Source organism: Thermodesulfitimonas autotrophica (assembly GCF_003815015.1).
GTDB lineage: Bacteria > Bacillota > Desulfotomaculia > Desulfotomaculales > Ammonificaceae > Thermodesulfitimonas > Thermodesulfitimonas autotrophica.
On sequence record NZ_RKRE01000002.1, the window covers coordinates 574,879 to 629,238 of the forward strand.

The window sequence follows — 54,360 nt, forward strand, 5'->3', positions numbered from 1 at the left end:
GGATCAGCTCGTCGGAGCCGTTCCCGGCCAGGATGTTCTCCGGCGCCATTCCCGTATACGCCGCTATCCGCCGGCGGAGCTCGGTCGCTTCGGGGTCCGGGTAGCGGGTGAAGGTCTGGCCGCTCAAGCGCCGGACAACCTCGGCCAGCACTTCCGGTGCAAAGTCGTAAGGGTTCTCGTTGGCGTCAAGCTTAATGTATCCGGGATAGTGCGGTACAGCATAAGGAACCAGGTCCCGCAAATCCGGGCGGAGAAGTGATAGCAACTCTTCAGCCATTGTCCGTCCCCTTCACCTTCAACGCCGCGCCCCTTTGTTCTTTGCGCACCTCGATCGCCAACCGGTGCGCCGGGAGCCCCTCCACAGAAGCAAGCAGCACCGCCGGCCCCGCTAATTTGGCGAAGGCCTCTGGCGACAGGAAGGTAAAGTTGGTGCGCTTCAGAAAATCCTCCACGCCGAGCGGCGAGAAAAAGCGGGCGGTGCCCCCGGTCGGCAGGACGTGGTTTGGCCCGGCAATGTAGTCGCCCATTGGCACCGGCGCGTAGTTCCCCAAGAAAACGGCGCCGGCGTTTTTCACCTTCTCGAGCCAGGCAAACGGCTCCGCTACTATGAGCTCTAAGTGTTCCGGCGCGAACCGGTTGGCGTAAGCCACTGCCGTTGCCACATCGGGCACCACCACGGCGGCCGCAAACCGGAGCGCCTCCCGGAGCGCAGCGGGTTCCCCTAACGCCGTAAATGCCGCGTTGACCTCTTCCCGCACGCGCGTTGCTATCTCCCGGCTCGTGGTTAACAAGAGCACCCGGGCCGCGGGGTCGTGCTCTGCCTGCGCCAAAAGATCCGCCGCTACGCACCGGGGATCCGCCGTTGCGTCGGTGATGACCACCACCTCGCTCGGGCCCGCTAAAATATCGATCCCGACGCTACCGAAAACGGCCCGCTTCGCCAGCGTCACGTAAAGATTACCAGGGCCGACGATCTTATCGACCCGCGGCACCCGCTCCGTCCCGTAGGCCAGCGCCGCGATCGCCTGGGCGCCGCCAACGCGGAAAATCCTGTCCACCCCGGCCTCCCGGGCCGCTACCAAAACGTGCGGGTCTATCTTCCCCGCCGGTCCCGGGGGCGTCACCATCACGATCTCCTCGACCCCCGCCACCCGGGCGGGCACAACATTCATCAGCACCGAAGAAGGGTAACGGGCGCGCCCGCCGGGAACGTAAACTCCTACGCGCGCCACCGCCCGCACCAGCTGCCCGAGCACCGCGCCGTCGGCGTGGCGTTCCTGCCAGGTGTCGGGTATCCTGCTCGCGTGGAAGGCGAAGATGCGGTCCCGCGCCAGCCGCACCGCTGATAGAAACTCCGGGGCAACCTCCCGGTAGGCTGCCGTGATTTCTTCTTCCTGCACCTCAAGCTCTTCCGGCGCCAGCGCCACCCGGTCAAACTGGGCCGTCAGGGCGCACAGCGCCGCGTCCCCCTCGGCCCGCACCCGGGCGATAATCGCCTCTACGGCCCGCACCGCCTCTTCCGGAAAGGAAAACTCCCGGTCAAGCAGCCGCTCAACCTCCGGATCGCCAAAGTTCAGAATCCGTAGCACGCCCATTTCCCCTCAACCGCGAATTTTTGCGTTCTCTGCCTAAAGTAAAAGGACCGCCCGCCCGCGCCCGGACCGGCGTTTCAGGTCCTGGCCAGCGCTTTTTGCCCGATGTCGCGCCGGTAGTGCATCCCCGCAAACTTTATCTTGGCGACGGCGGCGTAGGCCCGCGCTATCGCTGCGCGCACGTCGGGACCGCGTGCCGTGACCCCGAGGACACGCCCCCCGGCGGTCACCAACTTCCCGTCCACCACCGCCGTGCCGGCGTGGAAAACCATCGCGTCCGGCGGTACGTCTTCCAGTCCTTCAATCACGTCGCCTTTCCGGTAGCTGCCGGGATAACCGGCCGCCGCTAACACCACGCAGACGGCCGCGCCGGGATGCCAGTCGAGTTTCACTTCGCCCAACTTTCCCGCCAGGACCGCCTCCATCACCGCCACGAGATCGCTCCGGAGAAGGTAAAGGAGCGGCTGGGCCTCCGGATCACCGAAGCGAACGTTAAACTCCAAGACCCGCGGCCCCGCTGTTGTTAGCATCAACCCCGCGTAGAGAACGCCTTTATAGACGATCCCCTCCGCCCGCAGGCCGCGCACAACAGGCAGTAAAATTTCCGTCTCGATCTGTTTTAAAAGCGCGGGCGTCACCGCGGGCGCCGGCGCATAGGCGCCCATCCCGCCGGTATTCGGCCCCTTATCCCCGTCGAAGACGGGCTTGTGGTCCTGCGCCGGCAGGAGCGGCAGCACCGTTTCGCCGTCGGTAAAAGCGAGCACGCTCGCCTCCTCGCCGGCAAGGCGCTCTTCCACCAACACCCTTTCTCCCGCCGCGCCGAAGGCCTTCTCCTCCATGATGTGCCGGATCGCCGCTTCGGCTGCCGCCGGATCGTCCGCCACGACGACCCCTTTTCCGGCCGCTAAGCCCTCCGCTTTCACCACGCAGGGCCCGCCGCGCGCGCGCACGTAGCGGATGGCGTCCGCAGGAGCATCGAAAATGGCCGCCTCTGCCGTAGGCACCCCGTATTTTAGCATCAGTTCCTTCGCAAAAACCTTACTCGCCTCAAGGCGCGCCGCTGCCTGCCGGGGACCGAAGATTCTGAGCCCCGCCGCTTCGAAGGCGTCCACGATGCCGGCGGACAGAGGCGCCTCCGGCCCTACCACGGTAAGGTCGATCCCTTCGCGGCGGGCAAAGTCTAACAATCCCGCCACATCTTCCGCCTTGATCCCGACACAGGCGGCGTGCTGCGCAATACCAGCATTCCCTGGCGCACAAAAAATGCGCTCGACACGGGGGCTCTGGCTTATCTTCCAGACCAGGGCGTGCTCCCGTCCCCCACCGCCGACGACCAGAACCTTCACGTGAGAACGCCCCCCGTCTTAGTGTCTGAAGTGGCGCATGCCGGTAAAGACCATTGCGATCCCGTGCGCGTCGGCCGCCGCGATCGATTCGGCGTCTTTGAGCGAGCCGCCCGGCTGGATGATCGCCGCGATCCCGGCCTTAGCCGCCTCGAGGACCGTGTCGGGGAAGGGGAAGAAAGCGTCGGAAGCCAGCACCGCACCCCGCGCCTTTTCGCCCGCCTGCGCGAAGGCGATCCGGGCCGAGCCGACCCGGTTCATCTGCCCGGCACCCACGCCAAGCACCTGCCTATTTTTCGTAACCACGATGGCGTTCGACTTAACGTGCTTCACCACCGTGAAGGCGAAGAGCAGCTCCTCCAGCTCCTCCGGCGAAGGCGCCCGCTTGGTGACCACCTTGAGCGCCTCCCGGTCGGCCACCTTCCGGTCAACCTCTTGCAGGAGCAGCCCCCCGTTGACCTTCCGGAGGTCCATCCAGTCGGTAGTCTGCCCGGTCAGCGGGCCGGTTTTGAGCAGCCGCAGATCCTTTTTCTGGCGCAACACCTCAAGCGCGTCCGGCTCAAAATCGGGCGCAATGACCGCTTCGAGGAAGATTTTCACCATCTCCGCCGCCGCCGCCCGGTCCACCGTCCGGTTAACCGCTACAATCCCACCGAAGGCCGAAACCGGGTCGGCCTCAAAGGCCAGCCGGTAAGCTTCCGCCACCGTCGCCGCCTGGGCCACGCCGCACGGGTTGTTATGCTTTACGATCACCACCGTCGGCGCCTCAAACTCGCGCACCAACTCAAAGGCGGCGTTCAGGTCGAGAATGTTGTTATAGGAAAGCTCCTTTCCGTGCAACTTCGCGGCGTTCGCCACGCACGGCCCCTTCGTCCGGAGATCGCGGTAGAAGGCGGCGCGCTGGTGCGGGTTTTCGCCGTAACGCAAGGTCCCCACCAGGTCGAAGGCCAGGGTGAGCTCCCGCGGGAAGCGCTCGCCGGGTCCGAGGCTCGCGAGGTAGTCCGCGATCGCCGCATCGTAGTGCGCCGTGTGCGCGAAAGCCTCCTGGGCCAAAGCCAAGCGCAGCTCCGCCCCCACCTCGCCGGCCCGCAACGCTTCCAGAACCGCCGGATAACGCTCCGGGTTGACCACCACGAGGACGTACTGGTGATTCTTTGCCGCCGCCCGGATCATCGCCGGACCGCCGATATCGATGTTTTCTACCGCCTCCGCGAGCGTGACCCCTTCCCGGCTGACCGTTTGGCGGAAGGGGTAGAGGTTTACCGCCACCAGGTCGATAGGCGCAATACCCTGCTCCTCAAGCTGCTTCAAGTGCTCCGGCGTCCGCAGCGCCAGGATGCCCCCGTGAATCCGCGGGTGGAGCGTCTTCACCCGGCCGTCAAGGATCTCCGGGAAACCGGTCACCTCGGAGACGTAGGTAACCGGAACGCCGGCACTTTTAATCGTTTTGTAAGTGCCGCCGGTCGAAACGATCTCCCACCCGAGCTCCACGAGGCCCCGGGCAAACTCCACTACCCCCGCCTTGTCCGACACACTGATAAGCGCCCTCTTCTTCACTGCCGCTCGCCCTCCTTTTTAAAAATCGTTTTCTGCAGCGGAGCCCAAAACCCAGTGTGCACTTCAGTTTTTTCCGCAAATCAACGGTAAACAACACCGGATACGCCGCTTTCCACCCAGCCGATCACCCAAGCCCGCTCGCCCTGTGCCGCCAGCGCTTCCACCAGGCCCGCGGCCTCCTCCGGCGGCACAATCAGGACGTAGCCGATGCCCATGTTGAAAGTCCGGAACATCTCGGCCGCCGCCACCCCGCCGTGCTCCTGGATAAACCGGAAGACGGGAGGCACGGGCCAAGACGCCGGTTCCAGCACCACCCCGAGCCCCGGGGGCAGCACCCGGGGAATGTTTTCCGTCAGTCCCCCGCCGGTGATGTGGGCCATCCCCCGGATGTCAAACCGCTCTAAAAGGGGAAGCACTACCGGCACGTAGATGCGCGTCGGCGTGAGAAGCTCCTCCCCGACCGTGCGCCCGAGCGCCGGAACGTAGCTCCGCACCGCGTAACCCAAAAGCTCAAAGAAAACCTTGCGCGCCAGACTGAAACCGTTCGCGTGCAGCCCCGACGAAGGCAGCCCTATCACCCGGTCGCCCGGCTCGATGCGGCGGCCGTCAACAATCCGGCGCCGCTCCACCACCCCGACGGCAAAACCGGCGAGATCGTACTCCCCCGGCGCGTAAAACCCGGGCATCTCCGCCGTCTCGCCGCCGATGAGGGCGCAGCCCGCCCGGCGGCAGCCCTCCGCCACCCCGGCAACGATCGCCGCCACCTCATCCGGATCGAGCTTACCCACGGCGAGGTAATCGAGAAAAAAGAGCGGCTCCGCCCCGGTAACCAGGATGTCGTTGACGCACATCGCCACGGCGTCGATCCCCACCGTGTCGTGCTTCCGGCTCATAAAAGCGACTTTGAGCTTCGTCCCCACCCCGTCCGTACCCGCAACCAGCACCGGCTCGCGGTACTTCGCCGGGATGGTGCAGAGCCCGCTGAAGCCCCCGATATCCGTCAGCACCTCCGGGCGGAAGGTGCGGCGCACAACCTCCTTCAGCAGGGAAACCGCCCGGTTGGCCGCGTCGATGTCCACCCCCGCCTGCGCGTAGGTGAGACCTTCCCGAGACTTGCCCCCGTCCTTCCCGCTCATCCCACCACTTCCAGCACCAAAGACTCGAAGGCGAATTTCCCCGCGCCCGCATCCTTCACTTTAACCGGGTAATCGCCGGTAAAACACGCGACACACATATCCTGGGCCCTAGCACCGAAAACCCCCAACAGCCCTTCGATGCTCAGGTAGTGAAGGCCATCGGCGCCGATATGCCGCCGGATCTCCTCCACGCTCAACTGCGCCGCGATAAGCTCCGTTTCGTTTGACGTGTCGATGCCGTAGTAGCAGGAGCGGATTATCGGCGGGGAACTCAAGCAGTAAAAAATCTCCCGAGCGCCTGCTTCCCGCAACATCTTCACAATTCGCCTGCTGGTAGTGCCCCGCACTATCGAGTCGTCCACTAAGACCACCCTCTTCCCGGCCACTACCTCCCGCACCGGGTTAAGCTTTAGCCGCACCCCGGTATCCCGCAGCCGCTGCGAAGGCTGGATAAAAGTCCGGCCTGCGTAGCGGTTCTTCATTAGGCCTTCCTCGAAACAAAGGCCGGAAACCTCCGCGTAGCCGCGCGCCGCGGCTATCCCCGAGTCGGGGACCGGCACCACAATATCGGCCGGCGGGCAGAACTCGCGCGCTAACTGCCGCCCCATCTCGCGCCGCACCCGCCCTACGTTGAACCCGTCGAGGGTGCTGTCCGGGCGCGCAAAATAGATGTACTCAAAGACGCAGTGCGCCCGTCGCGGGGCATCCATGACCCCGTAGCTACTCAGCCCCTCCGGAGAGATTTCGAGGATCTCGCCCGGCGTGAGGTCACGGAGAAAGCGGGCGCCCACCGCGTCCAGCGCGCACGATTCCGAGGCCACCGCCCACCCCGAGTCTATCTGTCCGACGCAAAGCGGCCGGAACCCGTAGGGGTCGCGCACCGCGTAAATTCTGTCTTCCGTCAGGATAACGAGAGAATAAGCGCCTTCGACCTTCGCCATGCACCGCCTGATTGCGGCCGGCAGATTGTGGTCACCGTTGAGCCTGGCGATGAGGTTGATCAGCACCTCGCTGTCGGTAGTGCTCTGAAAGACCGCCCCCGAGGCGAGCAGCTCCCGCCGGAGGGAACAGCCGTTTGAGAGGTTGCCGTTGTGGGCCAAACCTAACATGCCGCGCCCGCAGTAAAAAACAAGCGGCTGCGCGTTCACCGGGTGGCTCGCGCCGGTGGTCGAATAGCGCACGTGGCCGATGGCTAAGTAGCCCTTCAGCTCCGCGAGGCGCTCTTCGGAGAAAACCTCGGCAACCAGGCCCATTTCCTTGTGGAGCAGGATGCGTTGCCCGTCGGCCACGGCGATTCCGGCGCTCTCCTGTCCCCGGTGCTGCAAGGCATAAAGACCGTAGTAAGTAAGGCGCGCCACATCGGCCCCGGGCGCGCAAACGGCGAAGACCCCGCAGGCCTCACGGGGTTTATCCCCGCACATCCGGTTCCTCCCCTGTCAGCCGCCGCCACACCGCCGTGTAAGCCTCGGTTACACCTCCGAGGTCACGGCGGAAGCGGTCTTTATCCATTTTTTCGCCGGTCGCCCGGTCCCAGAACCGGCAGGTATCCGGCGAGATTTCGTCCGCCACCACGATCTGACCATCCACCCGCCCGAACTCCAGCTTGAAATCGACCAGCACGATGCCTTTTGGCTCCAGGTGTTCCTTTAAGACCTGGTTCACCTGCAGCGCCAGTTCGCGCATCCGGTGCAGCTCTTCTGCCGTCGCCAGTCCGAGCGCCACCACGTGGGAACAGTTGATCATCGGGTCCCCGAGATCGTCCCGCTTGTAGTAGTACTCCACCACCGGCTGGCTAAGCGGCGTCCCTTCCGGCAGGCCGAGCCGCTTGGAAAGGCTCCCCGCAACAATATTGCGGGCCACCACCTCGACCGGGATGATCGTCACCGCCTGCACCAGCATCTCCCGGTCACCCACCGTCTCCACGTAGTGGGTGGGGATGCCCGCGCGCTCAAGTAGCGCGAAGAAATAGGCGGAGATCCTGTTGTTGAGCGGGCCTTTATCGGCGATAGTGCCCCGCTTCTTGCCGTCGAAGGCGGTGGCTTCGTCTTTAAACTCCACAAGGTAGCGGTCGGGCCGGTCGGTCCTGTACACCCGCTTGGCCTTCCCTTCGTAGAGGAGTTCGCCCCGTTCCATTGGTTTTTAACCCCCATCCAGGATTTTAGTTTATCTGGTGCCTGAAACTTCACAGACCGAAGCGCCGGTAAATCGTGTCCACGTACCGCAGGAAGTAGCCGTAGTCGAAAAGCCCGTCTATCTCCGCGGGCGAGAGCCACCGGGTCACCTCCGGATCTGCCGTTAAAAGCTCCTTCAGCGGCCGGCCGCTCTGCCAGGATTCCATCGCGTTCCGCTGCACTAAAAGATAAGCCTCTTCGCGGCTCAGGCCCTTCTCAATCAGCGCCAGGAGCACCCGCTGGGAGAAAACCAGGCCCCCCGTGCGCTCTAAGTTGCGCCGCATATTCTCGGGATAAACGTGCAGCCCTTCGAGGAGCTCTGTGAGCTTGAAGAGCATATAGTCAAGGAGGATCGTGCTGTCGGGTATGATCACCCGCTCTACCGAGGAGTGAGAGATGTCGCGCTCGTGCCAGAGGGCCACGTTTTCCATGGCCGCCAAGGCGTTTCCCCGCAAGACGCGGGCGAGGCCACTCAGACGCTCCGCAATGATCGGGTTCCGCTTGTGGGGCATCGCCGAGGAGCCTTTCTGCCCGGGCCTGAAGGGCTCCTCCACCTCCCGGATGTCCGTCCGCTGCAAGCCCCGGATCTCGACGGCGAACTTTTCCACCGAGCAGCCAATGATCGCTAAAGTACTCATGTATTCGGCGTGCCGGTCCCGTTGCAGGACCTGGGTCGAAATCCGCGCGGGCCGCAGGCCCAGGCGCTTGCAGGCGATCTCCTCCACCCGCGGGTCCAGGTTGGCGTAGGTGCCAACCGCTCCGGAGATCTTCCCGACGCTTATCCGCTCTATCGCCCGCTTGAGGCGTTCAATGTTCCGCTCCGTCTCCGCTACCCAGAGGAGCAACTTCAGCCCAAAGGTGATCGGCTCGGCGTGGATGCCGTGGGTGCGCCCGATCATCAGCGTCCGCCGGTGCTTCGCCGCCAGACCGCGCAGAACCTCCCGCAGCCGTTCCAGGCGCCCCACCAACCGCTCCCCGGCCTCGCGCATCAGCAGGCTCAAGGCCGTGTCTACTACGTCCGAAGAGGTCATCCCGAGGTGAATGTAGCGCGCCGCTTCGCCTACGTGCTCCTGAACCGAGGTTAAAAACGCGATCACGTCGTGGCGGGTTACCTTTTCGATCTCTTTAATCCGCTCCACGTCGAACGCGGCCCGCGCTCTAATTTCCGCCAGCGCTGCCGCCGGAATCACCCCGAGCTCCGCCCAGGCCTCGCAGGCGGCGATCTCCACCTCCAGCCACTTCTGAAAGCGGTTCTCCTCCGACCAGATGCGTCCCATCTCCGGCAGGGTATAACGCGCAATCATTGCCTTCGCCCCGCTTTTTCAGTTCGAAGTTTAACAGTTCGAAGTTCTAGGTTAAAAAACTAAGGGTCCCGGATACAGCTTGCGGCTAAATACTTTAAAGCCCTTTATTCTTTTCGGGGATCAGCTCTTTAACCGCAGGTACTCGTCTACCCCGAGGGCCTGCAAACGTTCATTCTTCGCGGCCACCTCCCGGCCTAACTGCTCCTTGTAAGCGGCCACCCGCTCCCGCACCGCCGGATCGCTGGCGCCGATGATTTGTGCCGCCAGAATGCCGGCGTTGAAAGCCCCGTTTACCGCCACCGTCGCTACCGGCACCCCTTTGGGCATCTGCACAATAGAAAGGAGCGCATCCAGCCCCCCGAGCGTCCCTCCCCCGACGGGGACCCCGATCACGGGCAGCGGTGTGTGGGCCGCAATCACGCCGGGCAGGTGCGCCGCCCCGCCGGCCGCGGCGATGATCACCCTCAATCCCCGCGCCGCTGCCGTATGCGCGTACTCCCGCACCCGCTCCGGCAACCGGTGGGCCGAGGCGATTTCGATCTCGTAGGGGATTTGCAAAAGTGATAAGGCCTCAAGCGCCCCTTTCACCACCGGCAGGTCCGAGTCACTGCCAATAACAATACCGACCATGCGGGTTTTACCACCTCGTGCGGACAAAAACTTAAAAACCCAAGCGAGCCGTTTCACCCGCCTCGCCTGGGCCACAGAGCATTTTGCCTGGGGAACGCTTTTATTTTACCAAAAGCCAGCACGGCATGTCAATTATCCTCAGACGCCGACGATGTGGTAGCCGCAGTCGACAAAGATCACTTCCCCGGTGATGCCGCTGGCCAAATCCGAGGCGAGGAAGAGCCCCGTGTTACCTATCTCCGCCTGCGTCACGTTGCGGCGCAGCGGCGCCTTTTCCTCCACCACCTTTAAAATGGACGAAAAACCGGATACCCCCTTAGCCGCCAGCGTTTTGACGGGGCCGGCCGAGATGGCGTTGACCCTGATGTTGGCAGGCCCAAGATCCGCCGCGAGGTAACGGACCGAAGCCTCGAGGGCCGCCTTGGCCACGCCCATCACGTTATAACTCTTCACCGCCCGTTCGGAGCCGAGATAGGTGAGCGTGATAATGCTCCCGCCGCCCGCCTTTTCCATCAAGGGTTTCGCCTGCCGGGCGCACAGGACCAGCGAGTACGCGCTGATGGCGAGCGCCGTGTTCCACTGCTCGAGGGTGGTGGTGTAAAACTCGCCCTCTAACGCCTCCCGCGGCGCAAAGGCGAGGGAGTGCACCAAAATATCGAGGCTGCCCCAACGGGCCGCCACCGCCTCAAAAAGGGCGTCCACCTGCTCCGGCTTCATCACGTCGCACTCGGTGAGGGGTATATCCCCGCCAAGCCCGGCGACCAGCTCCGCCACGTAATCCTTCACCCGTTCATTCTGGTAATTAAACCATAGGGAGGCGCCCTCCCGGTGGAGCGCCTGAGCAATCCCCCAGGCGATCGACCGCTTATTGGCCACCCCTAAGATCAGCGCCTTTTTCCCCGCTACCAACTGTCCCATCGAACCCTTCCTTTCGGCTAAATTCCAACTACAACCATAGCCCATCCGCCGCCTCTTTGTCAAGAAAATGCCAGCTCTTGAGCGCGTCAACCCAGCGCTAAAGAGATTCAGACGCACAAGGAGGCGATAGAGCGAAAGGGAGTGAAAATTTTAAGGTAGAGGAACGCCGTAAACCTTATCAAAGCGCTCCTTTGCCGCCGCAAAAGAGGGAAGGCCGGCCCGCGCGCCCCACCCTTCTACCGCAAAGGAGGCGACGACCGTAGCGAAGCGCTGCGCCGCTACGGGGGTGAAGCCCTGCAGGCGCCCGAAGATGAAGCCGGCGGCGAAGGCATCACCGGCGCCGGTGGTATCGCGCACCGTCACCCCGATCGCCGGTTCCACGTGGTGCCAGCCGGACGCCACCTGGAGGCTCCCCTCCCTGCCGCGCGTCACCACGACGGTCTCCACTCCGGCAGCGAGGAGCTGGCCCGCCCCGGCCAGGGGTTCCGCCTGGCCAGTCAGCATCTGGAGTTCGGCGACCGTTAAAAAGAGCAGGGTGCACCGCGCGAGGAAAGGGCGGAGCGCGGCAAGACCCCGGGCGCTATAAATCGCCCCGGGAGCAAAACTGAAACGGGTACCGGGGGGCAGAGCGGCAACAAAATCCCGGTGGGCCGTAAAAGCGGCGTCGCCTACAAACGAAGAAGCGTGCACCCAGGTAACCGTGGTATCCAGCCCCCGCCGCAGGTCCGCGGTGGTGAGCTCGCTATTCACCCCGGGGCAAACGTAAAGCGCCCGGTGCCCCGCTTTATCCACAAAACAGAAGACGCGGCCGGTCATCGCCCCCGCTTTTACCGTGATGCTCCCTGTATCCACCCCGACGGCGGCCAGCGACTCCCGGGCCAGCAGTCCGTCAGAATCGTCGCCGGTCACACCCGCGAAACGGCAGGCAATGCCAAGCCGCGCTAACGCGTAAATGGTATTAGCCGCCGAGCCGCCAGGCTGCCGTTCCGCGGCGTGACAGAAGGTCTCCCCGTCCGTAACCAGGGAGTCGGCCGCAAAAAGGTAATCGACGTTCAGCGCGCCGCAACCTAAGACCCGCATCTTTCCTTCAGCCGAGTTTAGCGGCTTCCCCGCGAAGGAGCTGGCGGAACTTCTTGTGGAAGGGGAGAACCGTCTCTAGCGCCGTGTCTTCCGTCAGCCAGTGGTAAACCGGGTCCGCCGCACCGCCGCAACCCGCCAGCGCCGTGACCCGTTCCCGGACCAGGCCCCGCCCCCCTTCGAGGAAGGCCTCAATCAGGGGCAGAACCGCCCGCAACTCCCTGGCCGCCACCCCGCAGCTCCCGTAGGGCAAGGCGTACTCGTTCCCGTTAAAAACTATCGCCAAGCCCCCCGCTTTCTCCGCCAGCGCGAGCATCTTGAAATCGGTTATGCTATCACCCACCACCACCGCCCGCTCAAGCGGCACGCCGAACATACCGGCAAAACGGGTTAGCGCCGCGGTCTTCCGCGCCCCGCCGACCACCTCGACCGCCGCCATCAGCCGCCCCACCGGACGCCGCGGCAGTTCCGTCCAGAAGAAACGGTCGCAGCAAGCGCCAAGCTCTTCCTCTGCCGCGAGCGGCAGCGCGAGAAGCTCTTCCTGCACCTCTAGAATGAAGGCCCGGTCCGCGGCGTCCAGTTCCTCCCGCATCGCATCCAGCGGCAGATGGGTGCAGGCAACCTGGGCGGTAGGGATCCCGAGGCGCGCCGCGATGGTATGGGCGTGTTGGCAGTAGCTGGTCGAGATGACCACCACCGGCAAGCCCCGCTCGCGCAGGGCCGCCACCGTCTCCACAGCCCCCGGCACCAGCGCCGCCCCCACCGAAACCTCCCGAATATCGGCTTCCGTCAGCCCGTTAGCGAGCAGAAAGGGAACGAGAAGCTTTAAAGTGTCGCCCGGCTCGTAGCCTTCCCGGCCGGCAAGGGTAAGCAGGTCGTCGTAGCGGCTCAGCCGCTCGAAAAGCGCGTGCCCCCGCGGCACGCGCCCGATTACCTCGTAGGCATTATCCTGGGGAGAAAGCGGCCCCTCTAGATCAAACGCGACTAACCAAGACATTTCCGCGCCCACCTTCAATCAGCGTTGCCCCCGTCCTTTACTTCCGCTGGGGGGAAGGGAAGCAGCCGGTCTACCTCGGCGCTGAGGTCGATCCCGTTGCTGGGCGCCCCGCCCACAAAGACCCGCCCATCCGCCACGCGGACCACCCCGGCGGCAAGCTTCTGCAGCGTGAGCCAGATGAGCGGTAGCTCCCGGGCAAATTCTTCCCGGCGAATCGCCTGAAAAAGAGCGTTTCGCTCACCTTCCGCCGCTTGAACCGCCTCAAGCGAAGCGGCGCGCAGTTTTTCCTCCATTTCCGCCCAGAGCGGCGCGAAAAGAGGCGCTGCGAGGGAAAACCGGCAGTAGCTCACCGGTGGGCCGGCGTCCAGTTCAGGCGTCACCAAATGAATCATGGCGCCCGCTTCCTGCGCCCGTTGCGCAATTAACTGCCAGATGACCTCCTGCCAGGTGCCTTTTGGTCCACCGGGAAGGGCCGGGTGCAGGTTAAGCATCATGTGGCGCCGGCACATCTCGGCACCCACAATCAGCATGTAGCCAGCCAAAAAGGAAAAAGCCACCTCAAAAGGGGCAATCAGCTCCAACACCTTCAGGTGGTAATCCTCGCGCCACCGGAGGCGCGCCGCTTCATCGCCGGACGCCCCCTGCCGGCGCAGGTCCGGTTTGAAACGCGCGGCGGAGAAAGTAATTAACGGCAGACCGTAGCCGCGGACCTGCTTGATAAAAGAATCGCTTTCCGGGTCTTCCCCCTCTTCCCGGTTGCAGAAGACAAAGGCGATTGCCAGCGGTAGCTCGCCGGAGGTGATCCCCGCCACCGCCATCTGCAGCAATTCGCGGGCCGCCGCGTCCCGCCCCGTTGAAAACCAGCCGATCCGCAGGCCCATCACCACACCACCCAGCGCCGGAAGATAAATACAGCTTCATTGTCCCCGGAAAGGCCGCCGCTTGTCAAGAGTCACCGGCAGCCGTGGCGATTTTTCCCTACTTTTTCTGGAAAGTTTTTTCATCATAAAAGAAGTTCCGTAAACTTGCCTGGGAATTGGTAGGTTTAGTTTTCTCCGGCTACCCCCGCGCCGAACGACGTGGTAAAATATAAAAAACGTGGGGTTCCCAGGGCCCTAAAGTGAAGGTGGCGGACATGGGAATCGGCGGCGTCAGCCGGGTAACGCTTCCGCCAGGCCTTTCCTGGCGCCTCCCCTGGTACCTCCGGCCGGGTCAAATGGTCATGGTGGAAACGATATCCGTCACCGGACCGGAGGCCGTGGTCCGCATCGCGGGCCAGACCTTTAACGCCCGGGGTGAGTTGCCCGCGGCGCCGGCCACCTTCTGGGCGCTGGTCGAAGCGATCACGGGCGAAACCCTCTACCTGCGCCGGATAGGTAGCGACCTTACGGAAGAGATGACGCCCGAGGACCTGGCCCGCCTGCTCGAACTCCCGCCGGATAGGGACACGGTAAACTTGCTGCGCGAGATGCTCAAACACCGTTTGCCGTTAGAGCGCCAGTTTATCCTGCGCCTGCTCGCCGAAGGGCGCGCCTTTCCCGAGGAAGAGCGCGACGCCTTTTGGGCGGCCAGACTTTATCTCGAAAACCTCGACCTCCGGGAAGACGCCGCGAAGCTACGTCTGGCGGTAGACTACCTGGTGCGCAGCCGGACGGCCGGGCAGCCTACCAGGGAACTCGCCGCCGGCCAGGAACTCCTCAACAGCGCCCGGCCCCTCACACCCGGTGCCGACCTGCTCCGTTTTTTCACCTTCCGGGGGCCGGAAGGCTCCGGGGAAGTCTTCCTCGTAGAGAAAGACGGTGACGGCCCCGAAGGCGGGCTCCCGGCAGGGATCATCGTGCAGGTAAGCTCGCCCGTCTTAGGAGAAACCTGGGTCTGCTTGATAGAGGACACCGGCGGCTACACCTTACGGGTGGCCGTGAGCCAGGAGTGGGCCGCCGCCATAGCCACGGAGGCGCTGGAAATACTGAAAACAAGGCTCGGGGAGCTGGGCTACCGGGTCGCTGGCACCTCCGTCAGCACCCGTCCGGTCCGTACGGTCTTCGATGCCTTACAGGACACAGAAACGACCGGATACCGCCCGGTGAACGCGATAGTTTGAGGAGGCGATAGAATGGAGGAGAAGCCGAAAGCCGCCGCCGCCCTCGCCTACGACCCCGAAAAAGATGCGGCCCCCCGGGTAGTGGCTGCTGGCCGGGGGGAGCTTGCCGCGCTAATCGAGAAGGTTGCCGCTGCGCACGGCGTTCCGGTTTACCGCGACCCGGAGCTCGCCTTTACGCTCACCGGGCTCGGGCTGGGCTCCAAGATACCGCCCGCCCTCTACGAGGCGGTGGCCGCGGTCATCGCCTGGGTTTACCAGCTTGAGCGGCGCGTGGCCGGTCGCTGAAATGCGCTCCCGGACGTGCTATTTCGTCAACATCGACGGTGCCAGCCGCGGTAACCCGGGTCCTGCCGCCGCCGCCATGATCCTGCAGGATGAATCCGGGCAGGTCCTCTTGACTAAAAGCAAGCCCCTTGGCGTTACGACCAACAACGTCGCGGAGTGGCTGGCCCTCGAGGGAGCGGTAAAAGCTCTGGTACATCTCACCCAGAAAAACGGCCCGGTCGAAGCTGTAATCCGCTCCGATTCGGAACTTGTGGTGAAGCAATTCAACGGGCATTTTAAGATTAAGGACCCGGAGCTTAAAGTCATCGCCGCGCGGGTGAAAAAAATTCTTGCCGCGTGCCCCGCGCTTAAAGTTCGCGTTACTCACATCCCGCGGGAGGAAAACCGCCTGGCCGACCGGGCTGCGAATGCCGCGCTGAATGCGCTCCAGGCCGGGCCCCCCGCGCACCGGGTAAAATCCACCGACGGGGAGGTGGGATCCCCTTAAAGGCGCTACTGTTGCGGTTTTGCGGCTTGTGCGCCGTGGCTGGTGGGGAGTTTTAGCCGGGTTTGCCCGCCCGGTCACCCAGCGAAAGGAGGAGAGAACCATGTTGTCCCGCATTCCGGTCGACCTTACGAAGATAGATCCCGAGGACCTTGACCGGGAGATCCTGCGGGCGGCCATTATCGCCGAACTTGACGCCATCAACCTTTATGAGCAACTCGCGGCGATGGCCACCGACGAGAATGTCCGGGCGGTTCTTCTCGATGTTGCCCGGGAAGAAAAAACGCACGTAGGGGAGTTCCAGGCTCTCCTCCTCGATCTCGATGAGGAACAAGCCGAGGAGCTTGAACACGGTGCCGAGGAAGTGGATGAGCTTACCACGGAATAATTCCCTCTCCGGTGCCGGAAGATAAGCCTGCAAACAGAAATTTCGCGCGGAGGAGGCCCAAGATCGATGAAGGAAAAGGTTGAAGCCGTGCTCGCGCAGATCCGGCCTTATTTGCAGCGTGACGGCGGGGACGTTGAATTGGTCGCGGTCGAGGAAGGCGTCGTCAAAGTGCGCCTGAAGGGGGCGTGCGGCGGCTGCCCGATGGCCACCATGACCCTGAAACAGGGCATCGAGCGGACTCTTAAACAGGCCGTTCCCGAGGTCAAAGAGGTCGTTGCCGTCTGAGGTCCGCTACCGCTGCCGGGGGAAGCGCCGGCACCGCCATATGTTAAGCGAGGGTTCCCGCGAGGGGTCCTCGCTTTTTATCTTCCGGGAACTACCGCATCGGAAAAGTCGCCGGTAAACTCCCTGATCGACGCCCAGACATCATCCCACCAGGGCGGATAGATATCCTCTCCCCGGGCCCAAAGACAAACCCGGTCCGCCCAGACCATGACGGACCACGAGGTGCCGCGCTGCCGCAGTGTCCGGTAAAAGTCGCGCTCATCGGTATCCCGCAGCCAGGCGACCATCTGGGCCAAAAACTCTGCCACTTTTCTTTTCTCCTCTGTCGAGGTAATCTCCCGGTACAGAAGGTCCTGCACCACCTTCTCCCGGCGGCAGTAGGGGCATACCTCCCGGTTGCCCCAGACCCAGTAAACCCTGATCCGCTCCGCCGTCAGGCTGAAGGTGAGGAAGCCCCGGCTCATACTCCCCACCGCCGCCTCAAATTCCATTTGTCCCCACCAGACCTTTTAAGGGTTGCTGATAATATTATACATCCCCTATTAGACATTGTTGCTGTTATTTCGGCAAGTTTTTCCTGCTTATCCCGAAAAAATTTCCCGACAAGCCCTGGTTATATTGCGTAGAATTCCACCCCGCCGGATCAAGGCGGTCCTTCCTCGCCACTTGAAGATGCTCGCAATCTCCTCGAAAAGAGATCAAAGTGCTCCTCTATCTTGCCTTGGCTAACCACGTGAACAGCCCCCTCCCCGCTTCGAAAAAAATAGAAAGGGCAAAGAAATCCTTCCCCCCGGTTACCGATACCTACAAGGCAATAGCAATCCCGGTTTAGGAGGCAGAGCTCGTGAGGGCACCACCCTTCAGGGAGTTCTTGTTTTTGGGTCGTAGTGTTCAATATTTCAAACCTCCACATCCATGCGCCGCTGCGGCGAAATTACTTTTAATCGCCCGACAGATCGGGACGGTCACCAATAAAAGCTGCTATTCTTACCTGGGGCGGTGGTTAGGCCTACTCCTCCTGGCAATCACGGAGCGCGTGTATCTCCGCCTTGTATTGCGCGGCGTGATTATCCTCCGCAAAAAAGAGCTCGTCCACGGTCACTCCGAAGAACTCCGCCAGCCTTTTGGCAATGTGCTTCCGGGGGTAGCGGCGACCGGACTCGATCATTGCGTAACTACTCTGCGCGATACCCACCGCCGCAGCAACTTCCCTCTGGGTAAGCCGCCGTAGTACCCGAAGAGTCTTTATCCTCCGGTTGGGCAAAGAAGTCACCTTCTTCAAGTGCAGTCGGCACAAGATGTCACTCAACGACATCTTGTGCTACTTAATGACAAATATAATCACAATTTGTGAGTGCGTCAATACTTTTGGCATAAAAAATCGCTTTTCGCGATAAGATATTGGCTAATATCGCAAATCGTGTTACATTCGCCCAGAGGTGCATTGAATGCAACCACTTGGAGAAAGGTTGGCTGCACTCCGCAAGGAGAAGGGGCTTTCGCAAGCAGAGTTGGCGAAACTCTTGAACATGGGGCAAAGTACCATCGCAATGTACGAGCGGAACAGGCGGACACCCGATCCGGCAACGCTGAACCGGTTAGCGGACTTCTTTAACGTCTCGGTGGACTACCTCCTGGGCCGGACAGACAGACGCGAACGCATGAAAGAAGAATCTCGGCAGTCAGGAGAGCAACCGGTCCTTTTCCGCGAAGAGCAGTTGCCGTACCTGGTGGCTGACCGCCGCTTTGCTGGGTTGCTAAAGCGCGTCCCTGCCCTTTCGGAAGAAGAGAAAGCGTTACTGGCTGAAGGCTGGGAGTGGGCTTTAAGGGTAGTAGAAAAGAAAAAGAAGCGGCGTAGCACGCCTTCGCGAAAGGAGAAAAGGCCACCATCTAATAAAGAGAATCCCTAAGTCCAAGCCCCGTTTTCAAAATACTCGTAATAAAATAAACAGAAGCCGGCGGACAATTGATATTTCCAAAATATAACAGCAAGGATTTCCAGTCCCGAAACCCTTGCCGTTTCTTGCTTTCCTGGAGCTGGTGGTCGGATTCGAACCGACGACCTGCGCATTACGAGTTGACGCCGGAGGGTTTGTAAGAGTTTACCAGAGGGCATAAACCTTAGAGCGAAGCGGTCTTTCGGAATTTCCCTGTTATTGGTAAACCCTCATAAACCCACATAAATCAAACTCATTTTCTCAAATTTTTCTCAAATGGTTGTGCCCTGAAAGCCGCATTACTTCACGGCTTGAGGGCTTTTCTTTTTTCGGCGGTCCGTTTTCTTTTGGATGCCGACCGGCAGGACGGCGAGCAAAATTTCTGCTGGCCGACCTGCGTTTTCGGTAGTGGAAACCACCTGCCGCAAACCTCACAGGGGCGGGCGAAGATGTTATTTTCGGCTGCGTAAAGAACTTCCGCCCAACAGAGGGGGAGAATACCCCCGTTGCTGGTGTAAACCCTGGCGGGGAACGTGCGTTCAATTAATTCGCGGCCTGTTGTGTCAGAACTCCGTTTAACGGCGTGCTCAACCACAGCCCCCATAAACCAGGACGGAGCTTCGCGGCTGCGGCTGCAGACCACCGCGGCAAAATGAGGTGTCCCCGCGTTGGCAAGAGAAGCCACAAATCTTTCCGCTGGACGCGTTCTCTTGCCTCGCCCAGCGGGAAGGAGCCACCATTCGAGGGCGCGGCTTAAAAATTGAATCTCCGCTGCGTAGGCTTCCCCCGGCTGCCTAAACGTGGTCGAAAGAAGGGCTTCCGGGCGGTTTATTTTTCCCTCTTTGACCAACCGCCACAACGCAAAAATAACGTCATTCCCCGCTGGCATCTCCATTTTATCGGTAAACCGGGCGAGAGCCTGCTTTACCGCTTCTTGCGGCGGGTGGGTGGCGGCTTCTTGCAGGAGCACGTTGGTCAGGCCGAACGGGGGAAGCGACACCAAATGGCCGTCGGGGAGGACGAGAACCTCAAAAAATCTCTCGCTTGACCGGGAGATGTAAAGTTTTACTTCGACTAACCGCGCTACGGCACTCATTTTCCCTGCACCACCGCTGCACAAATTTTATAAGCCCTAATGCCGCACCAGAGGCGGAACGTGAAACCGCTTCACGTGGATTTTAAGCCCCTCTCCAGTTTACATTAGGCTTGAAAAAAACGCAAGAAGAACGAGCGAAATAGAGGGAACACTGAGTGTTTGACAGGGTTTGCCAAAGGCCCGACTGGACACGAAAACGACAGCTTGTGCTTGTAATGAGCGGCTAACGCTTCGTAATGCGAATTTTCGTTTTTTGGCTTTTGCCGACAAAATCTGTTAAGTTCGAGGCAAATTGGCAAATTCAGGAGGGATAATTATGCGCGAGGAGAAGCGAATCACGCTCACTGTGCGGGAGGCTGTGGCGGTCAGCGGCATTGGCCGCAATACGCTTTTGAAATTGTTACACAACGGTGAGGTTCAGGGGCGCCGCATCGGGAAAAGGCGGTGGCTGGTGTTACGCGATAGTTTAGAGCATTGGTTGCGCAGCGGCAACCAATAAACGAAAAGGCCCGGCTGTGGCAGACCGGGCGGCGAACAGGAGGTATCGAGCTTATGTTCACAATACCACATCCGCGAAGACTCCTCAAGGCCCTACCGCCCCACCTTCGGAGACAAGCGGCCCGCGAATATCGGGCGATAGCCGGTTCCGGGATGCACCTTGACCGCTTGGCGATGCTTTCATCTTGGTATCGCCGGGCCGGGCTTCCCGAGGTGCGGGAGCTGCTGGAGCGGGTTTTCCGGGAGGTGGCCCGGGATGCTTAGTGCGGCTTTATCCTATGCTGCCCGAGGGTGGAGTGTCATCCCTCTCCGGCCCCGCGACAAGCGACCCCTGCTGCCTGCCTGGAGCGAATACCAGAACCGCCGACCGGTGGAGCAAGAAATCCGCGCGTGGTGGCGGGACAACCCGGAGGCGAACATCGGCGTCGTAACCGGCGCGGTTTCCGGCTTGGTGGTCCTTGACTTAGACGGCGAGACGGCTATTGTCTACGCCAAAGAGAAAGGGCTGCCCCGGACGCCAACCGTTAGGACCAACAAAGGATACCACGTCTATTTCACCCATCCAGGCGGAACGGTCCCGAACGCCGTTAGCCTGGGCGGCGTCAGGGGGTTGGACCTTCGCGGTGACCGCGGCTACGTGGCGGCCCCGCCATCGGTCCACCCGAGCGGGCGGCGTTATGCCTGGGCGAGGGGACGCGGCCCGGATGATTTGCCGCTTGCCCCGTTGCCCGAATGGGTTTTGAAACTAATTCAGAGGCCAACGGAAACACCGGCCCCCCGCGACTCCTTCTGGGTAGTGGAGCTTCTGCAAGGGGTGCCACAAGGACAAAGGAATGATGCCGCGACCAAATTGGTCGGGCATTGGTTTGGGAAGGGACTGCCGGAGGATGAAGTCTGGCTGCTGCTGACCGAGTGGAACCGGAAAAATTCTCCGCCATTGCCGGAGCGGGAACTGCGCGCGGTGTTTGACAGCGTGGCCCGGCGGGAGGCCCGCAAGCCCAAGCGGGTGAACGGTGAGGCCGAAGAGGAGGACCTTTGGTCGCATAAGTCGCTTTTGTCGTATCCTGAATCACCTGCACCGGACGCGTTTTATGGTTTGGCCGGTGATATTGTCCAAACGGTCGATCCGCATACTGAAGCGGACCCGGTAGCGGTCCTTGCCCAAACCCTTATCGCCTTCGGGAATGTTATCGGCAGGACGGCTTACTTTGTAGCTGAAGCGGACAAGCACTACCTGAACGAATTTGCGGTGTTGGTGGGTAGTAGTGCCAAAGGGCGGAAGGGCTCTTCCTTCGGCCACGTCCGGCGGCTGTTTCGGATGGTTGACCCTGAATGGGAGGAGAACCGCGTTCAATTCGGGCTTTCAAGTGGCGAAGGCTTGATTTGGGCGGTCCACGACCCCATCGAGAAAGAGGAGCCTGTTTACGAAGGCAAAGGACACGACAAACGCCTTGTGGGGCGCGAAACGGTCATTGTTGATACCGGTGTCGAGGACAAACGATTGCTGGCTTACGAGGCCGAGTTTGCTTCGACCCTGCGGGTGCTTCAGCGGGAAGGCAACACGCTATCGGCCAACATCCGCAACGCCTGGGACCACGGGCGACTTCAATCCTTGACCAAGAACAGCCCGGCAAAAGCAACGGATGCCCATATTTCGATTATCGGCCATATAACCAAAGATGAGCTTTTGCGCTATCTCGACACCACGGAAGCGGGCAACGGTTTCGGCAACCGCTTCCAGTGGCTGTGCGTCCGGCGATCCAAGGTCCTGCCGGAAGGAGGGAACCTGCGGGACGAGGACCTGTATCCGCTTGCCGAACGGCTGCGGGACGCTGTTGAGTTTGCCAAGACCGTTGGCGAAATGAAGCGGGACGAAGCGGCCCGGCGGCTGTGGTATGAGGTTTACCCGGAGCTTTCTGAAGGCAAGCCTGGCCTGCTTGGCGCGATGATTGCCCGGGCGGAGGCCCACGTTATGCGGCTGGCCTGTATCTATGCGCTACTTGACCTTTCGGCGGTAATTAGAGAGGAGCACCTAAAGGCGGCCCTGGCCTTGTGGGATTACTGTGAGCGTTCGGCGCGCTTCATTTTTGGCGATGCCCTTGGCGACCCGGTAGCTGATGAAATCCTCCAGGCTGCACGCCGGGCGGCTGAAAATGGTTTGACCCGAACGGAAATCCGGGACCTGTTTGGCCGACACCAAGGCGGGAAGCGAATCGCGAGCGCACTTTCTGCCCTGGCGGCTGCTGGCCTAATGACGATGCGGACGGAGGAAACCGGAGGTAGGCACGCTGAACGCTGGTTTGCCACCCAAATTAAAACAAGCAGAGATTGCGACAAAAGCGACTTATGCGACAAAAGTCTTTCACCCCCTACCCCTTCGGTCGCTAATGTCGCTAATGTCGCAAATACTTCTCAGAAAAAAACTACGGAACCCCCTGCCCCCGAACCGGAACGTCCTGCCGAGGGGAAGGCGGTTGATGTTTATCAATCGGTTGACGACAGAGACACCGCACTTGACGAGATTTACCAGGAGTGGAAGGAGGGCGGCGGCAAATGACCGTGGTCAAGGCTACTAGCGAATTAGAGCGGCTGGGAGTGCGGCTTTATTTAAAGGACGGCGTTATCCGGTGTCGCTACAAGCCCGGCCTGGACCGAAAGAAGGCGCTGCCGTATCTTGAGGTTATCGCCAACCGCGAGGAGGAGGCCCGGGCGGTCCTGGAGCTATGGGGGACTCCGGCAACACCGCAAGATGCGGAGCGGGTAAAGCGGGCGTTCTCCCGGCCTGGGACCTTCATTGTTTACGATGAGCGAACCGGTGAAATGAGGTGGATTTGCTGATGCCCCGCTATCGCGAAGAGGTAATCATACCCCTGGGCAAGGGCTGTATAGCCATACTTTCACTGGAAGAGGCGTCAAGACTGCTGGCCCAGCACCCGGAGCTATGGGAAAAGGCCGTCAAGCGCGGCAAGCACCGGAGGAGAGCGGAGAAGAACAGCGACCGCCAGGCGAAACCAAGGCCGGGGCAGATAAGGGAAGTATTCTGAATTTTCACACAATTTAAGGGGGTGCTTCAGTGAAGCGTTACGTTGGTGAGGCATACTGGTTGAAGGAGCAGCCGCTTGAGGCCCGCACCATCAGGCTTGCCATAGCTTATTACCCCAAGGCCGGCCGCTTGCAAATCGCGCATTATCACATCGAAGGCGACACAATCCGCCGTAACCGTGTTGTTACCCTGGCCCGTGAGGACCTGGCCCGAAACCCGGAGGCGAAGCAGCTTTTGTTGAAGGCGTTGCGGGAGCTATAATGGTCCTGTTTTCTTTATCGTTAACATATAGATATCTTTCTTTTTCCCGCCGGAAACTTTTGACCGTTATTGCCTTATTGTGGTGGCAACGTGGACACTTCTTGATTACGCGGGCTGCGCGAAGTATGCACAACCAAAATAACTGCCATTAATGCGGATAAGGCCACGAGACCGGCCCATATCTCTGTAGCAATGTTTCGCTTCCGCCAAGCCCAGCACTTAAGTTCAGACCTTGCGGTAGATTCGATACGTTCTTCCTCCTTCTGTATTTCCCATTCTGCTTCTTCCCCGCCGCCCGAAATAGCTGGAAGCGTAAGTCTTTTCCTTAACTCAGCCACTTTTTTAACTTCTTCCGGGCTTGCTAAAATTTGCTCCTTTCGCTTCGCAATATCAGCTTGCGAAGGAACAGGAACCATTTCACCGCTATATAGCCGATTGTTTACTGCGTCATAACCGTAAAGAGCAACCCACGCCTGGCCCGTCCAGTGGTCCCGCAGGTGGACAATCTTCAAAGCTCCGTTATTTACCGTTTGCGTTGGTCCTTTCTCCCACCTGAACGGCCAAGCGGCCAGCAACAAAAGGCACATCACCGCAGGAATAATCCACGCGCGCTTCATCTTATTTTTCCACCTTAAACTCTTTTCCCGCCCCGAAAATCGCTTACTCAAAAACCAAAAAGCTGCTTATGTAGCGCATCAAGGCTTTCCTGTTGTTGGACTCTCATCCAACCCACCTTTTCTATTGCGTTTAAATATTCGGTTTCTATAGTAGGTGGGGGAGACACTGACGCTAACTCATAAATTAAACTCCAACCGGTAATGCCCGTGTTGAGAACTTTAACCAACGTCAAATGAAACATCTCGGCTTCTCTTGGAGGAGATAGCTTTAAAGCCTCTTTCAATAACTTTTCCCGTTCTATAACCTGTTTTAGAGCTTCTTGCTGCACCAATGGGGAGCCGCTTAGTGGTGAGTCCAATCGTTTCAAGAATTGGGCACCGGAGTCATCGAGCCTCGCTAAATCAAGATATAATCTATCCGCTATTGCTTTATAGCTATTTGGATCATTGGAAGAGCGATACACATAGACGGTCTTGTTGTTTCCGTCCCACCTTACATCCGCCCCTAACGCTTCTGCAACGGCCCGCAAAGGCACCAACGTCCTACCATTAATTATCTGGGGCGGCACATCGGGATAAATCTCCCTGCCGTTGACGAAAAGGCGAACATTTTGCCAAGCTCCGGCAGCGGCAAAGCCAAAAAACAACAAAAACCCAACCAAAATGGCTACAAGTGCGGCCCTTTTCATTCGTTCACCCTCCCCACGGACTATTATCGGTTCTGAGGGTTCGACAGCACCGAAAGAGAATCCTCCTGTAGTGGCGCAATATGGCAAAATTATCAACGCTATTTACCGACAGAAAAGTTTCCCCTGTATGCCCCCGGAGCCCCTTCGCGGAATGGGATGCCCAATCCCTGTAGGTGGGGCTGCTTTTCGGGGATTTGCCTCTCTAATGCGTCAGGATGGCCCACATTGAACGAAAGCCTCCGTCAAGGTAGAAAAATTACCGGCTGCGTAGAAGGCCCTTGTAGGCCAAATATGAAGGCGTTCACCGTGAGAAAAGCCCGTTTCAGGGGTGGTGGTGATGCAGGGAGCAAAAAGTTTTCTTCTGCTTGCCGGAAGGAGGATACCTTTGGCGGGATACCCATCCCTGGGGATGGGGGGGTTGGCTGTTTTCGGCAAGGGAGAAGGGAGAGGTTGCCGAAAAGCCCCCTTCTAAAGAAGGATTGTGCTATGTTGTGGCGAAAAGAAATAGGAAGGCCGGAGTCGGCTTGCCAACCTTTCACTCCGGCCTTTGGGTGGTCCAGGGATTGCCCCTGGACCCTTAGTTTATGCTTACCGCGAACCAGCCGTGGTCCATCTCCTTGAACTTCAACGCTACTGCTTCGCCTATCGCTGCCGCTAACTTCTTGCCGGTGCTGTTCTTGGCGTAGACCGCCACCTTCTCCCCTTCTTCCGTTTGGCAGTAAGCCCGGATGGTGCCTTCACTCTTGCCCGGCCTTGCCTCCAGGACCGTTACCTTCGCTTCCTTGAGACTGTTGCCGTTGCCGTTGCCGTTGCCGTTGCTGCTACCATTTCCCTTGGCGATTTCCTTCACGCCTTCCACGAACTTCTTCGCCGCTTCCCTCTTTGCCGCTTCGGTGCTGCTGAGGATTGCCTCTTCGATATCCTTTCTACCCGCTTGAATTGCACTTGCCAGAAGGTTGAGGAGCGTTGTTGCCGTTCGGTGCTGGTATCTTGCCCGGTCGAGTTTCGCTTCGAGTGCTACCGCTTCTTCCCTTGCCTGCTTGACCGCTTCTTCGTTAGCCTGGTAGATTTCGTTCGCCGCTAACCGCTTCGCTATTTCCGCCTTTCTTGCTTCCTCATTCGGATACCGCTTCTTGCCGTTGCCGTCTGTTTCGCCTGCCACTTCGCCCGCAACCTGAGCCTCCAGCTTGGCCTTGTCCTCAAGGAGAGTGTGGAGTCTTTGCTTCGTTTCGTAGAGCTTGAGCGTTAGCCTCTCCACTTCCCCCGGCAGGACCCTCGCCTGTTCGATTAGGTTTTTGAGCATTTGAACCAGCCTCCCTTGTGTTAGTGTTTGTTGTTTTGATTATAGTGTAGCATACCCTGGACAGTAAGTCAATAGGTTTTTGAAAAATATTTTGTTCATAACGAATAATATAGTTGCCATTTAAACAGCGATATGCTACACTTAAAGAAAAGGGAGGGAAGAGCAATGCCCATCCGTTCCAGGTTGGCCGTGGTTATGGGAGAAAAAGGGGTGCGTAACATTTCCCAGTTATCGCGGATGACCGGTTTAGCGCGGACAACACTAACAACACTTTGGTATAACCGGGCGAAGGGGGTAAACTTCGAAACCTTAGAGGCTTTATGCAAGGCCCTTAACTGCCAGCCGGGAGACCTGCTGGTTTATATCCCCGACGAAGGAGGCGAAGCAAGGTGAAGAGCAAAATCCTTGACCGTATCTTCGATTACGGCCCCTGGGTGTATGTTGGTTTCTGCGTCCTGGTGGCGGCTGTGGTGCTAATCTACCGCTTTATGTAAAGGAGGTTTCGGGCGATGCGCGGTAGCATCAGGCGGCAGGCAAAGGATAGCTGGCGGATCACCATCAGCTTGGGCAAGAACCCGAAGACCGAGAAATACGAGAAGTATCAAGAAACCATCCGGGGGAAGAAGGCCAACGCGGAGAAGCGGCTGGCCGAGCTTATCGCCCAGTTGGAGAAGGGATACACCATCAACCCGGAGCGGATAACCTTCGGCGAATTCCTGGACAAGTGGCTGGCCGACTACGGCAGGAGCAACCTTTCCGAGCGAACGCTTTACGACTATACCCACATCATCAATTACCACGTTAAGCCTGAGCTTGGCGATATCCCTTTGGTCAAGCTACACCCGGCCCACCTGCGGGAGTTTTACGGGAAGCTGTTGCGCGAAGGGCGCAAGGACAATAAAAGAAGCGTCGGTCCGGGGCTGTCTCCTGCTTACGTCCGCAAGGTCCACGTGATAATCCACGAGGCGTTGAAGCACGCCGTCCGGTGGGAACTTGCCTACCGGAACGTTGCCGACGCTGTGGACCCGCCAAAGGTGACGCGACAGGAAATAAGGCCACTTACAGAACGGGAACTTGACCGGCTGTTTGGGGCGGTGAAGGACTCCTACCTTTATGTTCCCACCTGCATAGCCGTAGCTACCGGCCTGCGGTTGGGTGAGGTGCTTGCCCTGCGCTGGGAAGACGTGGACCTGAAACACGGGGTTATCACCGTCAAGCGGGCGCAGAAGGTCCGGCGGCAGAAGACCGAAAACGGCACTACCTATGAAATCACCTACGGACCACCAAAAAGCAAGAACAGCAAGCGGAGCGTTGAAATACCGCCTTCTTTAGTGGAATTACTTAAGCACCACCGATTAGCGCAGAAGAAGGATAAACTCTTTTTCGGCGCGGCCTATCAGGATAATGGCTTGGTATGTTGCCTCCAGGACGGGAGGCCGATAAGGAACGAGAGCTTTGGTTCTCACTTCCGGGACGTGGCCCACAAAGCAGGGTTGAAGATTTCCTTTCACTCCCTGCGACACTGCCACGCTTCCTGGCTGGTGCGGATGGGCGAAAGCCTAAAAGTAGTCTCGGCCCGCTTGGGGCACTCGGGAATCGGAATTACCGCTGACTACTACGCCCACCTTTTCCCCGACGCCCAAAAAGAAGCGGCCAAGAAGGTTGATTCCCTCCTGGCCGACAAGCTAACCTGAAACCATTTTCTCAAAATTTTCTCAAATTGACCCTTCTTTAAGATAGCGGCAAGGATTTCCAGCTCCGAAACCCTTGCCGTTACTGCCTTTCCTGGAGCTGGTGGTCGGATTCGAACCGACGACCTGCGCATTACGAGTGCGCTGCTCTGCCTGCTGAGCTACACCAGCCCGCCCGTTTCTTATCTTAGCCCAAAAACGCCTCCCTGTCAATAAACCCAAGACGCCCGCAGGAAAAACCCGATAGTGGATCGGGAAGCATCACAACCTGATCATCACCGGGCCGACCAGGGTCGGGAAAACCTTTATCGCCTGCGCCTTGGGCAACAAGGCCAAGCGCCGGTATTCGGCCCAGCATATCCTTGCGTCGGCCCTGGAAGCGCATCCGGAAGATGAGACTCCTTGCAGGATTCAGATATGACTTGGGTGACCACCAGTACGTCCAGCTTATCTATCCCCAGGCGATGCAGGTAGGGCACCACCATCGCATCCCCCCCCCACTCGCCCCTCTTCCAAATCGCCCCACTGGTATCATGCATAAAACACGCCTCGGTTGGGCGAGTAAATTATTTCTATTAGGCAAGTTTTTCGATTGAATCTTTCTGAAAGCAAAACGAACTCAGAAAGGATATGAATTCTTTTACTACCGGTGTTTGGGACTTGTTTTTATTATAAATCACATAAAACTTCCGTACTAGAGAAACATCCTTGACTTTAACCGAAACGAGAGTACCCAACTTCAATTCTTTTTGTACTGCCCATTTGGAAATAATTGTTGCACCAAACCCAGCTTCCACAGCCTCCTTTACTGCTTCGGTACTTCCTAATTCCATAACCACGTTTAATTCAGATAGATTTATACCTGCTTCCTTTAATCTATCTTCGGTTATCTTCCTTGTACCAGACCCTTGTTCTCTCAGGATAAAAGGCAACGCCACAAGTTCATCAATTAAGATAAACTTCTTACCAGCTAAGGGATGGTCGACGGGAAGCAAAACAATCAGTTCGTCTTTCATAAAAGGTTTTGCAATCAATTCAAAGTTATCCACGCGACCTTCCACAAGCCCTAAGTCCAGCGCCTGCTTTAACACCAGCTTAACTATTTCTTCTGTATTGGTCACCTTTAGTAAAGCCCTTACCTGGGGATGTTGTTTTTTAAAGCACCCCAAAACTTGCGGAATCACGTATTCGCCCAAGGTAAAACTTGCTCCTACCGATAAGGTGCCTCGTATACAGCCGGTGAGAGCGGAAATATCTTTTTCTGCTTCATCCAGCAATGACAAGATCTTTTCCACATATTCATATAGAATACGACCAGCTTCTGTGATGGTTACTTGTTGGGTGTTACGATCAAACAATCTTGTGCCAAAATGGTCTTCCAGAGATTTGATATGCATACTGACTGCCGGCTGAGAGATAAAAAGGGCTTGCGCAGCCCCGGAAAAACTCTTTTTATCAGCCACTGTTTTAAAAATATGGAACTGATATAAATTCACAATGTTTTCCTCCTTTTAACAACTAGAACGGGAATGTCAGATGCTTCAACTACAGCTTCAGCAATGCTTCCTAAGGCTATTCTTTTGATTCCCGTTAAGCCGGTATCTCCTGTAACGATTAAGTCAGCTCCTTCTTTCTCAGCAACATTAATGATTTGCTTCACGGGATTGCCGCTTAAAAGAAGCAATTTCACATTTATACAGTATGCTTCACCGTATTTATGGGCAAGCTTTAAGCCTGCCAACCCATAGCGAACTCGCTTAGTCTTTTGGGCCAGTAGCTCCCATTCGTGCTCTGGGATGATTGCATCTTCTCCATCCGGGTCAACAAATACAGCAATTATTTCTGAGTTATTCCGTTTAGCTAAACCCATTGCATACTTAGTTGCTTCAATAGCCGGAGCAGAACCGTCCACTGCCAGGATAATTCTGTTAATGGATGTATCCACAGCCTCCAGTTGATTTTTGGCCAACAGCTCTTCTGCTAACTTGCTCAGCATTTTAAAACCTCCCAACCTTAAAAATGCAGGGTACGAATGGCTAATAGGCCGGCAACTGAGATAACTAGGGAGCCAACAAATCCGATAAACAGTGATTTTATTCCCATACGCCTAAACATCACAAGATCTACGCTAAGTCCCATGCCCGCCATCGCAATTATCATAAGAAGACTGCTGATGTGAAGCATCACAGAAGTAAGATCATGAGGAATTAAACCAAAGGTATTGAGACAACTCAGGCCTAAAAAGCCGAAAATAAACCAGGGAATTGTCAAGCCCTGCGATCCAGCGCTTTGTTCCTTCCCTGCATCCCTCAGGTTAAACCAAAGACTAATCCCAAGAGTAACGGGAATTAATAGTGCCACCCGGCCAAGTTTGGTTAAAATAGCCATATTGGCCGCAGAATCACCTGCCGGCTGAGATGCTGCTACCACATGGGCTACTTCGTGTAAGGTTGCCCCCACAAAAATACCATATTCATCTAAACTTAACCCAAGAAACGGTTTTAAAAGAATATATAAAATACTACCAATGGTTCCCAAAATAGCAACACTCGCCACAGATGCCACAGTTTCATCCTGATTCGCTTTAATCGTTGGCGCGACCGCAGCAACAGCAGCAGCTCCACAGATTCCTGTCCCTACTGCTGTTAGTAAGGCTAATTTTTCTTCAACAGCCAGTATTCTTCCTAGGTAGTATATAATAACAACGGCCATAATAATTATTAATGTATCCAGGAGAATAATTTTGGGACCTGTAGCAAAAATAGCATCTAAGTTGAGACGAACACCCATTAAAACAATACCATAGCGCAGGAATCTCTTGCTCGCGAAGTTTATTCCTGTGTTGGCATATTTCGGGATTCCCATGAGTGCCCGCCAGGCCATTCCAACTAAAATGGCAATAACCATTGGCCCAGGCACTGACAAAAGAGGTATGCGGATAATGTTTTGAGCAAGGACTCCCACTACCATAGTTAGAACAAGTCCTCGGATGCTACCGTGAAGAAAACTTTTGTGCTGAAGAACTGCAACCTGCATTTCAACCCCCCCAAAATTTCTTTCTAAACTTTACCACAATAACTGGCGGGATGGGAAATACCTGGTTATAATAAGCCTTATAATGAGGCACTTATGTTTATAGGGGTAATTTCTCATGCACACTTTCCTGCCCCTGGAATTTGCACCAACCCTGAAGAGAGGTGTTGTGGTACGCGATAACTTCGTGTCTTGAACCGTAGTATTTTCAAGGGTTTCGTGACTTCGGGTTTCAAACTTGAGTCAATAAACCCAAGACGCCCGCGGGAAAAACCCGATAAAGGACGCACTGCCGGACAAAAAAAAGGCCGTCCGGTTCTTTCCGAACGGCCCGCAACGGTACACTGCTTAGCCGGATGGCAAGGCTATTACCGCAGGAGGATCACCAACAGCACGAGGAGCACGATGCCGAGGCCCAGGCTATAGCCAATCAGTTTCTTTTCCGGCGGCGTGAGGTCGTGCCACTCCTCCCGTTCTTCCGTAAGACCAGCGTTAACCATTTACTTCAGCCTCCTTTCCCTGTGGCGTTCAGCCGGCAATTTGCGGCGGCATCACGCCGTGGAAGAAGATCCAGGAGATGAAAAGGCCGACCCAGATGATGAAGCCAAAGAGGCAGAGCACATAAACCGCAGCCAGGCGGCCCATTCCTTCCTCCCAAAGCTTCCGGAAGTTAGACATCAGTCCGATGGTGAAGAAGGTTAGGGTAAAGAAGATGCCGCGCAGGCTGTCGGACTCGCCCATTGCCGCCTTCGCCGTTTTCATGAATTCCTGGTCCTGCAGGTGGCCAAGCCCAACTAACAGCATGACGAGGAAGGTGAGGAAATAGCCGATGACAAACTTCGGGAAGCGGTTCCAGATCTCGCCGGCGCCGACCCGCTCGCCCGGCTTGCACTCGATCCAGTAGCACCAGATCACGGCCAGAACGAAAGCCCATACGCCGATGAAGATGTCGATGAAAATTTTGGTGGTAACAGCGGCCATAGTGATAAAGTCCTTATCCCAGTTGACGTGGAGGGCGCTGGCCGCCTTGGCCTGGATCAGTGCCGCCGTAATCGCGCCGCTCGCCACCGCCGCGCCGTCGGTCTTCACCGCGAGGCCCATCCAGGCCCCGGCCACCATCGGTTCGGTGTAGAGGAACGTTTGCGCCAAAAACGGCAGGATGATAAGCTCAACCACGGCAAAGATAACGACCAGCGAAGAAACGATAATGGGGACCACCGGTCGCGAGCGGATAGCCGCACCGGTAGCAATCGCTGCCGAAACACCGCAAATCGAAATGCCGGAAGCCAGCGGTGCCGCCCATTCCGGCGTGAACTTAAAGTAGCGGCGCGCGACGAAATAGACTACCGGCCAGTAGAGAAGGTAAGCCTCGACGATAGCGCAAAGCCCCCGCGCCAGCACCTGTCCCGCCAAACCGAGAGCGTCACAGGCCTTAATCCCGATCGTCGCGCCTAAGATCACGATCGCCGTCTTCACAAACCATTCCGGTCGCGTCGCTTCCTCGAGAAACTGGGCAAAGCCGCGGAAGAAATTACCGATAATGAGGCCGACAAGCAGCGCGATAATAAATCCGGCTTCGCCCGTCAGCCGCAAGCCAAGCTTCGTCATCCCGATCTTCTGAGCCTCCGCCACCGTCGGTGCCGCTATCGGACCCCAGTGACCTATAATCAAGCAACCGTAAGCAAGCCAGAAGATGATACTGAACCCGACAATGAACCGACCCACGTTAAAACGCATGGCCGCAGCACCGATTGTTGTAAGGACGAGGAGAAAGATGTAAGTGAGGATAAGCGACGTGAAACCAGAGAATCCTGTTTCGGCGAGATGTTTCGAGACTGGACTTAAGGCCTTGGAGAAGTCGATCCAGAGGTTCGTTTTGACTACCCATCCCAGGAGGTCGGCACCGGTGAGTTTACCGAGGGCCAGAATAAAAATCAGGAGTCCTAACCATACCGCCCACCAGTCCTCGCTCCTGAGCAGTGGCGACCCGCTTTTTTCCTGGGACATAATCCCCCCCCTTAAAGCAGGCATCCTAAGATCCGCTTACCAGGAGCATATCCTGCGCCAAACGCCTTCTCCCCTGCTACCCATCTACCCCCTCCTTTCCCGTCATCTCTTACCGGCAAACAAACTATCCGCACCTCAAATTATACGGAACAAGCCCTCTTGTTCGCATTATAACAAGTTTGCCAGCAAAAGTAAAGTCACGATTTTCCAACGCTCGACAGATTTTTTATCCTGCCCCCGCTTTTCTCCTTTTCCAAAAAGCTACGAACGACGGAACTGCTTTATGCCTCCGTGCCCTCTTCTTTCTGCCCCCTACAGCGCCACCAGAGGCGTGCCAGCAAACCGAAAAGGAGCGCCACGGCAACACTTAAAAGCGCGGCCCACCCCGTCCCAAGGAGCACCCACAGGAGTATGTAACCCGAACAAAGCAAAATCGAGAGAAGCATCAGAGGAAAAGCCACCCGGAAAAACTTCCAGAAGGTAAGCAAAAGCCCTCTTTTCTCCGCCATTCCCGCCACCACAACGTTGGCGGAAGCGCCGATAATGGTCCCGTTCCCGCCAAGGCAGGCGCCGAGAGCCAAACACCACCAGAGAAAGTTAAGCTCGAAAGGAGGCAGGTGGCCCAGCCGTCCCATATCTTTAAGTAGCGGGATCATCGTAGCCACAAAAGGAATGTTATCCACAAAGGCCGAAGTCAAGGCGGAAAACCACATAATAAAGATACCGGCAGGGATAAGCGCTCCTCCGGTCACCCCTAAAGCAAACTTCGCCAGCGCCTCGATGGCCCCCACCTTTACCAGCGCGCCCACCACTACAAAGAGGCCCACGAAAAAGAAGACCACCGGCCATTCGATAGCGTGAAAGGCGTGCTCCGGCTCCGACCGGGTGATGAGCAACAAGAGCGCCGCGCCGCTCAAGGCCACCACGCTCGATTCCAAGTGCAGGTACTGGTGCAGGAAGAAACCCAAAATGACGGTGCCCAGCACGAAAAGGCATTGCCGCAAGAGCACCGGGTCTTTAAGTTCCGCCCGCTCGTCGAGCTCGAAGATGCGCTGGCGCACGGCGGGCGCGACTCGCAGTTGCCGCCGGTACAGGAGCTGCAAAATGAAGATGGTGACCAGACAGACCAGGAGCACTACCGGAGTCAGGTTGATAATGAAGTCCATAAACCCTAATCCCGCAGCGCTCCCGATCATGATGTTAGGCGGGTCGCCGATCAGCGTGGCCGTCCCCCCGATATTGGACGCCAAAATCTCGGCCAATAGAAAGGGGAGCGGGCTCAGTTCCAGTCTTTTAGCGATGGTAAAGGTGACCGGTACGACCAGGAGCACCGTGGTCACGTTGTCGAGGAAAGCAGAAAGGAACGCCGTCACCGCGGACAGCGCGGCGAGAATGGCCAGCGGTTCCCCCTTGGTCGCCTTAACCGCCTTCACCGCTAAAAACCGGAAAACTCCCGTCTCCTGCGTAACCCCGACGATGATCATCATTCCCACCAGCAGGCCGATGGTGTTCCAATCGATGGCGTGCACCGCCCCGTCGGGGGGCATGATACCGGTCAACACCAGAAGGGCGGCCCCCACAAAAGCGGCTACCGTCCGGTGGACCCGGCCGGAGACGATCGCGGCGTAAGTAAGGAGAAAAACGACCACCGCAAAAAAGACCTGGAGATTGCCCGTTACCTAATACCACCCTCCCCATCAACCGCGACTAAAAACAGGGCACAAAGAGTCTTTTCGCCCCTAAATCTTTCAATCCTCTCGATCAGCAGCCAAAACCAATTTCCCGCCACCAATCCGCCCTTATTTTCTTCCGGGCAAAACCACCCCTATACAAAAAAGGGGCCGTCCCGAAAGTTAATCGGGGCAGCCCCCAAGGAACAAGATCAACCAGCTTTTTAAACGGTTAATGTGCTCCAGCACTTATGACGCCACTGGCCGCCAGCACAAGCACCACAACCTCAACCAGCGCAATTAGGAAGTACCAGTGGTCTTTTTTCTTCAGGTAAGCCGGCACCAGGGCAAAGAAAAAGCCTAAAATTGTTAAGCCCGAAAGGAGCGCGATACCGAGGTAATTCAAGTAGTCACCCTTGCCGAGATAGCTGACCCAACCCCAGCCGGTCGGCGACTTGGTCGCCTCCACGTAGTCGTGGGCCTTCATCCCCCACAACTGCGGGAGTTTCTCTACCGGGATATACGGAGGAAGGACGCCGCTAACGTACAGCACAAAGGTAACGACCAGAAGGGCAATCCCGATAAGCGAGCCCCAGAGCAGGATATTCGCGTAAATCACCTGCTCCGGCGGTGCCTGGGTTGCCTGTGCCACTTGATTTTTCTCAGCCACCATCTTTACACCTCCTATTTCCAGATCCCCAGACCCTGCAGCAAGGGCCGAATGCCGGAGAAGAACAACATAATAATGACGATATAGCGGACCGCTTTAGGCTTTGCCACCGCCAACAGCCGCACACCAACGAAAGAACCGAGCATGATGCCTAAAACCGACGGCACCGTAATCATCGGCAGGCAGGCGCCGTGGTTAAGATAGACCCAGGCTGCGGAGGTATCCGTAATGGAAAGGAGGAACTTACTGGTCGCTACAGAGATTTTCAAGGGCGCCCCCATCAGCAGGTTCAGCACCGGGACGTTTGCCCAGCCGGCGCCCAAACCAAACATCCCAGCCATCACCCCGATAACAATGAAAAGCAAGAATCCGAGGACAGAGCGATGGACCGTCCATTCCACCGTCTTGCCGGTGGAGGCCTCGTAATAGATGCCGTTAATCCTCAGGGCCGCCGCCAGCGCATCGGCGCCCGGCACTTTCGGAAACTCAGCACTCTTAGAGACGACAAAAAGCAGCGAAATAAAGATAATCGTGGCGCCTAAAAGGATCTGGATAATGTTTTTGGGTAGCGCCAAACCGATCAGCGCCCCGAAGATACTCGCCGTGGAAGCGATCAGGGCTACCGGAAGCGCCAGCCGCAAGCTGGCCAAGTTCCGTTTCAGCAAGCCGGGACCCGCAGCCAGAGCGCCGGAAAGCGCGACGATTAACCCCGCACTCCGCACAAAATCAAGGTTAAACGGGAAAAAACCGCCGACAATCGGGGTGAAGAGGACGCCGCCGCCGACACCCGCGAGAACCGCAAGGATGCCGAGAATGAAAGTGGTGATAAAGAGGAGCAACGGCCAAACCCACCATGGAGTGTGAGGCGCTGCTGCAGCGTTAGCCGCGGCACTTACCGCCTCCGGAGGGGCAGCCGAAGCAATTAAAGGAACCACTCCAGCAACCGCAAGCATTTTGCTAAATCCCCCTATCGTGGTAATATGGATTTTTCGGCGCTATACCCCTCAGTCCTGCGCAATAACGAGCCAAAACCTCTATATCTGCTTTAGTAAATTTTCGGCCGCTACGCGCCTTTTCGCAAAGCTTCTACCCTCACCTCCCTATCGCGGCACTAAACAGCAAAATCTGCGGCTACTTCACGACCAGTACCGGGTATTGCGCAAGCTGCAAGATCTTATGGCAGACACCGCCCAGAACCAGCTCCCGGATGGGACCCGTACCGCGGCTCCCCATCACGATCAAATCCGGCTGCCACTGCGCGGCGTACTCTAAGATCTCCGGTATGGTTTCCCCAACCAAAATCACGCTCTCTACCGGCACGCCCTTCTCCGCAAGGAGGCTTTCGGCCCGTTTCAACCCTTCAGCAGCCCGGTCCCTGGCCTTCCCAATGAGTTCTTCCTGTTTCCCCTCAGGCAGGGTTAAAAACCCCCACGCCCCGGTTTCCCACAGTTCGACCACTTGGAGGATCCTGACCTGAAGGTCCGCAGCCTTTTGCGCTAACTTGCTGGTAAAGGCTACCGCCCGCATCGCGTTGTCCGAACCATCGAAAAGCACTAAAACCTTCACTTTTTTCACCTCCTTCCCCTTGCCAAAATACTAAGCTTTTTATTCGTTACACCACTTTTTTCTCCTGCCGCAAAAGTGATTTTTTTCACTAAAAAACGTAAAAAATTTGTAACCGGCAAGACGAACCGGACGGCGCAACTTTCCTATTCATCCTCTACCGGAAGTAAACCCTCAAGGCCCAACTCCTTAATCTTGGCGTAGAGCGTACGGCGGCTGATACCTAACGCCTTCGCCGTCCGCGTCCGGTTATAATTGTATTCTCTGAGCGCCCGGAGGATAACGCTTCGCTCCACGTCGCTCAAAATTTCGTGGAGGGTCTGTCCCCGCCATCCATGCCCGCTTTGGCCGTTTTGAAAATCGGGCTGGAGCGTGGCCGGTAAATCTTCAGGCGTAACCAACGGTCCCCGAGCCAGTACCACAGCACGCTCGCAAACATTCCGCAGCTCCCGGACGTTACCCGGCCAATCGTAAGCCATGAGCAGGTCCCGCGCCTCCGGCGCAACATCCTGAACAGTCTTTTTCAAGTTCGCCGCGGCCTGCTGGATGAAGTGCTTCGCGAGAAGCGGGATGTCTTCTTTGCGCTCCCGCAACGGCGGGACTTGAATAGTTACCACGTTGAGGCGGTAATAAAGGTCCGCCCGGAAGGTTCCTTCGCATACCATCTGGGAGAGGTCCCTGTTGGTGGCCGCAATAATCCGCGCGTCCACCTTGATGGTTTTAGTGCCCCCGACCCGGTCGAACTCTTTTTCCTGCAGCACCCGCAAGAGCTTGGCCTGCACCGGCAGGGGAATTTCGCTGATCTCGTCGAGAAAAAGGGTCCCCTGGTTGGCAAGCTCGAACTTGCCGAGTTTACGGTTCACGGCGCCAGTAAAGGCGCCTTTCTCATAGCCGAATAGCTCGCTCTCCCAGAGATTTTCGGGAATTGCGGCGCAGTTGATCCGGATAAAGGGCCCATCCCGGCGTTTGCTGTTGCGGTGGATGGCACCAGCTACCAGTTCTTTGCCCGTGCCGGTCTCTCCAACGATCAACACCGTATAGTCGGTCTCGGCAAAACGTCCGATTTGCTTGTAGACTTCCTGCATCGCAAGAGAACGCCCGATTAGCTGTTCGAACCTCTCCCCCGGCACCTTTCCCGCCAGCTCTTGGCGTAAGGCTTTAAGCTCCTCCGCCATCCGGCTCACTTCAACCGCCTTTTTCACCGTAAGGAGAAGCTCTTCGATGTTGAAGGGCTTCAGGACGTAGTCGAAGGCGCCAAGCTTCATCGCCTCGATTGCCGTATCCGTTGTGCCGTATGCCGTCATCACGATCACCGGGAAGGAATGGGTTTCCCGCACCCGCGAAAAAAGCTCCAGCCCGTCGATATCGGGCATCCGGATGTCAACCAGCATGGCGTCGATCTCTTCTTCGCCGGCGAGATATTCCAGCGCTTTGGCCGCGTGGAACGCTACCAGAACCTCGTATCCCTCCGCCTCAAGGAGGTCCCGCAGCATCTGGCAAACGCTTTCCTCATCATCGACTACCAGTATCCTGGCCACCGTTTGCTCCCTCCCTTAACAGCGGTAAATAGACCCGTAGCGTGGTCCCCTCCCCGACTTTGCTCTCCACTTCGATATAGCCGCCGTGTGCGGTTACAATCTCGTGGGCCAGCGCCAGACCAAGGCCGCTGCCTTTGGCCTTCGTGGTGAAAAACGGGTCAAAGATGCGCGAAAGGTTTTCCGGGGGAATCCCGCAACCGGTATCCGTTACGGCCACAACCGCGAAGCGCGTATCCGGCGTCAGCCCCGTCCGCACCGTCAAGGTACCACCCTCCGGCATCGCCTGGTACGCGTTGTAAACGATATTCATCAGCACCTGTTGGATCTGCTCCGGGTCGACCCGGACCGGCGGCAAATCCGGCGCCAACTCGGTTTGGACCCTTACCCTTTCCGCATAGCCCTCGCTTACAAACTGCAGCACCCGTTCAACCAGCTCGTTGAGGTTATAAAAACCGAACTTCAACTCTGCCGGCCGGGCGAAAAAGAGGAGTTTATTCACAATGCCGTTCAAACGGGTGACTTCCTGCGCCACAGTGGAAAGTGCCGCAGGTGTGGGTTGCCCGTAGCGTTCCCACATCTGGATATAACCGCTAATCGTCGTGAGCGGGTTGCGAATTTCGTGTGCCACGCCCGCCACAAACTTTCCCAGCGCGGCAAGCCGTTCCTGGCGTTTCACCCGTTCGGCAAGTCGTTTCGTTTCGGTCACGTCTTTGAAGGTGAGCACAACCCCGATAAGATTACCCCGCTGGTCAGTCAACAGGTTCGTTCCCAAAATCAGGTCGCGCTCCCCATCCGGCAACAGCTCCTGGGTAGCGGCGGGACCCGCCGTCCCTTTTTCACAAGCGCTCGGCCCTACGGGAAGCTGGTAGCGCAGCGTATAGTCGCGCACCGTTTCCTGTTTGAAAAGCGCTCGTTCTAAAAGATCTCGGATGGAATCGCCCGGCGGGAAAACGTCCCGGAAAGAGACAGGCGCCCCGCTACCCGCCTTGATACCCAGCACCCTTGCCGCCGTCGCGTTGACCATCGCCAGGCGCCCCTGAAGGTCGGTTGCCAGCACACCCGCATCGACGTTATCGAGGATTATCTCGTTGAAACTTCTTGCTTCCGTTAACCGGTCAGCAAGGTGGTTGATTGCCCTGGCAATCTCACCTAATTCACCAAAACCCGGCGGCAGACGGTAACTTAGATCGCTTTCCAGGCTTGCCAGGCCCTCTTTTACCCGGCTGATAACCTCCAGGAAGCGGTTCAGCAGGAAGAAAAACCCGCTGACCCCGATGATAATCCCGGCACCAATGGTGAGGTAAGCTTCCTGACGCACGCGCGCAAGGCGCCGGTAAATTTCCCTAGTATACTCCTGCGCTACCACGGCGCCAATCACCTTGCCGTTACGAATTAACGGCCGGTAGGCTTCGATCAGCCCCGATCTATCGAGGCCAACTACGTTAGTGAGCGGCTTCTTTTCCCTTATCGTCTGCTCAATATCCGTCTTGCGCCGCAGCGAAAAGTTCTCCCCGTAGGTCTCCGTATGCCCGTTTAGAATCACGTCCAGCTCCAGGGAATAAAAGCCCAGCTCCACGCCGGGAAAATCCCGCGCCACTTCCTCTATCAAAGGTTTTAGCTCTTCGTTGAGCACCTTGACCTTATCTCTTTTACGTGCGTCCGGCGGCACATGGTGCTCCTTTAAAATTTCGTCGAAGGTCCGGTCGAAGCGCTGGTCCAGAAGGAGAAGCGCGTGGTTGAGCCGGCTGCGGTCGCTTTTAACCATCCCGTATTCCGCCCGCTGCATTACGTGCAGCATGTAAAAGGTTAAAAAACTGGGCAGCGCTAACAAAATTAGCGTAAACAGCAGGAGTTGCCGGCTGAAACGCATTCGTCTCCGGTATTCAAGCATCCCCAAACGCTCCTTTTTATAAGCCGTCCCTGTATGGACTACCCCGCCATGCCTTCGGGGGCTACCGGTCGCTTTTTAAACTAGGCCTAAAAAGTTAAAGCCCATCCCCTATTTTACAGGGATGGGCAAGCATCTGCAAAGTGGGACTTCTTCCCGCTAGTGGGGCACATGAACAGGCGCACCGACCGGCTTCGCCTTCTCCGCCCTGAGCCCGCGCGCCATCGCGCTCAGGATGATGAACCCGCTTACTACCAGCGCTACGCACATCACGACAAAGCTTGCCTGGCTGAGCAACTGGTCTGCGGAATGACTGAGACTGATAAGATTCAGGTCTTTCAGGTAAACCGGGATCTTCAAGAGCCGGCTCACCATAACGATCAGCATTACCAGCGCCATAACGAACTTGATCATATAATCTTTTACGTAGCTGGTCCCGATCGCCCCGAGCTGCACACCGAAGAGGGAACCGAAGAGGATCAGGAATGCTAACCGGAGGTCAACAAAACCATGCAGGGCCCAAGTGAAGGTTCCGGTCAGCCCCATCACAAAGGCGATCACCAGCTCCGTGCCGCTGCCGACGAAGCTCGAAGCCCCCAGGATGTAGATCATCGCCGGAACCCCAATGAAGCCACCTACCGCGATCGTCGCCGCCAACATCCCCGTCGCGAAGCCAAGCGGCACGGTGAGCCAGAAGCTCGCCCGGATCTTGGCCGTCTTGAAGCTGATCATCGGCGGGATCTTTATCCGCTCGCCTAAAGGTGTACCTTTCGGCGGCGGGGCCGCGCATACCTCTTGGTTCTTGCAGCGAAAAGCATCACGGAGCACCGAAGCCCCTACCAGCGCCAGGACCAATACAAACACCGCACTGATGTAAAGGTTGGAACCCGCTTCGCCCCACATCTTGAGGATCCACTGCTGCACCTTGATGCCGACCTGCACCCCGATGACGGCAGAAAGACCCATCACCAGGCCGAGCAGCACGTCTACGTGACCCAACTTCGCCCGCTTCATCGCACCGATTAAGGCCTTCGGAAACTTGTGGCACATATTAGCGGCCACCGCTGCCGGTCCTGGTACACCTACGCTCATCATCCCCGGCGTCAGCACGAAGGCGCCGCCCGAGCCAATGAAGCCGCTTAAAAGCCCGCCCAAGAAACCCAGCGTTGGGAGGAAAGCGGTCATTGCCGGGGTCATCTTGACCATCGTTTTTACCGCGTGCGGATCCACCGCGTATCCTGCCATCCGTTTCACCCCCTCGCCTTAATGCTTCTTGGCCTTGATACCGACAACGTCCCAGAAGAAACCGGTGAAGTTGCCGTGGACAAGAGAAAAGAGTATCGCCACAACGGTCAATAACGCCGCCTTAAAAACACCACCCGCCATGAAGTACCTCTGAATTTCTTCCCCTTTCAGAAAAAGGACCGTGTATAGCCCCAGGGAAAGGACGCCCCAGAGAAGGAATTTTCCTACCGGCTTTTTTTCCTGCATGTCCGCCATTATCCATCCCTCCTAAAACTGGTTCGTAAAAGGTGCTTCTCAGGAAATTTTTGTTCTCTTTGGCTTGTTATTTAGAGAACAAATACACTGAAAAATTTTTGCGGTGAAATGACTATCACCCGAACAAAACGTTAGACTCCGCTCGCCAAACTTTCTCCCTACCTCACCTTAAGCCATTCTTAATGTATCCCGCTTAGCCTTGCCGCCACCTCCCCTATCAGGTATAGTGCACCAATCCCGGCTATCGTCAGTCCGACAAGCCAGAGATCGAAAACCGAAAGCTCGAGTCGGTTGGCCAACTGCTCCACCCACGAACGCTCCCCCTCAACCCGCCGCTTTACCCGGGCTTTTTCAACCACTTCACCCGCCGTCAACTTCTTAACCGCCACCGTTAACCACTCCTCGCGTGAGATTTTAAATAACGTGGTGGTGGCGGCCAGGCTCTTAAGGGGCCCGGCCGGCCATACTACCACGATAGGGGGCTTCGCTTACGCTGTTCACACCGCATATTTGCGTTTCTTGGTCTCTTCAGCGCCGCCGATTTCTTTTAAGATCCCCGCTATCCACTCCCGCGTCAGCGCGAAGGCGATGTAATGCTCCACTAACAGAACCCATAGGCCGTAGCAAATTCCGGTCAAAAAAAGCACCAGGAAACCTAACGCAACGGCCGGCGTCTCGGCCGCGGCACCCCCGTCTATGCCCATCGCCACCCTGAGGCGGACGAGCGTATGCCAGAGAAAAAGACAAATAACCAAAATCACGCTGGTGAGGAGAGCAATCTTGAGGAGGTTAACCCTGCCTTTCTGCGCCGCTACCAACGCCCGATCACCCCACGTTGTTTTTAACCCCGATCTTCTTTTTGCTTTTCACCCTACTATTCTGTAGCAAAACCCGTGCCATTTTTCGTATGATACCCAGAAAACCAACAAAAGACTACATTCACCCGAAGCGCCGCAGGATTCTCTACCAAGCCGGGCGGGACGCGTCAGCGTGGTGAGCAAAACGAACCCGCCCCGGGCCGCAACAGCCCCCAAAAATTGTTGCGGGTGCCGTTTATGCGGCACCCGCAACATCTATCGTTCAGTGGGAATTTTTCTCCCGCGGGGGAGCAAAATTGCCCCGCCCCCGTGAGCAGATTACTTCCCCAAGAAGACCGGGCACTCCGTCAGGTGCAGAACCCGCTGGCTCACGCCCCCAAGCAGGAGTTCTTTCAAGGGGTTAGTGCCCCGGCGTCCCATCACGATGAGCTCGTAATTTCCCTCTTTCGCCGTGGCCACGATCTCCTCGGCCGGATTCCCGATCTTGATCAGTGGTTTCCCTTCTATCCCGGCCTCCTTCAAGATGGCCAGCGCCCGGTCGAGATCGGCTTGCGCCCGCTTTTTCTCTGCCTCCTCCAACTGAGCCGGCGAAACCCACGGCAGATACTCGATGCTCGGATCAACCGGCGGGACCACCTCGATGATTGCCACCTGGGTGAGCGGCGTCAGCTTCAACACTTCCAGGGCCCGGCGCAGCGCAGCGTAAGAATGCTCGGAACCGTCGATGGCCACCAAAACGCGGTGAAACATATAAACCCCCCCTTGCTTAGAATCTATCCTTCACGCTTGCAGAGTAAGCAAAAATCGCGCCATCCACCCAGAACTTTTCCGTCCAACCGGTGCCACGCATAAAAGCTGCATAATCCCGCAGGGCTGTGCGGGGGAAAGCCCTCAATGGGCCTGTCTACCTGACGACAATGTTTACTAATTTTCCTGGCACCGTCACGACTTTGGCCACGGTTTTACCCGTTAGCCACTGGCGGATGCGGGGCTCCTCGAGCGCTGCTGTCTCTATCTCCGCCGCCGTGGCCGCCGCAGGAACGACGATCCGGCCCCGGACCCGGCCGTTGATCTGGACGGCTATTTCCACCTGGTCCTGGAGTAGAAGATCAGGGCGGTATGTAGGCCAGGATTGGCGGTGAACGCTTTCGGTGTAGCCGAGCCGCGCCCACAGCTCTTCGCTAATGTGCGGAGCAAAGGGCGCCAGGAGAATAAGCAACTTTTCAACCGCCTCGCGCAGAACGCCGGGATCCCGGTCCACCGGCGGCACCCGGTCGCAGAACTGGTAAATTCCGTTTACTAACTCCATGATGGCGCTTACCGCGGTATTGAAGTTGAACCGCTCCACATCCTCGGTCACCTTTTTGACGGTGAGATGAGTGAGCCGCTGCAGTTCCCGGTTGACGCCAACCAGGTTCGCCCCAGGTACCGGTGCCCCCTGAATTTCGGGTAATAGGGTATTGAAAAGCCGCCAGACACGGTTTAAAAACCGGGCACACCCCTCGACTCCCTGGTCGCTCCACTCCAGGTCCCGCTCCGGGGGCGCGGCAAAGAGGATAAAGAGCCGGGTCGTATCCGCCCCGAACTTGGCCATGATCTCCTCAGGGCTGACGATGTTGCCCTTTGACTTGGACATTTTCGCGCCGTCTTTTAAGACCATCCCCTGGGTCAAAAGGTTGGTGAAGGGTTCCTCACACCCCACCAGCCCGATGTCGTAGAGGAACTTGGTGAAAAAGCGGGAGTAGAGGAGGTGCAGGATGGCGTGCTCCACGCCGCCAATGTACTGGTCGACGGGGAGCCACCGGTCAACCTTGGCCCGATCCCAGGGGCCGCTTTCCTCCCGCGGACTCGTGTAGCGGAAGTAATACCAGGAGGAACAGATAAAGGTATCCATGGTGTCGGTTTCCCGTTTGGCCGGACCACCGCACTGCGGGCAGGCGGTGTGGACGAATTCAGGACAATCCTTGAGCGGGGATTCCCCCGTGGGCTTGAAGGCCACCGCGTACGGGAGCAGCACCGGCAAATCCTGCTCCCGAACCGGGACGATCCCGCACTTATCACAGTAAACGATCGGGATCGGCGCGCCCCAGTAACGCTGCCGGGAGATGAGCCAGTCACGTAGCCGGTAGTTGACCTGGTGCCGCCCCCACCCCTTCTCCTCCAGGTAGGCAGTTACCGCCCGCATCCCGTCGCGGTTCGGCATCCCGCTAAAGGGGCCAGAATTCACCATCACGCCCTCGTCTACGTAGGCCTCCGCCATCGTTGCCGCGTCGAGCTCCCTGCCCGGCGGTTGGATTACCACCCTGATGGGCAGGCCGTACTTCTTAGCAAATTCGAAGTCGCGCTGGTCGTGCGCCGGCACCGCCATCACCGCGCCGGTGCCGTACTCCATGAGCACGTAGTTGGCGATGTAGACCGGTATCTCTTCACCCGTCAGCGGGTTTTTGCAGTAAGCGCCGGTAAAAAGCCCTTCCTTCTCGGCCTCCCCCGCGGTCCGCGAGAGCTCGCTCATGCTCCGCGCCCGCGCCACAAAGGCCCCAACCGCCTCCCGCCGCTCCGGCGTGGCAAGCTTACTTACCAGCGGGTGCTCCGGCGCCAGCACCATGTAGGTGACACCGTAAAGGGTATCGGGCCGCGTGGTGAAAACGCTGACTTTCTCCTCCCGGCCCACCACCGGGAAGTGGACCAGCGCGCCTTCACTCCGGCCGATCCAGTTCGCCTGCATAATCTTGACCTTTTCCGGCCAGCCGGACAGCTTCTCCAAGTCCTTGAGGAGCCGCTCCGCGTAGGCGGTGATCTTCAGGAACCACTGCTCGAGCTCGCGCCGCGTGACAGGCGTTTTGCAGCGTTCGCAAGCGCCGCCGACTACCTGCTCGTTGGCCAGCACCGTGGCGCAGGAAGGACACCAGTTGACGGGAGCCTTTTTCTTGTAGGCGAGGCCCCGGTGGTAAAACTGGAGGAAGAGCCACTGGGTCCACCGGTAGTACCCCGGGTGGCAGGTGGCAATCTCCCGCCGCCAGTCGTAGCTCAGGCCGAGTTCCTTGAGTTGCCGGCGCATAAAGGCGATGTTGTCCCACGTCCAGTCGCGGGGGTGCACGCCGTGCTTGATCGCCGCGTTCTCCGCCGGTAAACCGAAGGCGTCCCAGCCCATCGGGTGCAAAACGGCGTAACCCTGCATCGTTTTGAAGCGGGCCACCACGTCCCCGATGGCGTAGTTCCGGACGTGCCCCATATGCAGCCTGCCCGAAGGGTAAGGAAACATCTCGAGGCAGTAATACTTGGGGCGGCTGTCGAAATCGTCAACGTGGTAAAGCCCTTCCGCCGCCCAGCGCTGTTGCCACTTCTCCTCCACTGCTGCAAACGGATACCTTTCCTCCATCAGGTCGCCTCCTAAAAGGGGGTCAGAGGCCAGAATCTTTTGACGCCTTCACCCGCCCATTGTCTCCCCTCTGCCGGCCTCCGACCTCCTATCTCCTGCTTCTAAAAATATTAGCCTCTGTCCGGGTTCCAGACAAGAGGCCTTCTCTCCTTCAGTCTTATGGTGGAGCTGGCGGGAATTGAACCCGCGACCTTTTCCATGCCAAGGAAACGCGCTCCCACTGCGCTACAGCCCCACGCACCACAATTATAAATAAAATTGGCTCTCAGGTCAAGCTACTAACTGCGGGTTTGATGATCGGGGCATCCCGCCACAGACGTTCGAGACCGTAAAACTCGCGTTCTTCTTCCCGGAACAGATGGACCACAATATCCCCGTAATCTAATAACACCCAGAAACCTTCGCGGAACCCTTCCCGGCGCAGGACCGGTACCCCACGTTCCATCAGCTTATCCTGGATGTGCTCGGCAATTGCCTTTACCTGGACCGTCGACCTGCCGCTCAAGATGACGAAGTAGTCGCATACCGTTGTCAGGTGGCCTACCTGAAGGATCACGATGTCAAAGCCCTTTTTCTCTTCGGCAGCCGCGACGATAAGGTTTAGCAACTCCTGGGGACTGAGGCCCAATATCATTCCCCCTTATAAACTCATCCCGAAATAAGCTTCTACCGCCTTCTAACGTCCTGCCGCTCCCGGGCCTCGTTAACGATGATGACCCGGCCGCCGAGCTCGGCGCCGTTGAGAGCGGCGATCATCGCGTCGGCATCTTCATCGCGCACCTCGACAAAGCCGAAGCCCCGTGAACGCCCGGTTTGCCGGTCGGAAATGATCCGGCTGGAGAGCACCTCGCCGTAGGAGGAGAATATTTCCGCCAGGTCTTCTGCCCGGGTAGCCCACGGCAGGTTGCCCACGTAAAGGGTCCGCGCCACGCACCTCACCTCTTTTCTCCTGAAGTGTTAGTCTTGATCACGGGGAATACCCCGATGCACCCTTAAACGATACAACCCCTGTTCTTTGATGTACGCCTCAACCTGATCCGGTAAAAGGTACCGGATCGGTCTTCCCTCGCGGACCCGCTCCCTAATCGCCGTGGAAGAAATGGCTACGCCGGGAACCGGAAGCACGCGAATTTTCCGCCAAAGATAAGCATCAAGCCCGGCCAGCCGCTCGCGCAGGTTATCGAGTACATATCCTGGCCGGGTGACCGCCACAACCCGGCAGAGGGTAAGCAACTCTTCCGCCCTGTGCCACGAGAGAATCTCGGCCACCGCATCCGCACCCGTAATAAAATAGAACTCGCCGGCAGGGTATTGTTTCCGGAAAGCCGCCACAGTATCGACTGTATAGGAGGGTCCTGGCCGCTCAACTTCGACCGTAGAAAGCTCAAAGCAGGGATTGGTGGCAATAGCCAGACGAACCATCGCGACACGGTGCGCCGCCTCAGAAACCAACTCCTTCGGCTTGTGGGGCGGTTGCCCCGCAGGAATGAAAACCACTTTTTCCAAGCCCAGCTCGTACCGCGCATCCTCCGCCGCTACCAGGTGCCCGTAATGGATAGGGTCAAAGGTTCCCCCCATCAGGCCGATCCGCACTGCCGTACCAACGCACCCCATTTTGCCTAAATTATAACCCTTCTTCAGCCAATAATCAATGTAAGAACCGAAAAGATGCGTCAAAAGATCGCCGCTACCGGCTATTCCTTAACCGGATTAATTATTCTTTTATGTTATGCGCGCGGCTATAAAAAGGTTACTCCCGGACCTGGCCTTCCCCGAAGATGATGTACTTAACCGTGGTAAGCTCCTTCAAACCCATTGGCCCGCGCGCGTGAAGCTTTTGGGTAGAGATGCCGATTTCCGCACCGAAACCAAACTGCCCCCCGTCGGTGAAACGGGTCGAGGCGTTGACGTAAACGGCAGCCGCATCCACCTCCTTCAGGAAGCGGCGGGCATTGGTGTAGTTCTCGGTGACGATGGCCTCAGAGTGTTTGGTCCCGTAGCGGTAAATGTGGTCAAGCGCCTCGTCGAGACTCCGCACCACCCGCACCGCAAGGATAAGGTCGAGGAATTCGGCGTGCCAGTCGTCCTCGGTAGCCGGTTTCGCCCAGGGAACGAACTTCAAGGTGGTGGGGCAACCGCGGATCTCTACCCCCCGCTCTTTGAGGCGCTGGGCTATCGCCGGCAGGAAGGCCGGGGCCACCGCCTCATGGACCAGGAGTGTTTCCATCGCGTTGCAAACGCCCGGCCGCTGGCACTTGGCGTTGATGATGATCGGCTCAGCCTTGGACAGATCGGCAAACTCGTCCACGTAAACGTGGCAGTTGCCCACCCCGGTTTCGATGACGGGGACGGTCGCGGTTTTGACCACGGTCTGGATAAGCCCGGCGCCACCGCGCGGAATCAGGACGTCGATGTACCCGTTGAGGCGCATCAGCACCTGGGCTGCCTCCCGTTCCGTCCGGTCAATAAACTCAATCGCTCCCTCCGGGATACCAGCCCGGTAAGCCGCCGTGGCGATAATGCGGGTGATGGCGCTGTTGGAGTTTATCGCCTCCGAACCGCCCCGCAGGACCACCGCGTTGCCCGCCTTAAGACAGAGCCCGGCGGCATCGACCGTTACGTTCGGACGCGCCTCGTAAATCATGCCGATGACGCCGAGCGGCACCCGCATCTGGCCCACCTCAAGGCCGTTGGGCCGCCGCCACATTGCCACGACCTCGCCTACGGGATCGGGAAGTTTTACCACGTCGCGCAATCCCTGGGCCATCTCTTTTACCCGCTTTTCGTTAAGCATTAACCGGTCCATCAGCGCCCCGGAAAGCCCCTTCAACCGCCCCGCCTCAAGATCCCGCGCGTTGGCCGCGAGGATCTCCGCCATCTGCGCCTCGAGCGCGTCGGCCATCGCCAAAAGACCCGCGTCCTTGACGGTTGTGGGCAGGTAGGCAAGGCGCCGCGCCGCCTCTTTTGCCCGCTTCGCCTTTTCCACAACCACCGCTTCGATCGCGTTCATTTCCTCTCCTCCTCAACCAGGAATCTATAACCTCGGTTAGAATAAGCCCTAACCGTAAATTTTGCCCATCTACCGCTGCTCCCCCGAACCTCCCGCGCTCCCGCTGCTTTCCGCCTTCATCCTTATAGTTCCAACCCCTCTTTCAGCTTGGCGTAGGTCTGGTCGAGGGTTTCCGAAATCACCTTTACGTCCCCCACCACCGGCATGAAGCTGGTATCCCCGTCCCAGCGCGGGACGATGTGGATGTGGAAGTGGCCGGGGTAACCGGCCCCGGCAACCCGCCCGAGGTTAATCCCGACGTTGAAGCCGTGCGGCTTCATCACCCGGCGCAAAAGCGCCACCATCTCCTGCGTAAGCTGAAAAAGGGCCAGCGCTTCCTCCGGCGTCAGCTCGGTGATATCGGCCACGTGCCGGTTCGGCGCGACAAGGAGGTGGCCGCTGTTGTAAGGATAAATGTTGAGGAGGACAAAGCAGCGCTCCCGCCGGACGAGGAGGTGGTTCTCCCGGTCCCGCGTATCGTTCAGCTTGGCGCAGAAGATGCACTCAGCCTTTTCCGCGTCACTCTTGGTAACGTAAACCGCCCGCCACGGCGCCCAGAGCCTTTCCATCGCCATCTTCCTTCCTGCTTAACTTACGTGAGGACTAGATTATCCCGGTGCACTACCTCGTCGTAGGGCTGCTGGCCCATGAGGGCAGCGATCTCCCGGGTTTTCAGCCCCTTCATCCGGTCAACCTCGGCGGCGGCGTAGTTAACGAGACCGCGGGCGATCTCCCGCCCGCCGGGAGCGATGATGCTCACGGCGTGTCCCGCCTCAAAGTCACCCTCGACGCCGACGATACCGGACGGGAGCAGGCTTCTTCCATCTTCGCACAGCGCCCGTGCCGCCCCCTCATCTACGTAAATCTTACCCTGGACGGTGGTCCCGAAGAGGATCCAACGCTTGCGTCCCTTTAAATGACGCTCCGCCGGCCAGAAAACCGTGCCGATTTCCTCCCCTGCCAGCACCCGGCGGAGAACGTTGTCCGCTGCAGCAGCGGCGATAACCATTACCGCCCCTGCCTGGCCCACGATCTGCGCCGCCTGAAACTTCGTGACCATCCCGCCGCTCCCGGTGGCCGAACCCGCCCCGCCCGCCACCGCTTCAAGTTCGGGCGTAATCTTCTCGACCTCGGGAATGAAGCGGGCCGCCGGGTCTTTACGGGGATCAGCCGTGTAGAGGCCGTCAACGTCGGAAAGAATCAAGAGCATCTCCGCGTCGATCAGGTTAGTGACCAGCGCCGAGAGCGTGTCGTTGTCGCCGAAGCGGATTTCGTCCACCGCAACCGTGTCGTTTTCGTTGATTATCGGGAGGATGCCGAGACGGAGCAGGGTAAGGAGCGTGTTGCGCGCGTTTAAAAAGCGGCGCCGGTCGGCAAAGTCGTCCCTTGTGAGGAGCACTTGCCCCACGGTAATCCCGTACTGGGAAAAAAAGTTTTCGTAAACCTGCAGGAGCAACCCCTGGCCCACCGCCGCACAGGCCTGCTTCTCCGGGATGGTTTTCGGGCGCGTTTTCCATCCCAAACGGCCCATACCCGCACCCACAGCTCCCGAGGTAACTAACAACAGCTCCCGCCCTTCGTTATAAAGATCGGCCATCTCGCGGACTAATTTTTCCATCTGGCCGAGATTGAGCTTTCCAGTTTTATGCGTCAGAGAGCTCGTCCCGACCTTTATCACGATCCGCTTGACGTGCCCAAACTCTCTTTTTCGCGCCAAGCCCGCCGGTCCCCTCCCTGTAAAGCACCTAATTTTTCCCCTCCACCCATTCAAACGTCGCGTTTCCGACCCGCACCGTATCCCCCGCCTTTACCCCTGCAGCACGCAGGGCGGCATCGACCCCCGCACGGACAAGGTAGTCCTGCAACCGCCGCACGGCCTCCGGGTTTTCAAGGTCGAACATCGCGACCCGGCGCGCCACCGCTTCGCTCTCCACTACAAAGACGCCGTTCTCGACCCTCACCCGGACCGGCGCAACCACCGTATGCGCTTCGGTAGGCACGGATAAAGGGGGTGGCGGTAGCTCGCGCAGCAGCGCCGCCACCCGGAACATCAACTGGTCAAGGCCCGCACCCGTCACCGCCGAAACCGGAAAAATCTCGTAACCCGCAGCGGCGGCCCGGAAGCGCTCGAGGTTGGCTTCAGCATCCGGCAGGTCCATTTTGTTGGCCGCAACCACCTGCGGCCGCCGCGCCAGCTCTTCATTGTAGAGCGCAAGCTCGCGGTTGACCGCCGCAAAATCGGCCACCGGGTCCCTCCCGCCCGTTCCTCCCATATCCACAACGTGGATGAGCAACCGGGTCCTTTCGATGTGGCGCAGAAATTTATGCCCCAGCCCCGCACCGGTGTGCGCCCCTTCGATGAGGCCGGGGATATCGGCCAGGACGAAGCTCTCCCCCTCCCCCACCCGGACGACGCCGAGACAGGGCTCGAGGGTCGTGAAGGGATAGTCCGCAATCTTGGGGCGAGCTGATGAAACGCGGCTCAGGATGGTTGACTTTCCGGCGTTCGGAAAACCCACCAGACCCACGTCCGCGAGGAGCTTGAGCTCCAGCTCCAGCCACCGCTCTTCCCCGGGCTCCCCTTTTTCCGCAAAGCGCGGGGCCCTTTCCGTAGGGGTGGCGAAGCGGGCGTTTCCCCGGCCGCCCCGGCCGCCCCGGGCAACCACGACCTCCTGCCCGGGGGCCACCAGATCGGCCAGCACCCTGCCTGTCGCTGCGTCGCGCACCACCGTCCCCACCGGCACGCGCAGGATGAGGTCGGCGCCGTTTTTGCCGTGGCGCTCCTTTCCCTCCCCGTGGCCGCCGCGCTCCGCCTTGAAGTGGCGCTGGAAGTGGAAATCCACCAGCGTCCGCAGGCCCGGGTCGGCCCTGAGGATGACGTGCCCGCCGCGCCCGCCGTCGCCGCCCGCCGGGCCGCCGAAAGGCACGTACTTTTCCCGGCGGAAGGCCACACAACCGTTGCCGCCGTCACCGGCCTTAACGTATATTTTCAGGTAATCGTAAAACATCATTCTTCCCCGGTCGCGAAACGCCAGAAAAGCTCGAGTTTTTCTAACCCGAAAACCTTGCACGCTATCCCGGCGCCGTCAAAAACAGCCTTTTCCGCAGCCGCAGTGATTTCCTCCCAGGGAAAGGCGCCGGCGTAAGTCAAAAGGTAACCCCCCGGAACGTTTCGTCCGGTAATCGTAAGTACGCGCTCCTCCCCGGTACCGGCGACCCGCGCGGCGATGGCTGCGTGCAACTTCTCTAGGCACGCGACCAGGGCTTCCTCGCTGCCCGGACCTTCACGCGGCGGCACCTTTTCCAGGTCGCAGAAAACCTTTACCCCGGCAGCCACGCCCTCCGCCTGGAAGCGCAAGAGCACCCAGGCAAGTCCCGGCAGCCCCGCTTTGGCCACCCGGCCCCGCGCGGCAAACTCTTCTGCCGCCCGGCCGAGATATTCCTTGATTTTTTCGTGCCGGCCCAGGTCAAGGAGCCCGGAAATCACCTGCAGGCGGTTTAAAAAATCGTGGTACTGCGCCCGCAAGACTTTAAGCGGCTCCTCCGGTCCCATTCCCCCACCCCGGCTTTCTAAACCTTAACGATCGGCAACCGCAGAACTGTCGGCACGCCCCAGGAAAAAGGCGAGGAGCTCCGGCCCGGAGAGAAACTCAAGCCCCGCAGCGGCAGCCGCTGCCTCACTGAAAACTTTGCCCGGAGCACCCGGCCCCGCAGCGCCACTGTCAGCGATCGCGAAGGGGACCGGTTCCGCGGTATGGGTTTTTAGCGGGAGCGGCGTCGGGTGGTCCGGAAGGATCATAACCCGCCACCGCGGAAAGGCCTCCTGCAGCGCCGCGACCACCACGCCTACCACTTTAGCATCGATTTCCTCGATCGCCTTCACCTTGGCTGCTACGTCCCCCTGGTGGCCCGCCTCGTCAGCAGCCTCGACGTGAATAAAGACAAAATCTTGTCCCGCCGCGAGCTCGTTAAGCGCGGCCCGCGCCTTCGCGCGGTAGTCGGTGTGGAGGTTCCCAGTTGCGCCGGGAACCACAGGCACCCGCATCCCGGCCAGCACCCCGATCCCCCGGATGAGATCGACCGCCGCGATGACGCTGCCCGCAAGGCCGTACTTTTCCCGGAAAGGCGCCAGTTGCGGGCGGCGTCCCTGCCCCCAGAACCAGAGCGAGTTCGCCGGGCGCTTTCCCTCCGCTACGCGCCGGCGGTTAACCGCCTCCCCCGGCAAAAACCCGGCGCTCTCCTCCATCAGCCGCCGGAGGAACTCTCCCCCCTCACCTCGAGGGAGATATTCCCCAATCACCCGCCCCGTGATGTCGTGGGGCGGGGTAAGGGAGGTTTCCGCCGGCCCGCCCCGCCAGACCATCAGGTGGCGGTAGCTCACGCCCGCATAAAAGGAAACCGTCCCGCTGCCCAGCCGCTCCTGAACGGCACCGATCAACTCCCGCGCCTCAGCAGACGAAATCTCCCCGGCGCTGTAGTCCACCATCACCTTCGCCGCGTAAGGCTCGTCATCCGAAAGGGTGACTAAGTTGCAGCGGAAAGCCACATCTTCCGGCCCCAACGCCACCCCCATGCTCGCGGCCTCAAGCGGCGCCCGCCCGGTGTAGCACTCCCGCGGGTCATAGCCTAACACCGCAAGATTCGCCACGTCGCTGCCCGGGGGGAAGCCGTCCGGAACCGTTTTCACCTGCCCCACTGTTCCCTGCGCCGCCAGACGGTCCATATGGGGAGTACGCGCGTAAGCGAGCGGCGTCAGCCCCCCGAGTTCAGGACAGGGGTAATCCGCCATGCCGTCTGCCAAAACAATCACGTATTTCAAGGTCTCGCCCCACCAAAACGCCCTCTGCCCAATTATAGCAAAAAAGGGAGCTCTCTCCCAAACGCAGGGCTAAAAAAAGCGGGAACCCTTTCCGGATTCCCGCCGCTTGCCCCCAAAGCACCCTTTAACCGGTGACCGCCGGCACGACACTCACAAACTTCTTTGCGGCGCCCCGGGAGTGAAAACGCACGTACCCGTCGGTTAAGGCAAAAAGGGTGTCATCCCCGCCCCGGCCTACATTCCGCCCCGGGTGAATCCGCGTGCCCCGCTGGCGCACGATAATCGACCCGGCCGTAACAAACTGCCCGTCGGAGCGCTTCACGCCCAAGTATTTCGGTGCCGAATCGCGACCGTTACGCGAACTTCCTACGCCTTTTTTATGGGCCATAAAAACACCTCCTTCACAAAGCTCCTCACACCGGACCGGCGCCCTCCCATGCAATGCAAATCGCGTCTTCCTTACCGCTCTTACAAGCTGATCTTTTCCACCAGCACCTCGGTGAAGGGCTGCCGGTGCCCTTTTTTCCGCCGGTAGTTCTTCTTTGCCTTGTACTTGAAGACGATAATCTTCTTGCGCTTCCCGTGGCGGAGCACTTTAAGGTCAACCTTCGCCCCGCCAAGTTCCGGCGTACCGACGTGAACCTCGCCATCCCTGGCAACCAGCAACACGCGCGGGTTAACCGTTGCCCCTACTTCGGCGTCGAGCTTCTCGACCTTAAGCTTCTCGCCCTCCGCCACCCGATACTGCTTGCCGCCGGTTTCGATAACCGCGTACATGAAAACCCCTCCTCGCTCATCCCGGAGACTCGCCGGACAAAGGTGGGGCACGCAAGCGCCCGCTTTAAAACCACCTTTTCCGTGCGGTAAAAACAAGACCAACGTTTATTTTACCACAAAACGCCGCTCCGTCAACACCCCGCCCGCTTGGCGTCACCTAGATGTCCTCAGGCTTGTCCCGCCGGTCCGCGCGAAGAACTATCGAAAAGAGTGACGCCTTCCAGGTGCAGGAGTTCCTCCTTCCAA

At 58.6% G+C, this 54,360-nt stretch carries 63 protein-coding genes and 2 tRNA genes (2 of these 65 cut by a window edge); 15 read left to right on the plus strand and 50 right to left on the minus strand.

Annotation, left to right across the window (positions count from 1 at the left end; genetic code table 11):
- The 13 genes from hisC to purN all read right to left on the minus strand — a co-directional run.
- Positions 1-277, minus strand: the 5' end (the start) of a protein-coding gene (gene hisC, locus EDD75_RS06590) for a histidinol-phosphate transaminase (RefSeq protein WP_123929832.1). The gene continues 812 nt to the left of window position 1, outside the view; the window shows 277 of its 1,089 coding nt (coding positions 1-277); its start codon is at positions 275-277; its stop codon lies off the left edge, out of view.
- The gene (hisD, locus tag EDD75_RS06595) at positions 270-1,589 is read right to left on the minus strand and encodes a histidinol dehydrogenase (RefSeq protein ID WP_123929835.1); all 1,320 of its coding nucleotides are present in this window, start codon (positions 1,587-1,589) and stop codon (positions 270-272) included. Before hisD ends, hisC begins: the two co-directional genes overlap by 8 nt.
- An 80-nt stretch (positions 1,590-1,669) precedes the next feature.
- Positions 1,670-2,938, minus strand: a complete 1,269-nt coding sequence (purD, locus tag EDD75_RS06600; protein ID WP_123929838.1) for a phosphoribosylamine--glycine ligase — start codon at positions 2,936-2,938, stop codon at positions 1,670-1,672.
- An 18-nt stretch (positions 2,939-2,956) separates the two neighbouring features.
- Positions 2,957-4,492, minus strand: a complete 1,536-nt coding sequence (gene purH / locus EDD75_RS06605) for a bifunctional phosphoribosylaminoimidazolecarboxamide formyltransferase/IMP cyclohydrolase (RefSeq protein ID WP_123929841.1) — start codon at positions 4,490-4,492, stop codon at positions 2,957-2,959.
- A gap of 80 nt (positions 4,493-4,572) precedes the next feature.
- Positions 4,573-5,628, minus strand: coding sequence for a phosphoribosylformylglycinamidine cyclo-ligase (purM, locus tag EDD75_RS06610; protein ID WP_123929844.1), 1,056 nt, complete (start codon positions 5,626-5,628; stop codon positions 4,573-4,575).
- Positions 5,625-7,049: an amidophosphoribosyltransferase gene (purF, locus tag EDD75_RS06615; protein ID WP_123929847.1), complete on the minus strand. Its 1,425-nt coding sequence runs from the start codon at positions 7,047-7,049 to the stop codon at positions 5,625-5,627. Before purF ends, purM begins: the two co-directional genes overlap by 4 nt.
- Positions 7,036-7,761, minus strand: coding sequence for a phosphoribosylaminoimidazolesuccinocarboxamide synthase (gene purC, locus EDD75_RS06620; RefSeq protein ID WP_123929850.1), 726 nt, complete (start codon positions 7,759-7,761; stop codon positions 7,036-7,038). Before purC ends, purF begins: the two co-directional genes overlap by 14 nt.
- Positions 7,762-7,810: 49 nt before the next feature.
- Positions 7,811-9,103 carry an adenylosuccinate lyase gene (gene purB, locus EDD75_RS06625; protein WP_123929853.1) on the minus strand — a complete coding sequence of 431 codons (1,293 nt, stop codon included), beginning with the start codon at positions 9,101-9,103 and terminating at the stop codon, positions 7,811-7,813.
- A 120-nt stretch (positions 9,104-9,223) separates the two neighbouring features.
- Positions 9,224-9,733, minus strand: a complete 510-nt coding sequence (purE, locus tag EDD75_RS06630) for a 5-(carboxyamino)imidazole ribonucleotide mutase (protein ID WP_123929856.1) — start codon at positions 9,731-9,733, stop codon at positions 9,224-9,226.
- Positions 9,734-9,871: 138 nt separating this feature from the next.
- Positions 9,872-10,651, minus strand: coding sequence for an enoyl-ACP reductase FabI (locus EDD75_RS06635; protein ID WP_123929859.1), 780 nt, complete (start codon positions 10,649-10,651; stop codon positions 9,872-9,874).
- Between the two features lie 150 nt (positions 10,652-10,801).
- Positions 10,802-11,731 (minus strand): carbohydrate kinase family protein, encoded by a 930-nt coding sequence (locus tag EDD75_RS06640; RefSeq protein ID WP_123929862.1) that lies wholly within the window; start codon positions 11,729-11,731, stop codon positions 10,802-10,804.
- Between the two features lie 7 nt (positions 11,732-11,738).
- Entirely contained in the window at positions 11,739-12,725 is a 987-nt protein-coding gene (locus EDD75_RS06645) for a haloacid dehalogenase-like hydrolase (RefSeq protein ID WP_123929865.1), read from the minus strand.
- Positions 12,726-12,739: 14 nt separating this feature from the next.
- Positions 12,740-13,606 (minus strand): phosphoribosylglycinamide formyltransferase, encoded by an 867-nt coding sequence (purN, locus tag EDD75_RS06650; protein WP_123929868.1) that lies wholly within the window; start codon positions 13,604-13,606, stop codon positions 12,740-12,742.
- A 254-nt stretch (positions 13,607-13,860) separates the two neighbouring features.
- Between purN and EDD75_RS06655 the strand changes: the two genes are divergently transcribed.
- The 5 genes from EDD75_RS06655 (at position 13,861) to EDD75_RS06675 (ending at position 16,268) form a co-directional block, all read left to right on the plus strand.
- Complete coding sequence (locus EDD75_RS06655) at positions 13,861-14,826, plus strand: hypothetical protein (RefSeq protein ID WP_123929871.1); 966 nt, start codon at positions 13,861-13,863, stop codon at positions 14,824-14,826.
- A gap of 12 nt (positions 14,827-14,838) precedes the next feature.
- On the plus strand, positions 14,839-15,111 hold the full coding sequence (locus tag EDD75_RS06660; RefSeq protein ID WP_123929874.1) for an EscU/YscU/HrcU family type III secretion system export apparatus switch protein: 273 nt from the start codon (positions 14,839-14,841) through the stop codon (positions 15,109-15,111).
- A gap of 1 nt (position 15,112) precedes the next feature.
- The gene (locus EDD75_RS06665; RefSeq protein ID WP_123929878.1) at positions 15,113-15,598 is read left to right on the plus strand and encodes a ribonuclease HI family protein; all 486 of its coding nucleotides are present in this window, start codon (positions 15,113-15,115) and stop codon (positions 15,596-15,598) included.
- 100 nt (positions 15,599-15,698) lie between these two features.
- Positions 15,699-15,983, plus strand: coding sequence for a ferritin family protein (locus tag EDD75_RS06670; protein ID WP_123929882.1), 285 nt, complete (start codon positions 15,699-15,701; stop codon positions 15,981-15,983).
- A 66-nt stretch (positions 15,984-16,049) separates the two neighbouring features.
- On the plus strand, positions 16,050-16,268 hold the full coding sequence (locus tag EDD75_RS06675; RefSeq protein ID WP_123929885.1) for a NifU family protein: 219 nt from the start codon (positions 16,050-16,052) through the stop codon (positions 16,266-16,268).
- A gap of 77 nt (positions 16,269-16,345) precedes the next feature.
- Here EDD75_RS06675 and EDD75_RS06680 read toward each other — a convergent pair whose 3' ends face one another.
- Positions 16,346-16,759, minus strand: coding sequence for a hypothetical protein (locus tag EDD75_RS06680; protein WP_123929888.1), 414 nt, complete (start codon positions 16,757-16,759; stop codon positions 16,346-16,348).
- A gap of 518 nt (positions 16,760-17,277) precedes the next feature.
- Positions 17,278-17,532 carry a helix-turn-helix transcriptional regulator gene (locus EDD75_RS06685; RefSeq protein ID WP_245963092.1) on the minus strand — a complete coding sequence of 85 codons (255 nt, stop codon included), beginning with the start codon at positions 17,530-17,532 and terminating at the stop codon, positions 17,278-17,280.
- Between the two features lie 184 nt (positions 17,533-17,716).
- Between EDD75_RS06685 and EDD75_RS06690 the strand changes: the two genes are divergently transcribed.
- On the plus strand, positions 17,717-18,178 hold the full coding sequence (locus EDD75_RS06690; protein WP_123929894.1) for a helix-turn-helix domain-containing protein: 462 nt from the start codon (positions 17,717-17,719) through the stop codon (positions 18,176-18,178).
- 331 nt (positions 18,179-18,509) lie between these two features.
- On the opposite strand, the gene EDD75_RS06695 is transcribed toward EDD75_RS06690, so the two are convergent.
- Positions 18,510-19,301 carry a hypothetical protein gene (locus EDD75_RS06695; protein ID WP_123929897.1) on the minus strand — a complete coding sequence of 264 codons (792 nt, stop codon included), beginning with the start codon at positions 19,299-19,301 and terminating at the stop codon, positions 18,510-18,512.
- A 316-nt stretch (positions 19,302-19,617) separates the two neighbouring features.
- Here EDD75_RS06695 and EDD75_RS06700 point away from each other — a divergent pair, with 316 nt between their 5' ends.
- From EDD75_RS06700 to EDD75_RS06725, 6 genes are read left to right on the plus strand one after another with little or no spacing between them, the layout of a single operon-like run.
- Complete coding sequence (locus tag EDD75_RS06700) at positions 19,618-19,800, plus strand: helix-turn-helix domain-containing protein (RefSeq protein WP_123929900.1); 183 nt, start codon at positions 19,618-19,620, stop codon at positions 19,798-19,800.
- Between the two features lie 53 nt (positions 19,801-19,853).
- On the plus strand, positions 19,854-20,063 hold the full coding sequence (locus EDD75_RS06705; protein WP_123929903.1) for a hypothetical protein: 210 nt from the start codon (positions 19,854-19,856) through the stop codon (positions 20,061-20,063).
- Positions 20,056-22,356, plus strand: coding sequence for a bifunctional DNA primase/polymerase (locus tag EDD75_RS06710; RefSeq protein WP_123929909.1), 2,301 nt, complete (start codon positions 20,056-20,058; stop codon positions 22,354-22,356). Before EDD75_RS06705 ends, EDD75_RS06710 begins: the two co-directional genes overlap by 8 nt.
- The gene (locus EDD75_RS06715) at positions 22,353-22,637 is read left to right on the plus strand and encodes a hypothetical protein (protein ID WP_123929912.1); all 285 of its coding nucleotides are present in this window, start codon (positions 22,353-22,355) and stop codon (positions 22,635-22,637) included. The genes EDD75_RS06710 and EDD75_RS06715 overlap by 4 nt, the downstream gene beginning before the upstream one ends.
- Positions 22,637-22,843, plus strand: coding sequence for a hypothetical protein (locus EDD75_RS06720; protein ID WP_123929915.1), 207 nt, complete (start codon positions 22,637-22,639; stop codon positions 22,841-22,843). The genes EDD75_RS06715 and EDD75_RS06720 overlap by 1 nt, the downstream gene beginning before the upstream one ends.
- A gap of 29 nt (positions 22,844-22,872) precedes the next feature.
- Positions 22,873-23,103 carry a hypothetical protein gene (locus EDD75_RS06725; RefSeq protein WP_123929918.1) on the plus strand — a complete coding sequence of 77 codons (231 nt, stop codon included), beginning with the start codon at positions 22,873-22,875 and terminating at the stop codon, positions 23,101-23,103.
- A gap of 74 nt (positions 23,104-23,177) precedes the next feature.
- On the opposite strand, the gene EDD75_RS06730 is transcribed toward EDD75_RS06725, so the two are convergent.
- The 3 genes from EDD75_RS06730 to EDD75_RS06740 form a co-directional block, all read right to left on the minus strand.
- Entirely contained in the window at positions 23,178-23,720 is a 543-nt protein-coding gene (locus tag EDD75_RS06730) for a hypothetical protein (protein WP_123929921.1), read from the minus strand.
- 47 nt (positions 23,721-23,767) lie between these two features.
- Positions 23,768-24,409 carry a copper amine oxidase N-terminal domain-containing protein gene (locus EDD75_RS06735; protein WP_123929924.1) on the minus strand — a complete coding sequence of 214 codons (642 nt, stop codon included), beginning with the start codon at positions 24,407-24,409 and terminating at the stop codon, positions 23,768-23,770.
- Positions 24,410-24,986: 577 nt separating this feature from the next.
- Positions 24,987-25,712, minus strand: coding sequence for a hypothetical protein (locus EDD75_RS06740; protein WP_123929927.1), 726 nt, complete (start codon positions 25,710-25,712; stop codon positions 24,987-24,989).
- A gap of 165 nt (positions 25,713-25,877) precedes the next feature.
- Here EDD75_RS06740 and EDD75_RS06745 point away from each other — a divergent pair, with 165 nt between their 5' ends.
- Positions 25,878-26,105: a helix-turn-helix domain-containing protein gene (locus tag EDD75_RS06745; RefSeq protein ID WP_170157749.1), complete on the plus strand. Its 228-nt coding sequence runs from the start codon at positions 25,878-25,880 to the stop codon at positions 26,103-26,105.
- 116 nt (positions 26,106-26,221) lie between these two features.
- Positions 26,222-27,406, plus strand: coding sequence for a tyrosine-type recombinase/integrase (locus tag EDD75_RS06750; RefSeq protein ID WP_123929932.1), 1,185 nt, complete (start codon positions 26,222-26,224; stop codon positions 27,404-27,406).
- A gap of 92 nt (positions 27,407-27,498) precedes the next feature.
- On the opposite strand, the gene EDD75_RS06755 is transcribed toward EDD75_RS06750, so the two are convergent.
- A tRNA-Thr gene (locus tag EDD75_RS06755) sits at positions 27,499-27,574 on the minus strand.
- Positions 27,575-27,653: 79 nt separating this feature from the next.
- Between EDD75_RS06755 and EDD75_RS06760 the strand changes: the two genes are divergently transcribed.
- Positions 27,654-27,824, plus strand: coding sequence for an ATP-binding protein (locus tag EDD75_RS06760; RefSeq protein ID WP_425451659.1), 171 nt, complete (start codon positions 27,654-27,656; stop codon positions 27,822-27,824).
- Positions 27,825-27,978: 154 nt separating this feature from the next.
- On the opposite strand, the gene EDD75_RS06765 is transcribed toward EDD75_RS06760, so the two are convergent.
- The 30 genes from EDD75_RS06765 to EDD75_RS06905 all read right to left on the minus strand — a co-directional run.
- Entirely contained in the window at positions 27,979-28,899 is a 921-nt protein-coding gene (locus tag EDD75_RS06765) for a selenium metabolism-associated LysR family transcriptional regulator (protein ID WP_123929935.1), read from the minus strand.
- Positions 28,896-29,399, minus strand: a complete 504-nt coding sequence (locus EDD75_RS06770) for a universal stress protein (protein ID WP_123929938.1) — start codon at positions 29,397-29,399, stop codon at positions 28,896-28,898. Before EDD75_RS06770 ends, EDD75_RS06765 begins: the two co-directional genes overlap by 4 nt.
- Positions 29,400-29,416: 17 nt before the next feature.
- A complete protein-coding gene (locus tag EDD75_RS06775; RefSeq protein ID WP_123929942.1) occupies positions 29,417-30,439 on the minus strand; it encodes a YeiH family protein in 1,023 nt (340 codons plus the stop codon).
- A 365-nt stretch (positions 30,440-30,804) separates the two neighbouring features.
- Complete coding sequence (locus EDD75_RS11445) at positions 30,805-30,936, minus strand: hypothetical protein (protein ID WP_281277475.1); 132 nt, start codon at positions 30,934-30,936, stop codon at positions 30,805-30,807.
- A gap of 28 nt (positions 30,937-30,964) precedes the next feature.
- Positions 30,965-32,443 (minus strand): putative sulfate exporter family transporter, encoded by a 1,479-nt coding sequence (locus EDD75_RS06780; RefSeq protein WP_123929945.1) that lies wholly within the window; start codon positions 32,441-32,443, stop codon positions 30,965-30,967.
- A gap of 281 nt (positions 32,444-32,724) precedes the next feature.
- Positions 32,725-34,092, minus strand: coding sequence for an ArsB/NhaD family transporter (locus tag EDD75_RS06785; protein WP_123929949.1), 1,368 nt, complete (start codon positions 34,090-34,092; stop codon positions 32,725-32,727).
- A 253-nt stretch (positions 34,093-34,345) separates the two neighbouring features.
- A complete protein-coding gene (locus EDD75_RS06790; protein ID WP_123929952.1) occupies positions 34,346-34,786 on the minus strand; it encodes a DUF1634 domain-containing protein in 441 nt (146 codons plus the stop codon).
- A gap of 11 nt (positions 34,787-34,797) precedes the next feature.
- Complete coding sequence (locus tag EDD75_RS06795) at positions 34,798-35,736, minus strand: sulfite exporter TauE/SafE family protein (RefSeq protein WP_123929955.1); 939 nt, start codon at positions 35,734-35,736, stop codon at positions 34,798-34,800.
- 178 nt (positions 35,737-35,914) lie between these two features.
- A complete protein-coding gene (locus EDD75_RS06800) occupies positions 35,915-36,349 on the minus strand; it encodes a universal stress protein (protein ID WP_123929958.1) in 435 nt (144 codons plus the stop codon).
- A gap of 143 nt (positions 36,350-36,492) precedes the next feature.
- Positions 36,493-37,884, minus strand: coding sequence for a sigma-54-dependent transcriptional regulator (locus EDD75_RS06805; protein WP_123929961.1), 1,392 nt, complete (start codon positions 37,882-37,884; stop codon positions 36,493-36,495).
- Positions 37,859-39,775: a two-component system sensor histidine kinase AtoS gene (gene atoS / locus EDD75_RS06810; protein WP_123929965.1), complete on the minus strand. Its 1,917-nt coding sequence runs from the start codon at positions 39,773-39,775 to the stop codon at positions 37,859-37,861. The genes EDD75_RS06805 and atoS overlap by 26 nt, the downstream gene beginning before the upstream one ends.
- A gap of 156 nt (positions 39,776-39,931) precedes the next feature.
- Positions 39,932-41,017, minus strand: a complete 1,086-nt coding sequence (locus tag EDD75_RS06815) for a sulfite exporter TauE/SafE family protein (protein WP_123929968.1) — start codon at positions 41,015-41,017, stop codon at positions 39,932-39,934.
- Positions 41,018-41,035: 18 nt separating this feature from the next.
- Positions 41,036-41,272, minus strand: coding sequence for a hypothetical protein (locus EDD75_RS06820; protein WP_123929971.1), 237 nt, complete (start codon positions 41,270-41,272; stop codon positions 41,036-41,038).
- Positions 41,273-41,451: 179 nt separating this feature from the next.
- Positions 41,452-41,661 (minus strand): hypothetical protein, encoded by a 210-nt coding sequence (locus EDD75_RS06825; protein WP_123929974.1) that lies wholly within the window; start codon positions 41,659-41,661, stop codon positions 41,452-41,454.
- A gap of 108 nt (positions 41,662-41,769) precedes the next feature.
- Entirely contained in the window at positions 41,770-42,090 is a 321-nt protein-coding gene (locus EDD75_RS06830; protein WP_123929977.1) for a hypothetical protein, read from the minus strand.
- Between the two features lie 318 nt (positions 42,091-42,408).
- Complete coding sequence (locus EDD75_RS06835; protein WP_123929980.1) at positions 42,409-42,840, minus strand: universal stress protein; 432 nt, start codon at positions 42,838-42,840, stop codon at positions 42,409-42,411.
- A gap of 154 nt (positions 42,841-42,994) precedes the next feature.
- Positions 42,995-45,469, minus strand: a complete 2,475-nt coding sequence (gene leuS, locus EDD75_RS06840; protein ID WP_123929983.1) for a leucine--tRNA ligase — start codon at positions 45,467-45,469, stop codon at positions 42,995-42,997.
- Between the two features lie 160 nt (positions 45,470-45,629).
- A tRNA-Ala gene (locus EDD75_RS06845) sits at positions 45,630-45,704 on the minus strand.
- A 30-nt stretch (positions 45,705-45,734) separates the two neighbouring features.
- Positions 45,735-46,097, minus strand: a complete 363-nt coding sequence (gene rsfS, locus EDD75_RS06850) for a ribosome silencing factor (protein WP_123929986.1) — start codon at positions 46,095-46,097, stop codon at positions 45,735-45,737.
- Between the two features lie 38 nt (positions 46,098-46,135).
- Entirely contained in the window at positions 46,136-46,399 is a 264-nt protein-coding gene (locus EDD75_RS06855) for an RNA recognition motif domain-containing protein (protein WP_123929989.1), read from the minus strand.
- 27 nt (positions 46,400-46,426) lie between these two features.
- A complete protein-coding gene (gene nadD / locus EDD75_RS06860; RefSeq protein WP_123930440.1) occupies positions 46,427-47,083 on the minus strand; it encodes a nicotinate-nucleotide adenylyltransferase in 657 nt (218 codons plus the stop codon).
- Positions 47,084-47,219: 136 nt separating this feature from the next.
- Positions 47,220-48,479: a glutamate-5-semialdehyde dehydrogenase gene (locus EDD75_RS06865; RefSeq protein WP_123929992.1), complete on the minus strand. Its 1,260-nt coding sequence runs from the start codon at positions 48,477-48,479 to the stop codon at positions 47,220-47,222.
- A 122-nt stretch (positions 48,480-48,601) separates the two neighbouring features.
- A complete protein-coding gene (locus tag EDD75_RS06870) occupies positions 48,602-49,093 on the minus strand; it encodes an HIT family protein (RefSeq protein WP_245963093.1) in 492 nt (163 codons plus the stop codon).
- A 17-nt stretch (positions 49,094-49,110) separates the two neighbouring features.
- Positions 49,111-50,235 (minus strand): glutamate 5-kinase, encoded by a 1,125-nt coding sequence (proB, locus tag EDD75_RS06875; RefSeq protein WP_123929995.1) that lies wholly within the window; start codon positions 50,233-50,235, stop codon positions 49,111-49,113.
- A gap of 28 nt (positions 50,236-50,263) precedes the next feature.
- Entirely contained in the window at positions 50,264-51,526 is a 1,263-nt protein-coding gene (gene obgE / locus EDD75_RS06880; RefSeq protein ID WP_123930446.1) for a GTPase ObgE, read from the minus strand.
- Positions 51,526-52,071 (minus strand): Spo0B domain-containing protein, encoded by a 546-nt coding sequence (locus tag EDD75_RS06885; protein WP_123929998.1) that lies wholly within the window; start codon positions 52,069-52,071, stop codon positions 51,526-51,528. The genes obgE and EDD75_RS06885 overlap by 1 nt, the downstream gene beginning before the upstream one ends.
- A 24-nt stretch (positions 52,072-52,095) precedes the next feature.
- Positions 52,096-53,328 (minus strand): cofactor-independent phosphoglycerate mutase, encoded by a 1,233-nt coding sequence (locus tag EDD75_RS06890; protein ID WP_245963121.1) that lies wholly within the window; start codon positions 53,326-53,328, stop codon positions 52,096-52,098.
- A gap of 133 nt (positions 53,329-53,461) precedes the next feature.
- Positions 53,462-53,725 (minus strand): 50S ribosomal protein L27, encoded by a 264-nt coding sequence (gene rpmA, locus EDD75_RS06895; protein ID WP_123930004.1) that lies wholly within the window; start codon positions 53,723-53,725, stop codon positions 53,462-53,464.
- A gap of 80 nt (positions 53,726-53,805) precedes the next feature.
- Entirely contained in the window at positions 53,806-54,114 is a 309-nt protein-coding gene (rplU, locus tag EDD75_RS06900; protein ID WP_123930007.1) for a 50S ribosomal protein L21, read from the minus strand.
- Between the two features lie 167 nt (positions 54,115-54,281).
- Positions 54,282-54,360, minus strand: the end of a protein-coding gene (locus tag EDD75_RS06905) for a methylated-DNA--[protein]-cysteine S-methyltransferase (protein ID WP_123930010.1). The gene runs 458 nt beyond the window's last position; 79 of the gene's 537 nt are visible here — the last part of the coding sequence; its start codon lies off the right edge, out of view; the stop codon is at positions 54,282-54,284.

Excerpts from the sequence above, each read along its gene's own strand:
- EDD75_RS06695 (WP_123929897.1), bottom strand. The coding sequence starts at position 19,301 with ATGAGTGCCGTAGCGCGGTTAGTCGAAGTAAAACTTTACATCTCCCGG.
- EDD75_RS06690 (WP_123929894.1), top strand. The coding sequence starts at position 17,717 with ATGCAACCACTTGGAGAAAGGTTGGCTGCACTCCGCAAGGAGAAGGGG.
- rpmA (WP_123930004.1), bottom strand. The coding sequence starts at position 53,725 with ATGGCCCATAAAAAAGGCGTAGGAAGTTCGCGTAACGGTCGCGATTCG.
- EDD75_RS06795 (WP_123929955.1), bottom strand. The coding sequence starts at position 35,736 with ATGCTTGCGGTTGCTGGAGTGGTTCCTTTAATTGCTTCGGCTGCCCCT.
- purB (WP_123929853.1), bottom strand. The coding sequence starts at position 9,103 with ATGATTGCGCGTTATACCCTGCCGGAGATGGGACGCATCTGGTCGGAG.
- EDD75_RS06820 (WP_123929971.1), bottom strand. The coding sequence starts at position 41,272 with ATGGCGGACATGCAGGAAAAAAAGCCGGTAGGAAAATTCCTTCTCTGG.
- EDD75_RS06705 (WP_123929903.1), top strand. The coding sequence starts at position 19,854 with ATGTTCACAATACCACATCCGCGAAGACTCCTCAAGGCCCTACCGCCC.
- purC (WP_123929850.1), bottom strand. The coding sequence starts at position 7,761 with ATGGAACGGGGCGAACTCCTCTACGAAGGGAAGGCCAAGCGGGTGTAC.
- EDD75_RS06815 (WP_123929968.1), bottom strand. The coding sequence starts at position 41,017 with ATGGCAGGATACGCGGTGGATCCGCACGCGGTAAAAACGATGGTCAAG.
- purM (WP_123929844.1), bottom strand. The coding sequence starts at position 5,628 with ATGAGCGGGAAGGACGGGGGCAAGTCTCGGGAAGGTCTCACCTACGCG.
- EDD75_RS06865 (WP_123929992.1), bottom strand. The coding sequence starts at position 48,479 with ATGAACGCGATCGAAGCGGTGGTTGTGGAAAAGGCGAAGCGGGCAAAA.
- EDD75_RS06635 (WP_123929859.1), bottom strand. The coding sequence starts at position 10,651 with ATGGGACAGTTGGTAGCGGGGAAAAAGGCGCTGATCTTAGGGGTGGCC.
- nadD (WP_123930440.1), bottom strand. The coding sequence starts at position 47,083 with ATGGGGTGCGTTGGTACGGCAGTGCGGATCGGCCTGATGGGGGGAACC.
- EDD75_RS06670 (WP_123929882.1), top strand. The coding sequence starts at position 15,699 with ATGTTGTCCCGCATTCCGGTCGACCTTACGAAGATAGATCCCGAGGAC.
- obgE (WP_123930446.1), bottom strand. The coding sequence starts at position 51,526 with ATGTTTTACGATTACCTGAAAATATACGTTAAGGCCGGTGACGGCGGC.
- EDD75_RS06790 (WP_123929952.1), bottom strand. The coding sequence starts at position 34,786 with ATGGTGGCTGAGAAAAATCAAGTGGCACAGGCAACCCAGGCACCGCCG.
- EDD75_RS06745 (WP_170157749.1), top strand. The coding sequence starts at position 25,878 with ATGCCCATCCGTTCCAGGTTGGCCGTGGTTATGGGAGAAAAAGGGGTG.
- atoS (WP_123929965.1), bottom strand. The coding sequence starts at position 39,775 with ATGCTTGAATACCGGAGACGAATGCGTTTCAGCCGGCAACTCCTGCTG.
- EDD75_RS06645 (WP_123929865.1), bottom strand. The coding sequence starts at position 12,725 with ATGTCTTGGTTAGTCGCGTTTGATCTAGAGGGGCCGCTTTCTCCCCAG.
- purF (WP_123929847.1), bottom strand. The coding sequence starts at position 7,049 with ATGTGCGGGGATAAACCCCGTGAGGCCTGCGGGGTCTTCGCCGTTTGC.
- leuS (WP_123929983.1), bottom strand. The coding sequence starts at position 45,469 with ATGGAGGAAAGGTATCCGTTTGCAGCAGTGGAGGAGAAGTGGCAACAG.
- EDD75_RS06885 (WP_123929998.1), bottom strand. The coding sequence starts at position 52,071 with ATGGGACCGGAGGAGCCGCTTAAAGTCTTGCGGGCGCAGTACCACGAT.
- EDD75_RS06680 (WP_123929888.1), bottom strand. The coding sequence starts at position 16,759 with ATGGAATTTGAGGCGGCGGTGGGGAGTATGAGCCGGGGCTTCCTCACC.
- EDD75_RS06770 (WP_123929938.1), bottom strand. The coding sequence starts at position 29,399 with ATGCTGAGCAAGTTAGCAGAAGAGCTGTTGGCCAAAAATCAACTGGAG.
- EDD75_RS06700 (WP_123929900.1), top strand. The coding sequence starts at position 19,618 with ATGCGCGAGGAGAAGCGAATCACGCTCACTGTGCGGGAGGCTGTGGCG.
- rplU (WP_123930007.1), bottom strand. The coding sequence starts at position 54,114 with ATGTACGCGGTTATCGAAACCGGCGGCAAGCAGTATCGGGTGGCGGAG.
- purE (WP_123929856.1), bottom strand. The coding sequence starts at position 9,733 with ATGGTCGGTATTGTTATTGGCAGTGACTCGGACCTGCCGGTGGTGAAA.
- EDD75_RS06675 (WP_123929885.1), top strand. The coding sequence starts at position 16,050 with ATGAAGGAAAAGGTTGAAGCCGTGCTCGCGCAGATCCGGCCTTATTTG.
- EDD75_RS06655 (WP_123929871.1), top strand. The coding sequence starts at position 13,861 with ATGGGAATCGGCGGCGTCAGCCGGGTAACGCTTCCGCCAGGCCTTTCC.
- EDD75_RS06780 (WP_123929945.1), bottom strand. The coding sequence starts at position 32,443 with ATGTCCCAGGAAAAAAGCGGGTCGCCACTGCTCAGGAGCGAGGACTGG.
- EDD75_RS06870 (WP_245963093.1), bottom strand. The coding sequence starts at position 49,093 with ATGGCGATGGAAAGGCTCTGGGCGCCGTGGCGGGCGGTTTACGTTACC.
- EDD75_RS06720 (WP_123929915.1), top strand. The coding sequence starts at position 22,637 with ATGCCCCGCTATCGCGAAGAGGTAATCATACCCCTGGGCAAGGGCTGT.
- EDD75_RS11445 (WP_281277475.1), bottom strand. The coding sequence starts at position 30,936 with ATGGTTAACGCTGGTCTTACGGAAGAACGGGAGGAGTGGCACGACCTC.
- EDD75_RS06735 (WP_123929924.1), bottom strand. The coding sequence starts at position 24,409 with ATGAAAAGGGCCGCACTTGTAGCCATTTTGGTTGGGTTTTTGTTGTTT.
- EDD75_RS06665 (WP_123929878.1), top strand. The coding sequence starts at position 15,113 with ATGCGCTCCCGGACGTGCTATTTCGTCAACATCGACGGTGCCAGCCGC.
- EDD75_RS06660 (WP_123929874.1), top strand. The coding sequence starts at position 14,839 with ATGGAGGAGAAGCCGAAAGCCGCCGCCGCCCTCGCCTACGACCCCGAA.
- EDD75_RS06640 (WP_123929862.1), bottom strand. The coding sequence starts at position 11,731 with ATGCGGGTCTTAGGTTGCGGCGCGCTGAACGTCGATTACCTTTTTGCG.
- EDD75_RS06740 (WP_123929927.1), bottom strand. The coding sequence starts at position 25,712 with ATGCTCAAAAACCTAATCGAACAGGCGAGGGTCCTGCCGGGGGAAGTG.
- EDD75_RS06710 (WP_123929909.1), top strand. The coding sequence starts at position 20,056 with ATGCTTAGTGCGGCTTTATCCTATGCTGCCCGAGGGTGGAGTGTCATC.
- EDD75_RS06750 (WP_123929932.1), top strand. The coding sequence starts at position 26,222 with ATGCGCGGTAGCATCAGGCGGCAGGCAAAGGATAGCTGGCGGATCACC.
- EDD75_RS06715 (WP_123929912.1), top strand. The coding sequence starts at position 22,353 with ATGACCGTGGTCAAGGCTACTAGCGAATTAGAGCGGCTGGGAGTGCGG.
- EDD75_RS06835 (WP_123929980.1), bottom strand. The coding sequence starts at position 42,840 with ATGTTTCACCGCGTTTTGGTGGCCATCGACGGTTCCGAGCATTCTTAC.
- EDD75_RS06730 (WP_123929921.1), bottom strand. The coding sequence starts at position 23,720 with ATGAAGCGCGCGTGGATTATTCCTGCGGTGATGTGCCTTTTGTTGCTG.
- EDD75_RS06775 (WP_123929942.1), bottom strand. The coding sequence starts at position 30,439 with ATGCAGGTTGCAGTTCTTCAGCACAAAAGTTTTCTTCACGGTAGCATC.
- purN (WP_123929868.1), bottom strand. The coding sequence starts at position 13,606 with ATGGGCCTGCGGATCGGCTGGTTTTCAACGGGGCGGGACGCGGCGGCC.